The organism is Streptomyces sp. NPDC034086, from assembly GCF_055575515.1.
This window is the reverse complement of record NZ_JBVISM010000007.1, coordinates 267,034-307,494: the sequence shown is the minus strand read 5'-3', so window position 1 is coordinate 307,494 and position 40,461 is coordinate 267,034. Positions and strand designations below refer to the sequence as shown.

Genomic DNA, 40,461 nt, shown 5'->3' with positions numbered 1-40,461 from the left:
CCAGAAACAAGAAAAAGCACGCCACCCCTTCTGACATCTTGTCCCCCACCCGCCCTCCCCCCCCCCGCCCGGGGGCGGTGCCGGGGGTTGGTCGCCCGCGGCCGTACGAGCGGGCCGGGTCAGCGTTCGAGGAAGGCGAACAGCTCTTCCCAGCGGTCGGTGATCTCCGCCGCGGAGTAGCGCCGCACGTGACGGAAGGCCGCGTCGCCGAGCGCCTCGCGCGTGTCGCGGTCCGACATCAGGGTGTCGAGGTGCCCGGCCAGCTCCATCGTGTTACCGAGGCGGGCCAGCAGCCCGTCCTCACCGTGCCGCACGATCTCGCGCACGCCCGGCGCGCAGTCGAAGGCGGCCACGGGCAGGCCCGCCGCCATCGCCTCCAGCAGGGTGATCGGGAAGCCCTCGGCACGGGAGGCCTGCGCGAAGACGGACGCCTCGCGCAGTGCGCCCAGTACGTCGGCGGTGCTGCCCCTCCACTCCACGGAGTCCTCCACGCCGAGCGAGGCGCAGTGCGCCCGCAGGGCCGCCTCCTCGACGCCCGCGCCGTAGATCCGCAGGGTCCAGTCCGGGTGGCGCGGGGCGGCGTCCGCCCACGCGTCGAGGAGCAGGTCCACGCCCTTCTCGAAGGCGAGGCGGCCGACGCTCGCGACGACCTTCGCGGTGCGCGGGGCGGGGGAGTCCGGCATGAACGGCAGCGGGTTCGGCATGCTGTCGACGTTCTCCATGCCGGCCCGGATCCACAGGTCCGCGTCCTCCGGGGTCAGCACCAGCAGCCGGTCGGCCTGCGCGTAGAAGCGGCGGACCCGCGCGCCCCGGGTGGACTTGTGGCTGGCCTCGAAGGACTCGTGGCTCATCCCGATGACCGACAGGCCCTTGGTGTCGGCGAGCGCCACCCACTCCATCGCCCAGACCTGGGTGACGATGACGACGGCGCCGGGCCGGGCGGCCCGGAACAGGCCGCTCAGCGTCTCCGCCTTGGCCCGCATGCCCGCCTGGCGGGCCGCCTGCCGGCGCCGCTCGGGGGCGTTGAGCCGGCCCTTGAGGCCGCGCAGCCGGCGGGCGCCGGGCGGGTGGGCCTCGTACAGGGTGGTCGTCTCGTACGGGAGACCGGGCGGCAGCTGCTGGCGGATCTCCTCGGCCACGGGGGCGATGCCGATGACGTGCACCCGGTGACCGCGGTCCGTGAAGAGCCGGGCCATCTGGTGCGACCAGGTGGTCACGCCGCCGAGCTCGTCCACGCTGTTGGAGACGAGGAAGATGTCGCGGCCGCCCGGCGCTGTGGACTCGTGGGGCTGCTGGCTCACTTGCCGCTCCTGGTGAAGAACTTCTCGACGATCTGGCGGGCGGCGTCCCCGCGGTCGTACTCGCCGAACTCGCTGAGGAAGCGCTGACGGGCCTCCGCGTACTTGGCGTCGGCCTCGTCGAAGGCGGCGACGGCCTGCATCAGCTCGTCGGCCGTGGCCACGACGGGCCCCGGTGCCTTCTCCTTCAGGTCGAAGTACGTGCCGCGGATGTCGGTCGCGTACTTCTCGTAGTCGTACGCGAAGAACAGCATCGGCCGGTCGAGGACCGCGTAGTCGAACATCACGGACGAGTAGTCCGTGATCAGCCCGTCGGCGAGCGCCAGCAGCGGGGTGATGTCGTGGTGCCGGGACACGTCGATCACCCGGCCCGTCACCGACGGCGGCAGCGAGACGCTGTTGAGGTAGTGCGTGCGCACCAGCAGCGTGAAGCGGTCACCGAGCCGGTCCGCGAACTCCTCGACGTCGAAGGGGAACGTGAAGCCCTCCACGGTTCCGTCGGCGCTCGCCCGGAAGGTGGGCGCGTACAGCAGCACCCGCTTGGCCGGGTCGATGGCCAGCTCGGTGGCGAGCGGACCGCGCACGCGCTCCCCGCTGTCCGCCTCGGCGCGGTGGGCCTCGACGAGGGCGTCGTTGCGCGGGTAGCCGGTGCGCAGCAGCACCTCGTCGCGCAGCCGGAAGCCCTTGGCGAGGGTGCGCACGTCGTGCTCGGAGCGGACCAGGAAGTGGTCGAAGCGGTTGACGGCGGCCTGGAAGCGGTCCTGCCCGGCCCGGCCCTGCGCCTTGGTGTGCGGCTCGTGGAAGCCCATCCGCTTGAGCGCGGAGCCGTGCCAGGTCTGGATGTACGTGGTTCCCGGGCGCTTGGCGAGCGCCAGCGGGAAGCCCTGGTTGTCCACCCAGTACTCGGCCTGGGCCAGCGCGCGCAGGTAGGGCCAGCTCCAGCGCTTGACCAGGGTGGCCTCCTCGGGGAAGCCGGTGGGCTTGGCGCCCGCGTACGACCAGATCGCCTCGAAGGGCGCGCCCTGGCGGACGAGTTCCTCGTAGATCGCCTTCGGGCTGTCGCTGTACTGCTTGCCCATGTGGCTCTCGAAGACGACCGTGCCCTTCTTGACCGGCAGCTTCGAGAAGACCTCGTGGTAGACCTTCACCTTCTGCTCGCCCGAGCCGAGGTTGCGGCGGGCCTTCAGGGCCCGGCGCAGGCCGCGCTTGACCACGCCGGCCGCCTTGCCGTGCATGGCGCCGCGGAGCAGGGTCTGCGTGCGCACGGCCGCGGCGCCCTCGGCGGTGAGGACGTAGGAGAGGTTGCCCTTCTTCGTCACCTCGGGCTCGAAGCGGTCGGAGACGAGCCGGGTCAGGCGCGGGCGCACCCGCAGCCGGGCCGCGGATTCCAGGTCGACGCCGCCGACCGAGACCCGGGTGGTGAGCCGGTCGGCGCCGGCCGTCAGCTTGAGGCGGACGTCCCAGACGGCGTCGATGATGCCGAGGGGGCGCACGGTGCCGGCGATGTCGGCCGTCGCGGTCCACTCGATCGTGTGACCGGCGTGGCGCACGCTGGTCACCGGGAAGCTGAAGGAACGCACCCCGATCTGCCGGCGGGCCCGGAATTCCAGGGAGGCCTTGAGTTCGGCGTCCTCCTGGATGCGGCCCAGCGGGTTCACGACGGCGCCCGACAGCGTGACGGTGCCGCGCCCGTCGTCCTCGTACGAGGTCAGGCGGTTGCCCAGGATCAGGGAGGACAGCGGCGCGGTGTGGAAGCCCTGGGCGGTGACGTCCAGTATCCGGCGGCCCTCGGCGTCGTCGAGGTGGGCGCCGCACCAGTAGACGCGCCCGTCGCGCTCGGCGAGCGGGGAGGACAGCCGGCCCTTGTTGGTCATCGAGTCGGCGGCCATGAGGAGGTTGTCCCAGTCCTCCCTGCCGAGGAGGTAGGCGCAGATGGCCTGGAGGTGGGTGACGTGGTCGTACGCGGCCGGGTCGATGCCGGCCAGGTAGCCGTTGGCCAGCCGGGCGAACTCCCGGCGGTAGTCGTCGCCCAGCAGCGGCAGGTCGCGCAGGTGCAGCACCAGGTCGTGCTTGAGGAACTTGGCGTCCTTCGCGGTCTTGATCGCGGTGTGGCCCTTGGCGGCCAGCAGCTCGTCGACCCGGCGGTGGATCTCCATCCGGTGGACGAAGTTCGCGATCTCGTGGCGCCGGTTGCTGATCGACTTCGACTGGGTCTTCTCGACCACGTTCCAGAAGTACACGTGGTTCGGGATCAGCGTGATGCGCCGGGCGGCGACGTACGCCTGGGCCGAGAACAGCAGGTCCTCGTAGTGGATGCCGACCGGGAACTCCAGCCCCTGCTCCAGCAGGAAGGCGCGCCGGTAGCACTTGTTCGTGGAGAGGGTGTCGTAGACCAGCAGGTCCGGGTACTCGGTGATCGACTCCAGGGTCCGGGTCCGGGAGTAGATCCACGGGTACCACTCGGTGGTCTTGCCCCACCGGTTGTCGAGGTGCACGCGTACGCACATGCCCGAGACCAGGTCGGAGCCGGTCCGCTCGGCGGCCACCAGCATGTTCCGGCAGGCGTTGCGCTCCAGGACGTCGTCGCTGTCCAGGAACATGACGTAGGTGCCGGTGGCCTGCTGGATGCCGTGGTTGCGCGGCGCGCCGCAGCCGCCGCTGTTCTCGGGCAGCTGGAAGGCGCGCACCCTGCCCGGGTTCGCCGCTTCCAGCTCCCGGGCGACCGCGTAGGAACGGTCCTCGCTGCAGTCGTCCACGATCACGACCTCGACCCCGTGCAGGGTCTGGTCCAAAACCGACTGGACTGCTGTCGGCAGACGCTCTGCGTCGTTGTAGACGATGACGACCACGGAGACGTCAGGCACGTGCACCTCGATCCTTTCGTTCCATTCCGCTTATCCCGTCAAAGCTACCGTGTGCCACACGCGACTCGGGCAGGCCGGCCGCCGGCGTGCATACTTCTAAGGAAGAGGTGAGTGGCGGGCCCGGTCGCCGACAATCACCCGTTAGGACGCTGCAGGAAGTGCTCATGACCAAGCTGTCGGTAGTTGTCCCCTGTTACAACGAAGAAGCCGTCATCGACCGGTTCGACGCGGAGATCCGCCGGGTGCTGGACACCCTGCCCGTCGAGTACGAGGTCTGTTACGTCGACGACGGCAGCCGGGACGGGACCCTCGGCAAGCTCCGCAAGATCGCCGCCGAGTACGGGGAGCAGACGCGCTACGTCTCCTTCAGCCGGAACTTCGGCAAGGAGGCCGGCATGCTCGCCGGGCTCCGCGAGGCCACCGGCGACGCCGTGGTGATCATGGACGCGGACCTCCAGCACCCGCCGGAGCTGATCGCCACCATGCTGGAGCACTACCGGCAGGGCCACGACCAGATCATCGCCCGGCGCACCCGCGAGGGTGACAAGAAGCTCCGCTCCGCCCTCAGCCGCCTCTACTACCGCGGGGTCAACCGCTGGGTCGACGTGGAGCTCACCGACGGCGTCGGCGACTTCCGCATGCTGTCGCGCCCGGCCGTCGACGCCCTGCTCGCCCTCCCCGAGTACAACCGCTTCTCCAAGGGCCTGTTCTCCTGGATCGGCTTCGACACCGTCCACTTCGACTACCAGAACGCCCAGCGCGAGGCGGGCGAGACCAAGTGGAAGTTCGGGTCCCTGCTGAACTACGGCATGGACGGGCTGATCTCCTTCAACAACAAGCCGCTGCGCCTCGGCATCTGGCTCGGCGTGTCGCTGGTCGCGCTGACCGGCCTGTACGCGCTGTGGATCACCGTCATGGCGATCACCAACGGCATCGACTCGCCCGGCTACGTCACCATCGTCGCGATGATCGCGGGCATCGGCGGCATGCAGATGATCATGCTGGGTCTGATCGGCGAGTACATCGGCCGCATCTACTACGAGAGCAAGCGCCGCCCGCACTTCCTGGTCAAGGAGGCGCACGGCGCCGAGCGGATGCCCGGGATCTCCGAGGCCGTGATCACGGAGCGCAGCCGCTGATGAGCCGGCCCAGCCGACGCGACCAGCTCGGCCAGATCTTCCGGTTCGCCCTGGTGGGCGGGGTGAACACCGGCACCTTCTTCGGCATCTACCTGCTGCTGCACCCGTGGATGCCCTACTTCGCCGCCTACACCCTGGCCTTCGTGCTGTCGATGATCGGGTCGTTCTTCATGAACACCTACTTCACCTACCGCACCCGGCCCACCTGGAAGAAGTTCCTGCTCTTCCCGCTGACGAACGTCACGAACTACGTGATCCAGTCCGCCGGCCTCTACGCCCTGGTCAGCTGGGCCGGAATGGACACCCGTATCGCGCCGCTCGTCGCGGCCGTCGTCGCCATCCCCTTCACCTTCCTGCTCTCCCGCCGGATCCTGATCCCCGGCACCGGGGCCGCCCCGGCCGGCGGCCCGGGGCAGGACCGCGTGTCGGAGCCCTCCTCGTCCACGGTCTGAAACCGGCGGGCGGGCCCGCCGCCCCACCCCGTAGATTGGCCCGGTCGCAGGGATCGGTCGGTTCGATGAGGGGAAAGACGTGTCAACGGCTAGGCAAGGTGTCGTGGACGCCCGCAGGATCGTGGTCAAGGTCGGCTCCTCCTCCCTGACCACCGCCGCGGGCGGACTCGACGCCGACCGGGTGGACGCACTGGTCGACGTACTCGCCAAGGCCCGCGGCGGCGGCGAGAAGGAGATCGTCCTGGTCTCCTCCGGAGCCATCGCCGCCGGCCTCTCCCCGCTCGGCCTGGCCCGCCGCCCCAAGGACCTCGCCCGGCAGCAGGCCGCCGCCAGCGTCGGCCAGGGGCTCCTCGTCGCGCGCTACACGGCCTCCTTCGCCCGCTACGGCGTCCGCGTCGGCCAGGTCCTCCTGACCGCCGACGACACCAGCCGGCGCGCCCACTACCGCAACGCCTACCGGACCCTCGACCAGCTCCTGGACATGGGCGCCCTGCCGGTGGTCAACGAGAACGACACCGTCGCCACCGACGAGATCCGCTTCGGGGACAACGACCGGCTGGCGGCGCTGGTGGCCCACCTCGTCCGCGCCGACCTCCTCGTCCTCCTCTCCGACGTCGACGGGCTGTACGACGGAGACCCGTCCCTGCCCGGCACCACCCGCATCGCGGAGGTCCGCGGCCCCGAGGACATCGCCCACGTCTCCATCGGCAGCGCCGGCAAGGCGGGCGTCGGCACCGGCGGCATGGTCACCAAGGTCGAGGCCGCCCGGATCGCCGCGGCCGCCGGGATCCCCGTGGTCCTGACCTCCGCCAGCCACGCCGCCGACGCGCTGGCCGGCCGCGAGACCGGTACGCACTTCCACGCCACCGGCCGCCGCTCCGCCGACCGGCTGCTCTGGCTCCAGCACGCGTCGACCCCCCAGGGCCACCTCGTCCTGGACGACGGCGCCGTACGCGCGGTCACCGAACGCGGCGGCTCGCTGCTCGCCGCGGGCATCGCCGCCGTCGAAGGCGACTTCAGCGCCGGCGACCCGGTGGAGCTGCGCGCCGCCGACGGCCGCGCCGTGGCCCGGGGCCTGGTCAACTTCGACGCCAAGGAACTCCCGCAGCTCCTGGGCCGCTCCACCCGCGAGCTTGCGCGGGAGCTCGGACCCGCGTACGAGCGGGAGGTCGTCCACCGCGACGATCTGGTGCTGCTCCCGGGCTGAGGTTCGGCAAAACCGCCGCGCGGCGGCCCGGGGACTGGTCAACTGTGTGGGGTGGACACGCGTGGCGCAGACAGGAGGCGGGCTGGTGAGACGAGCGCTGACCAGCGTGGGCGGCGGCGGGGACGAGCAGGCCGAGACCTCCCGGCTGTGGCACATCACCCTGAGCGTCTCCGGCAGACCGGCCCCGCTCTCCGAGGTGCGGCGCGGACTGGAGCAGCTCGCGCACGACCACCCCTTCCTGCTGACGAGCCGGTACGCCGACGACCACGCCGAGATCCGGTACTGGGAGGAGGCCCGCGACCTCCACGACGCGGCGGCCGTCGCGCTGCGGCTCTGGGGCGAACACCGTTCCTCGGCGCAGCTGCCGCCGTGGGAGATCGTCGGCCTGGAGGTCATCGACCGCCCCACGTACCACCAGCGAGTGGCCGAGGGCTACGGCCCGCCCCCGGCCCACCCCGTCGGGGTGCACCCCTACTAGGACGGGCGCCGTGCGGAACGGCGTACGGAGGCTCCGGGGACGCGGTGCGGCGACGCGGATCGGAGGACCGGGCGGGGAGCGGGCGGCGAGCGGCCGCCCGGGCGAGCCTTGCCGGAGCGCGGGCCGGTGACACCGGGCCGCTCGCACCGGGCCCTGCCGACGTCCGGCGGCCGGACCGGGCGTCCCGGGTCCCGGGCGTCCCGGCGTCCCGGACGTCCAGTGGGAGGCCCGGAAAGGCCCGGGCGTCTCGGGGGGTGGGAAGGGCGGTGGGGCCAGGGGGCGCGGGGACTACCCTGGGCCGCATGACCTCGCTCGACGACGCCACCGCCACCTCCCCCGTCACCGCCACCGCGCAGGCGGCCCGCACCGCCGCCGCCGCCATCGCGCCACTCCCGCGGTCCGCCAAGGACACCGCCCTGCTGGCCATCGCGGACGCGCTGGAGGCCCGTACGGCCGAGATCGTCGCCGCCAACGCCGTCGACACCGACAAGGCGCGCGCCGCGGGCACCAGCGAGACCGTCATCGACCGCCTCACCCTCACCCCGGAGCGCGTCCGCGCCATCGCCTCGGACGTCCGCGACGTCGCCGCCCTCCCCGACCCCGTCGGCGAGGTCGTCCGCGGCTCCACCCTGCCCAACGGCATCGACCTCCGGCAGATCCGCGTCCCCCTCGGTGTCGTCGGCATCATCTACGAGGCCCGCCCCAACGTCACCGTCGACGCCGCCGCCCTCTGCCTGAAGTCCGGCAACGCCGTCCTGCTGCGCGGCAGCTCCTCCGCCTACGCCTCGAACACCGCCCTCGTCGCGATCCTGCGCGACGCCATCGAGGGCGCCGGCCTGCCCGCCGACGCGATCCAGCTCGTCCCCGGCGAGTCCCGCGACTCCGTCCGCGAGCTGATGCGCGCCCGCGGCCTCGTCGACGTCCTCATCCCGCGCGGCGGTGCCTCCCTCATCAAGACCGTCGTCGAGGAGTCCGTCGTTCCCGTCATCGAGACCGGCACCGGCAACTGCCACGTCTACGTCGACGCCCAGGCCGACCTCGACATGGCCGTGGACATCCTCATCAACTCCAAGGCCCAGCGGCCCTCCGTCTGCAACGCGGCCGAGACCCTCCTCGTGCACCGCGACATCGCCGACGCGTTCCTGCCGCGCGCCCTCGACGCGCTCGCCGACGCCGGCGTGACCGTCCACGGCGACGGCCGGGTGCTGGCCGCCGCCGAGAGCACCAAGGCCACCGCGCTGCTCGCCACCGACGAGGACTGGGCCGCCGAGTACCTGTCGTACGACATCGCCGCCGCCGTCGTGGACTCCCTCGACGACGCCGTCGCCCACATCCGCCGCTGGACCTCCGGCCACACCGAGGCGATCGTCACCACCTCGCAGGCCGCCGCCCGCCGCTTCACCCAACTGGTCGACTCGACCACCGTCGCCGTGAACGCCTCCACCCGGTTCACCGACGGTGGCCAGTTCGGCTTCGGCGCCGAGATCGGGATCTCCACCCAGAAGCTGCACGCCCGGGGCCCGATGGGGCTTCCCGAGCTGACCTCCACCAAGTACATCGTCACCGGCGACGGTCACGTACGGTAATCGTCCCGGGGACACGGTGTGGCCGGAATGGGGCTCACACCCTGCCCAAAGCGGCCCCTCAGGTCTACGCTGGTTCCGTGCCGGACGACGTGGGGGGCAAACCGTTCCCGGACGACGGGGAGCCCGACGACGACCGCGGAGGCGCGGATCACGCATTCGCCTCCGTGGTGTTCGACGAGGACTTCGTCCGGAACGCCGAGATCCATGAACCGAGCGCGGCCGAGCGCCAGCGCGCGGCCGACCGGGCGCGCGCCGAGGCCGAGGCCGCCCGCGTCGCCGGAGGCTGGGCGGCCGACGAGGACTACGGCCGGCCCGACGGGTACGGCCTCGACGAGCCCGGATGGGAGTCCGGCCCGTACGGGCACGGGTACGGCTACGGCGAAGGCCCGTACGGGGCGTACGGCGGAGCCATGCGCCCCTACCGCGGCCGCTCGCCGTGGCTGCGCCCCGTCGCCTGGGTGCTCGCCGTCGTCATGGGGCTCGGCATGGTCGCGCTGGCCTTCAGCGCCGTCTACCGCAGTGCCTCCGGCGACCAGGACCCCGCACCCGCCCCGGCGAGCACTCCGCTGAGGGAAGTCACCGGCGTCGGCGCGTTTACGTACCCCGTCGGCCGCCAACCCTGAAGGTACGACCCCACTCGTTCACGCCGGAGCTGGGGGCTTCTCTGAAGCGGGGACAGCGGGAGAAGCGATGGCCGTTCCAGGAGATCCGCCCAACGGCACCCCCGAAGGCGCCGGCGGGGGTGATGAAGAACTGCGCCCGGACGAGTACCGCTCGGTGGTCTTCGACGAGGACTTCGTCCGGGCCGCCCGGCTCCAGGAGTTCTCCGCCCAGGAACGCATGGGAGAGCACGCCCGGGCCGTCCGCAGCCGTTCCCTCTGGTCCGGCGGCAGGTCCGCCCGACCGCGCACCAGCACCCCGGCCCGCGGTGCCCGCCAGGGGATGCTGCTCGTCATGCTCATCGCCACGGCCTTCGCCATCGCCGTCTACATGGGCGTGCGGAACCCGTACGTCCCGCCGCCCGGCGGCGAGGCAGAGCCGCTGAACAGCACCGTCGTCCCCCTGGCACCGGCCGCCCCGGTGCCCGGCGGCCCCCCGGCCGACCTCTACGCGAACAGCCCGGCCGCCACGTACCGGGTGGGCGCGGCCGGGATCACCCTGCCGGCCGTCCGCCGCACGCTCCACTTCACCGAGGGCCAGGTCGTCGCCGCCCTGTCCATCGCCAAGGACTACCTGGTCCAGTCCTCACTGGACCCCGACGTGCTCTCCGGCGCCGCCTCCCGGCCCGTGCGGGTGCTGCTGGACCCCGGGCAGCTCGCCCAGTTCGACGAGAGCATGGCCTCGCCCTCCGGGGACGGCCGGCACGCCGCCACCGGCTGGCTGGTCCGCTTCGACCCGGGCACCGCCGTCGTGGCCGACAGCCGCGTCCGGGTGAACGGCACCCTCACCTTCCGGGAACCCAACCCGAAGGTGCTGGAGGTGAGCACCGATCACACTTTCGTGTACGCCGTCCGTCCGGCGGCCGGCCCGCCCGACGCCGAAGGGGCCTCGCTGTTCACCGTCCGCCGCGAGCTGCGCCTGCGCTTCGACCGGGAAGACCTCACGGCCCGCCGGGCGGAGGTGTCCTCGGCGTACGTGATGGCCGGGCCGCAGGACTGCGCGAGCGAGCCCGCCGGGGGCTTCCGCCCCCTCCCGGCCGGCGCCGGGCCCACCACCGTGGGCCCGCCCGCGAGCGATCCGTACGCCACCGGCCGGCCCAGGCGCACGGCCGGGCTGTGCGGCGTACTGGCCCGGCCCGACGCGCAGGGCAGCCCGCGGGCCCTGCCGCAGCCGCCCCCGCCGGCCTCCGTCAGCCCCGTTCCGTAGGGCCCTCCGCGCCGCCGGAACCGCCGGAGTCCCGGGCGGCGCCACCCGTGCCGGTGAACCGGTCGCGCAGCTTCCCGCCGAGGTCCCCCGCGCCGCCGGCGATGTCGCCGACCAGCTTCATAAGCGGGTCCTTGCTGGTGCGCACGGACTCCGCGTAGTGCGAGGCGGACTGGCGGAAGGAATCGGTCACCGAGGTGTCCTTGTCCTCTTCCCGCCGGGGGTAGTGCCCGGCGACGATCCGCTGGTAGTCCCGGCTCTCGGACCACTTCTTCAGCTCGGCCGCCCGCACCGTGGTGAAGGGGTGGGTGCGCGGCAGCACGTTGAGGATCTTCAGGACGGAGTCGCGCAGGTCGCCGCTCTCCTCGTACTCCTCGGCCTGGGCGAGGAAGGCGTCCACGTTCATCTCGTGGAGGTGGTTGCCGCCCGCGATCTTCATCAGGCCGCGCATCGACGCGTTGACGTCCTGCCCGACCAGCAGTCCGGCCCGGTCCGCCGACAGCTCCGACTTGCGGAACCACTCGCGCAGCGCGGTGACGATCGCCATGATCGCGACATTGCCCAGCGGGATCCACGCCACCTTCAGCGCCAGGTTCGTCAGGAACAGCAGCACCGTGCGGTACACGGAGTGCCCGGACAGCGCGTGGCCCACCTCGTGGCCCACCACCGCCCGCATCTCCTCCTCGTCGAGCAGCTCCACCAGCGCGGTCGTCACCACGATGATCGGCTCGTCCAGCCCGATGCACATCGCGTTGGGCTTCGGGTCCTGCTGCACGTACATCTGGGGGACCTTCTCCAGGTCCAGGACGGAGCAGGCGTCGCGCAGCATGTCGTGCAGGTGCGGGAACTGGGTCTCGCCCACCCGCACCGAGTCCGACAGGAACAGGAGCCGCAGGCTGCGCTCCGGGAGGAGCCCGCTGAGCGCCTTGAACACGGTGTCGAAACCGGCGAGCCGGCGCAGCGCGACCAGCGCCGAGCGGTCCGCCGGGTGCTCGTACGCCCGCGAGGAGATCCCCGGGTACCTCCTGCGCTCGCGTGCCGGTGTCTTCACGGATCCGGTGTCCGTCATGGGCCCTCCCCCTGGGTCGGCTGTGGCGATTGTGCCCCTGTCCTCGTCCAACGCCTGAGTCGGCGTGAGCGTGCCCGGGGCCCCCGCATACGATGTGAGGGAAGTCTCCGCCCGCTCCCCGACTCGATAGGTACCTGCCTGATGAGCCTCTCCACCACCGCCCACAACCTGGTCGTCCTCGCCGCGGAGGAAGGGGGGAAGCACGGCGGCGGCCACGACAGCCTGAACCCGTACCTGACCGGTGGCGGCGCGCTCGTCATCCTGCTGCTCATGCTGTGGGTGACCACCCGCCTGAACCGCGACCGCTGAGCCGGGTTCCGTTCTGTACCGGGCCTCCGCGCGCGTGCCACCGGGCCAGTAGGCTCTGCGCTCATGGGAGAGCAGGAAATGCCTACGGGCCCGGTCAAGCGCCGGCTCGGAGTGATGGGCGGGACGTTCGACCCGATCCACCACGGACACCTGGTGGCCGCCAGTGAGGTGGCCGCCCTTTTCCACCTCGACGAGGTGGTCTTCGTACCCACGGGCGAGCCGTGGCAGAAGTCGCAGCGGGCCGTGTCGCCCGCCGAGGACCGCTACCTGATGACGGTCATCGCGACCGCCTCCAACCCGCAGTTCTCCGTGAGCCGCATCGACATCGACCGCGGCGGCCCGACGTACACGATCGACACCCTGCGGGACCTGAGCGCGCTCAACGCCGACGCCGACCTGTTCTTCATCACCGGTGCCGACGCCCTCGCCCAGATCCTGACCTGGCGCAACGCGGACGAGCTGTTCTCCCTCGCCCATTTCATCGGAGTGACCCGGCCCGGCCACGTCCTGACCGACGACGGACTGCCCGAGGGCGGGGTCTCCCTGGTCGAGGTGCCCGCGCTCGCGATCTCCTCCACGGACTGCCGTACGCGGGTCGCCCACGGCGACCCGGTCTGGTATCTGGTTCCGGACGGTGTGGTGCGCTACATCGACAAGCGCGAGCTGTACCGGGGAGCCTGAGCTTCCGGAGAGAGGGGCACCGCGGTGAACGACCCACAGGAGCCGTACGACCCGTACGCCGCCCAGCAGCAGCTCATCGGCTACGACGCGTACGGCAGGCCCGTGTACGGCCAGGTCGCCGCACGGCCCGAACCCCCGGCCCCGCCCCCGTACGGCCGGCCCTACGAGCAGTACCCGCAGTACGAGCAGTACCCGCAGTACGAGCAGTACGAGCAGTACCCCCCGTACGAGCAGTACCCCCGGTACGAGCAGCCCTACCCGCCGCCGCAGCAGTACGACGCCCACCCGCCGCAGCAGCAGTACCCCCAGGAGCCCGCCGCCGGGTACGACACGCAGCAGGCCCAGCAGTGGATCCCGCAGCAGTCGGCCCCCCGGCAGCCGCCGCCCCCGGCACCCGCGCCACCCGCCCAGGTCCCCGAACCCCGCCGGGCGGCGCCCGCCGGATCCCCCTCCGAGAGCCCGGACGGCCACGGCGCCGACCGCGACTACCGCACGGAACAGTTCGCCTTCGTCGACCGGCCCGACGAGGACTCCGAGGACGTCATCGACTGGCTGGCCTTCACCGAGAGCCGGACCGAGCGCCGCGAGGAGGCCCGCCGCCGCGGCCGCAACCGCGGCGTCGCCCTGGTCGTCGTCCTGGCCCTCTTCACCGCGGGCGGGCTCGGCTTCCTCTGGTACACGGGCAGGATGCCCTTCCTCGACGGCCCCGGCCAGCAGAAGGGCGCCGCGGCCGCCACCGCGGCGCAGAAGCGCGACATGATCGTCGTGCACCTGCACAACACCAAGCGGGGCGGCAGCTCCACCGCCCTCCTTGTGGACAACGTCACCACCGCGCGCGGCGCCACCGTCCTGATCCCCAACACCCTCGGCGTGCCCGGGCAGGACGGGACCGGGACCTCCCTCGGCAAGGCCGTCGAGGGGGGCGGCCTCGGCACCCGGGAGGCCCTCGACACGGTGCTCGGCACCCGCATCGGCGGTACCTGGCGCCTGGACACCCCCTTCCTGGAACGGCTCGTCGAGCTGATCGGGGGCATCGAGGTGGACACCGACGCGGCCGTCCCGGCCGACGAGCAGGCCAGGACCCCGGCCGTGGCGCAGGGCTCCCGGCAGAGCCTGACCGGTGCGATGGCCGTCGCGTACGCCACGTACCGGGGTCCGGGCGAACCGGAGGCCAGTCAGCTGGAGCGCACCGGCAGGGTGCTTTATGCCGTCCTGCGCAAGATCCCGGGCGACCCGAAGGCGGCGGCCACGACCGTGGAGAGCATGGGCCAGATCCTCGACCCGGGACTGGACGCCCAGAACCTGGGCGGGCTGCTGTCGCGGATCGGCGAGCACGCCAAGGCGGCGGCGTACCGCACCGAGGTACTGGCCGTGAAGCCGGACGGCGGCCTGACCGACGAGGCCAACCGGAAGGTGGTCAAGGAGATCCTCGGAGGCTCCTTCACCGCGGCGCAGCCCGGCGCCGTCCCGCGCGTGGGCCTCAAGGACGCCACCGGCAGCGGGAAGGCGCAGGCCGCGGCGAAGGCCGCGCTGCTCAACGGGGGCTACGGCTTCGTGGACGGCGGCAGGGCCGACGGGACCGCGGCCACCACGCGGATCACGTACCAGGACGACGCGCAGCGGGACCGGGCGATCGACGTCGCCAAGACGCTGGGGCTGCCGGAGACGGCCGTGAAGAAGGCCGAGAACGCGGTGAACGCGGACGTCGTGGTGGTGCTGGGGAAGGACTACGACCCGTCCTGACCTGCTGGTTCCGCCCGCGCGGACCCTTGTGCGCGGGCGGTGGCGGCGGTACGTGAGACCCTTGTAGGGATCTGCCCGCCAACCCGAAAGCATGGCCAGTGACCGCCACGGACCGCTCCATCGAGCTCATCACCACCGCCGCCCAGGCGGCGGCCGACCGGCTCGCGCACGACATCATCGCGTACGACGTCAGCGACGTGCTGTCGATCACCGATGCCTTCCTGCTCGCCTCGGCGCCCAACGACCGTCAGGTCAAGTCGATCGTCGACGAGATCGAGGAGCGCCTCCTCAAGGAGCTCGGCGCCAAGCCGGTGCGCCGCGAGGGCGACCGCGACGCCCGTTGGATCCTCCTCGACTACGTCGACATCGTCGTCCACGTCCAGCACAGCGAGGAGCGCGTCTTCTACGCGCTGGAGCGCCTGTGGAAGGACTGCCCCGAGATCGAGCTCCCCGAGGACGCCAAGCTCACCCTCGGCAAGGCCGAGGAGCACGCCAAGCTGCGCGAGGCGCAGGGGGACGACGAACTGGACGGTGATCTGTTCTGAGCGCGCCCACCACCGCTGCCGGCCGGCCCGGCAGGAAGATCGTCCTCTGGCGGCACGGCCAGACCGCCTGGAACCTGGAGCGCCGGTTCCAGGGTTCCACCGACATCGAGCTGACCGAGACGGGTGTGGCGCAGGCGCGCCGCGCCGCCCGGCTGCTCGCCTCGCTCAAGCCGGACGCCATCGTCGCCTCCGACCTGCGGCGGGCCGCCGACACGGCCGCCGAGCTGGCCGCCGTCACGGGTCTGCCGGTGGCGCACGACGAGTCGCTGCGCGAGACGTACGCCGGTGAGTGGCAGGGGCTCACCCACGAGGAGATCCTCGAGAAGTACGGCGAGCAGTACGCGGCGTGGAAGCGGGGCGAGCCCGTCCGCCGCGGTGGCGGCGAGCTGGAGACCGAGGTCGCCGACCGCGCCGCTCCGGTGGTGCTGAGCCACGCGGACCGGCTGCCCGAGGGCGGCACGCTCGTCGTCGTCAGCCACGGCGGCACCATCCGTACGACCATCGGGCGCCTGCTGGGCCTGGAGGCGTACTACTGGGAGGGCCTCGGCGGGCTCTCCAACTGCTGCTGGTCCGTCCTCGGCGAGGGCGCGCGCGGCTGGCGCCTGCTGGAGCACAACGCCGGCACGCTGCCGGAACCGGTGTTCGGCGACGACGACTGAGGCCTCCGCGGTGTCCCGCGGGGCGGCTCGGACCCGGATTTCACTTTCCGGCTGGTCACAGGCTAGAGTTCTTCTTGTTCGCAGCGAAGAACACCGGAAACGGGGGGAACGCCGCGGAGAGCGGGGCTATAGCTCAGTTGGTAGAGCGCCTGCATGGCATGCAGGAGGTCAGGAGTTCAATTCTCCTTAGCTCCACAATCAGGATCCCGTCCCCAACAGGGGGCGGGATCCTTGCGTTTGTTCCCCTTTGTGCGCTTGCTGCCCCGTTCGCTGCCGACGTGGCAGAATCGGACGGCCGGAGGGGGACACGACGGCCCGACGCGGGAGGGAGTCGCTGACGGATGGGTGCACACCGGCGGCGGTGCGACTGGTGCAACAACGGCACGCCGATCGTGCGGGACATGGAACCGGTCAACCCCGACTACCAGTACTGGTGCGAGGAATGCGCGCGGGCGCTGATCATAAAGGGCGACCCGATCGAGACGTACCGCGAGCTGGAGGGCGAGCCGATCTACGGCCGCCTGCTCGACGAGCACTGCACGCTGAAGCGGTTCTACCAGTTCGCCCGGGCGTGACGGCTCGGTTGGTCCGGCTCGGGTTGGTCCGGCCCGGTCGAACCGGCTCGGTTGAATCGGCTCGGTCGAACCGGCTCGGTCGAACCGGGCAAAGCGGGCAAGGCAGACAGCTGTCGGGGCCTCGGAGGGGTCGCGGAACGGCCCGGGGAAACCGATTTTTGGACTGGGGCCCTGACCGTGTAATGTTCTCGATGTCGCCAGGGGGAACCGGCAAGGGAAACCGAGAAGGGGCCCGGCGGCAGAGAGAAGCAAGGGGCTATAGCTCAGTTGGTAGAGCGCCTGCATGGCATGCAGGAGGTCAGGAGTTCAATTCTCCTTAGCTCCACAGTGAGGAAGCGGGCCACCCGGATCGGGTGGCCCGCTTCTCGTCGTGCCCGGCCCGTGGAACGTCCGAGCGCCCGTGGGGGCCGCTGCGGTACCCTGACGCCATGCGTGCCGTACGCCTTCTGCTTACCGAGCCGCGCTGATCAGTACCGACCCTTCGAGACGGTCGGCACCGGCGCGGCGTCCCCTCCTGTGCGAGGGGTTTTTTCGTTTGGGCAGGCAGAGACGGCAGAGACGATCGATGGAGCTTCAGGAATCATGAGCGAGACGAACACCCCGGCCCCCGAGGCGGCCGAGGGGCACCGTTACACGGCTGCCATGGCCGCCGACATCGAGGCACGCTGGCAGGACGTATGGGACGCGGAGGGCACCTACGAGGCGCCGAACCCGACCGGTGACCTGGCCGGCGATCCGGCGGTCGTCGCACGGCCCAAGAAGTTCATCATGGACATGTTCCCGTACCCCTCCGGTGCGGGCCTGCACGTCGGCCACCCGCTGGGCTACATCGCCACCGACGTGTACGCGCGCCACCAGCGCATGTCCGGTCACAACGTCCTGCACACCCTGGGCTTCGACGCCTTCGGCCTGCCCGCCGAGCAGTACGCCGTGCAGACGGGCACCCACCCGCGCGTGTCGACCGAGGCGAACATCGAGAACATGAAGGCCCAGCTGCGCCGGCTGGGCCTGGGCCACGACAAGCGCCGGTCCTTCGCCACGATCGACCCCGCGTACTACAAGTGGACCCAGTGGATCTTCCTCCAGATCTACAACTCCTACTACGACGCCGACGCCGGGAAGGCCCGGCCGATCTCCGAGCTGGTCGCCGCCTTCGAGAACGGCACCCGTGAGGTCCCCGGCGGCCGCGCCTGGGCCGGCCTGACCGCCGCCGAGCGCGGCGACGTGCTGAACGGCTTCCGCCTGGCCTACGCCTCGGACGCGCCCGTCAACTGGTGCCCCGGGCTGGGCACCGTCCTGGCCAACGAGGAGGTCACCGCCGACGGCCGGTCCGAGCGCGGCAACTTCCCCGTCTTCAAGTCCCGGCTGAGCCAGTGGAACATGCGGATCACGGCCTACGCCGACCGCCTGCTGGACGACCTGGACGCGCTGGACTGGCCGGAGGCCATCAAGCTGCAGCAGCGCAACTGGATCGGCCGCAGCGAGGGCGCCCGCGTCGACTTCGCGCTGGGCGACGAGGCCATCACCGTCTTCACCACCCGCCCCGACACGCTGTTCGGCGCCACCTACATGGTGCTGGCGCCGGAGCACCCGCTGGTCGAGAAGTTCATCCCGGCCGCCTGGCCCGAGGGCACGCACGACGTGTGGACCGGCGGATACGCGACCCCCGCCGAGGCCGTGGCCGCGTACCGCAAGCAGGCCGCCTCCAAGTCAGACGTCGAGCGGCAGGCCGAGGCCAAGGACAAGACCGGTGTCTTCACCGGCGAGTACGCGGTCAACCCGGTCAGCGGCGAGAAGGTCCCCGTCTTCATCGCCGACTACGTCCTGATGGGCTACGGCACCGGCGCGATCATGGCCGTCCCGGCGCACGACGCCCGCGACTTCGAGTTCGCCCGTGCCTTCGAGCTGCCGATGCGCTGCGTGGTCGCCCCGACCGACGGGCGCGGCACCGACCCGGCGGAGTGGGACGACGCCTTCGTCGCGCACGACGCCGTACTGGTCGACTCGGTCGGCGAGGGCATCTCCCTGGACGGCCTGGACGTCGCCGAGGCCAAGGCCGCGATCACCGCGTGGCTCGAGTCGCGCGGCATCGGCGAGGGCACCGTCAACTTCCGTCTGCGCGACTGGCTCTTCAGCCGCCAGCGCTACTGGGGCGAGCCCTTCCCGATCGTCTACGACGAGGACGGCGTCGCCCACTCCCTGCCCGAGTCGATGCTGCCGCTGGAGCTGCCGGAGGTCGAGGACTACTCGCCGCGCACCTTCGCGCCCGACGACGCCACGTCGAAGCCGGAGACCCCGCTGTCGCGCAACGAGGCGTGGGTCAACGTGGAGCTGGACCTGGGCGACGGCGTCAAGCGGTACCGCCGCGAGACCAACACCATGCCGAACTGGGCCGGTTCCTGCTGGTACGAGCTGCGCTACCTGGACCCGAACAACGCCTCGGCCCTGGTGGACCCGGAGATCGAGCAGTACTGGATGGGCCCGCGCGAGGGCGCGCCGCACGGCGGCGTCGACCTGTACGTGGGCGGCGCCGAGCACGCGGTGCTGCACCTGCTGTACGCCCGCTTCTGGTCCAAGGTGCTGTTCGACCTGGGCCACGTGTCGTCGGCCGAGCCGTTCCACAAGCTCTTCAACCAGGGCATGATCCAGGCGTACGCCTACACCGACGCGCGCGGTGTGTACGTCCCGGCGGCCGAGGTCGAGGAGCGCGACGGCGGCTACTTCTACCAGGGCGAGCCCGTCAAGCGCGAGCACGGCAAGATGGGCAAGTCCCTGAAGAACGCCGTCACCCCCGACGAGATCTGCGCGGAGTACGGCGCGGACACCCTGCGCCTGTACGAGATGGCGATGGGCCCGCTGGACGTCTCGCGCCCGTGGGACACCCGCGCCGTCGTCGGCCAGTACCGCCTGCTCCAGCGCCTGTGGCGCAACATCGTGGACGAGGAGACCGGCGCGGTCACCGTCGTCGACGGCGAGCCCGACGAGGCCACCCTGCGGGCCCTGCACAAGGCCATCGACGGGGCCGGCTCGGACATGGAGGGCCTGCGCTTCAACACGGCCATCGCGAAGATCACCGAGCTGAACAACGCCCTGACGAAGGCGGGCCGCCCGCTGGAGCGGTCCGTCGCCGAGCGGCTGGTGCTGCTGGTCGCCCCGCTGGCGCCGCACATCGCGGAGGAGCTGTGGCACCGCCTGGGCCACACCGACTCGGTGGTCCACCAGGACTTCCCGGTCGCCGACCCGCGGTACGTCGTGGACGAGACGGTCACGTGCGTGGTCCAGGTCAAGGGCAAGGTCAAGGCGCGTCTGGAGGTGCCGCCGAGCATCTCGGAGGCCGAGCTGGAGCAGCTGGCCACCACCGACGCCGGTGTCGTCGCGGCCCTGGGCGGCGCCGAGGTCCGCAAGGTGATCGTGCGTGCGCCGAAGCTGGTGAACATCGTCATCTAGGCGACCGGCCGGAACTCCTCGTGAGGCCGTTCCGCGGCCCTCATGGGGGAGATCCCGTACGGGCAGGTTGGGGGTTCGAAGGGAACCCCTGGCCTGCCCCCGGCGTTTACGGTGGAGGGGTCGGGAACAGGCCGGGGAAGGGAACCTCATGGAGGTAGGCGCGTTGCTCATCATCTTTGCCCTGGTGGTGCTGTTCGCCTTCCTGGGGCTGGGCGCCTGGGCCACGGTCAAGGCGGTCGGCGCGGCGAAGCGCGGCGTGGACCGGACGATCACGCAGGCCCGCCGGACGGTGGAGGACACCACCCTGAAGGCCAGGAGCATCGCCCAGCCCGGCGTGCCGGGGTCGCTCGCCCAGCTGCGCCTGGACCTGCGGAACTCGATGCGCGCCACCCAGGCCGCCCTCTACGAGGGCGTGCGGGCGGACAGCTCGCTGAGCGAGTCCGTCGCCCTCTTCGAGCGGCTGAGCCGGCACGGCCACGAGCTGGACGACGAACTGAAGCGCCTGGAGCAGGATCCCGACCGCCGGCGGATCGCGGAGCGCCTGCCCGAGCTGCGGGAGCGCACCCTCAAGATCAAGCAGTCGGCCGATTCGCTGCGCTGGGCGGCGCGCGACCGCGCCCAGCGGTTCGCGGACGACGAGCTGGCGCTCCTCTCGGAGCAGATCCAGGTCGAGTCGGGCGCGCTGCGCGACTGGTCCCGAGAGCCGGCCGACGACCTGGCGGCCGCCGCGGCCGCCTGGGACGCGGCCCAGGCGGCACAGGCCGGGCCGGCCGCGGACGCGGCCACGGGCGGCCGGCGGGACGCGGAAGCGGGGCGTCCGGCGGAGGCCGGGCGTCCGGCGGAGGCCGGGCGCCCGGAGCTGAATCCTTCCGCCCCGGCTGCGGCCCATCCCTGGCAGAAGGCCCCCAGGCCCGAGACCACCACCTGAGCGGAGGGCGGCCGGGGCGTGGGGGACGTCCCGGGCTGCCGGAACACCTCCTGTGCCGGTAACCTCCGGCTCATGTCCCGCCATGTCGCGATCGTCACCGATTCCACGGCCTACCTGCCCCCGCAGGCGATGGCGCGGCACGGGATCACCGCCGTCCCCCTGACCGTCGTCCTGGGCGACGAGGCACTGGAGGAGGGGACCGAGATCTCCGCCCGCAGCCTCGCCGCGGCCCTGCAGAAGCGCCGTTCGGTCACCACCTCCCGTCCCGGTCCGGAGCAGTTCGTACGGGCCTACCGGGCCGCGGCGGACGCCGGGGCCACCGGCATCGTCAGCCTGCACCTGTCCGCCGAGTTCTCCGGTACCTACGACGCAGCCGTCGTCGCGGCCCGGACCGCCCCCGTGCCGGTCCGCGTCGTCGACACCGGCATGGTCGCCATGGCCCTCGGCTTCTGCGCCCTGACCGCCGCGGAGACGGCCGAGGCCGGGGGCTCCGCCGACGAGGCCGTGGCCGCCGCCGAGAAGCGGGCCGCGGACATGGCGGCCTACTTCTACGTGGACACCCTCGACTACCTCCGGCGCGGCGGCCGGATCGGGGCCGCGCAGGCCCTCCTCGGCTCGGCGCTGGCGGTCAAGCCGCTGCTGACGCTGGACGGCGGGCGGATCGAGATGCTGGAGAAGGTCCGCACGGCCTCCAAGGCCATCGCCCGGCTCGAGGAGCTGGCCGTCGAACGGGCCGGAGCGCGCAGCGTCGACGTCGCCGTCCACCACCTCGCCGCCCCGGAACGGGCCGAGAAGCTGGCCGAGCGGCTGCGCGAACGCATTCCCGGCCTGGTCGAGATGCACGTCAGCGAGGTCGGCGCGGTGATCGGCGCGCACACCGGGCCGGGGCTGCTGGCCGCGGTCGTCTCGCCCCGCTGATCACCCGGAAGGGTGGCCCGGTTGTCCACAACGGGCCGGTCGTCCACAGGAATCGAGGGCTCCGAGCGGTGGTCCGGGAACGGGTCCTAGCTTCGGTGGCATGACTCTTCGAACGCGTACTTCGCATCTGATGGCGCATTCCGTTCCGGGCCCTGGGCGGGGTGCTGGGGCGGGCCCCGTGCCGGGCCCGGCCTCGGTTTCCGTGTCGGATCCCGTGCCGGGCCCGGCCTCGGGTCCCGTGCTGGGTCCCGTACCGGGCCCGGCCTCGGGTCCCGTTCGGCGTTTCGCCCCGCGTCCCCTCGGCGCTTCTTCCCCTGCGGGCGGTGGCGGCAGTGGGCCCGGACGGGGGCGGCGGTCCGACGGCAGGTTCCGGGACCGTGGCCGCACCCGGTCCCGGCCCGATCCCGCCGAGGTGCGGCGCAGGGCGGAGGCTCTCCTGGCGGGTGCCGCACCCGCGCCCTCCGAGCCGGAGCCCGGGGTGCGGGAAGGGGCCGGAGCCCTGCGGGTGGCGGACCCGCCCGGGCACGCGGAGCCGCCGGGCGTGCCGGGGGCCGGGGAGCCGCCGGACCGTGCGGCGGTGCCGGGGGCCGGGGAAGGGCCCGATCCCGTGCGGGCGCTGGGGGCGCGGGAGGCACGGAGGCTGGCTCTGCGGGAGCGGCTGCCCGTATGGGTTCAGGCCCGGTGCGGGGTGGAGCCGCGCACCGTGGCCGCCGTGGGGGTGGTGCTGGTGGCGGCGGTCGGTTTCGCCGCCCAGCAGTACTGGTCGGGCCGGCCGCAGCCGGTGACGGCCCCCGCCGTGATCGGCCCGGCGCCCGCCGCCTCGGCCGCGGCGGCGGGGGCGGCCCCGGCCGGTGCGGGTGCGGGTGCCCGCATCGTGGTGGACGTCGGGGGCAAAGTGCGCGACCCCGGGGTACGGCGGCTCCCCAGCGGCTCCCGGGTGGAGGACGCGCTGGCCGCCGCCGGGGGAGTGCGTCCGGGCACGGACACCACCGGGCTCAACCGGGCCCGGGTCCTCGTGGACGGCGAACAGGTGCTGGTGGGGGTCGCCCCGCAGCCGCCGCCGCCGTCGGGCGGGCCGGGTGCGGGTGCCGGGGGCGGTGCCGGCGCCGGCCCGCTGAGCCTCGGCAGTGCCACCGTCGAGCAATTGGACGGGCTGCCGGGGGTGGGGCCCGTGCTCGCCCGGAACATCGTCGACTTCCGCACCGCCCGGGGCGGGTTCCGGGCCGTGGAGGACCTCCGGCAGGTCAACGGCATCGGCGAGCGGAGGTTCGCGGAGCTGCGAAGGCTGGTGCGGCTGTGAACACCGCCGGGGAACGTACGGGGCCCGGGTGCGCCGAGCCCGGGTGCGCCGGGCCGCCGGGGTGTGGCGGGCCCGGGTGCGCCGCGTCGGAAGGGGCCCGGCGGGAGCGGGCCCGGCCGGTGGATCTGCGGCTGGCGGTGCCGGCCGGGGCGGCCTGGGCCGCGGCGGCCCTGGCGCTCGGGGTGCCGGGCGGGTGGTGCGCCGCCGCGGCGGGGCTCGCGGTGGCCACGGCGGGGGCGCTGCTGCTCCTGGGCTCCGGGCGTCCGCAGCCGCGGTGGAGGGTGGGGCCGGCCGTGGCCGCCGCGCTGCTCTGCGCCGCCGCGGGGGCGGGGGTGGCCGGGCTGGAGCGTGCCGGGGCGCGGGCGGGACCGGTGGCCCGGCTGGCCGGCGAACACGCCCGGGTGCGCGCGGAGCTCACCGTCGGCTCCGACCCCCGGGTGGCCCGCGGCGGGGCCGGGCCGCCGCTCGTGGTGCTGGACGCGGTGGTGACCGGGGTGAGCGGGCCCGACGGGACGCGGACCCGGGTGGAGACCCCGGTACGGGTGCTGGCCGGGCATCCGGGGTGGGCCGCCCTGGAGCCCTCGACCCGGGTCGTGGTGGTGGCCCGGCTGGTGCCGGCGCGGGCCGGGGAGCGGGCCGTGGCGCTGCTCCGCCCGGCGGGGGACGCCCCGCCCGGGGTGACGGGCGGCCCCGACCGGGTGCAGCGGCTCGCGGGGGTGCTGCGCGCCGGGTTGCGGGAGGCCACCGACGGGCTCCCGGCGGACGCCAGGGCCCTGCTGCCGGGCCTGGTCGTCGGGGACACCTCGCGGGTCCCGCCCGAGCTGCACGAGGCGTTCAGGGCCACCGATCTGCTGCACCTGCTGGCCGTCTCCGGGTCCAACCTCACCGTGGTGCTGTACCTGCTGATCGGGCCCCCGGCCCGCGCGCAGCACGCGGAGCGGCGCGGGCTCGCTCCCCGGCTGGGGCTCTCGCTGCGGGCCACCGCGCTGGGCGGCGCGGCGCTGACACTGGCCTTCGTGGTGGTGTGCCGGCCCGACCCGAGCGTGCTGCGGGCCGCCGCGTGCGGGGCGGTCACCCTGCTGGCCCTCGCCACCGGCCGGCGCAGGTCCCTCATCCCGGCGCTGGCCGGGGCGGTGCTGCTGCTGGTGCTCTACGACCCTTGGCTGGCCCGCAGTTACGGGTTCCTCCTCTCGGTGCTGGCCACGGGGGCGCTGCTCACCCTCGGGCCCCGCTGGGGCGAGGCCCTGCGGCGGCGGGGGACGCCGCCGCGTCTCGCCGACGCCCTGGGGGCGGCCCTCGCGGCGCAGGCCGTGTGCGCGCCGGTGGTGGCAGTGCTCTCGGCCCGGGTGAGCCTGGTCGCGGTGCCGTGCAACCTGCTGGCGGAGCTGGCGGCGGGGCCCGCCACCGTGCTCGGCTTCGCGGTCCTCGCGGTGGCCCCGCTGTCCATGCCCGCGGCGGAGCTGCTGGCCCGGTGCGCGGCGGTGCCCGCCGGGTGGATCGCCGCCGTGGCGCGGGGCGGGGCGCGGCTGCCGGGGGCGGAGCTGCCGTGGCCGGGCGGGCTCCTGGGCGGGCTGCTGCTGGGGGTGGCCACGCTGGCCGCGGTGGGGTTCGGGGTCCGGTTCGGGCGGCGGCGCGGGGTCTGCGCCGCCGTGGCGGTGCTGCTGCTGATCGCGGTGCTGCGGCCGCCGCAGCTGATCCGTACGGTCACGGGATGGCCGCCGCCGGACTGGAGTTACGTCCAGTGCGCCGTGGGCCAGGGTGATGCCGCCGTGATCGCCGCGGGCCCCGGCACGGCCGTCGTGGTGGACGCCGGGCCGGAGCCGGGGCCGGTGGACGACTGCCTGCGCCGCCTGGGCGTGCACAGGATCCCGCTGCTCCTGCTGACGCACTTCCACGCCGACCACGTGGGAGGGGTCTCCGGGGTGCTGCGGGGCCGGTCGGTGGGTGTGATCGAAACCACCACCCTGGAGGAGCCGGCCGCGCAGGCCGCCGCGGTCCGGCGGGCGGCCGCGCGGGCCGGGGTGCCCGTCGTGCCGGCGGTGCCGGGGGAGCGGCGCCGCACCGGACGGCTGGAATGGCGGGTGCTGTGGCCGTCCGCGCGGGCTCCAGTGCCGCAGGGGCCCAACGACGCGAGCGTCGCCCTGCTGGTGCGTGCCTCGGGACTGACGCTCCTGCTGCTGGGAGATCTCGAACCGCCCTCGCAGGAAGCCCTTCTGAGGGAACATCCGGAGCTGGGTCCGGTGGACGTGCTCAAGGTCGCCCACCACGGTTCGGCGCACCAGGACCCCGGCCTCCAGGGCCGGATCCGGCCACGGATCGCGATCGTCCCCGTCGGTGCGGACAACCGCTACGGACACCCCGCGCCGCGGACGATCGCGCAGCTCAGGGCCCATGGGGCGACCGTGCTACGCACCGACGAGGACGGTTCCGTGGCGGTCGCGGGGAGCGGTGCGGGGATGCGTGCGTTTCCGGCCAGGCGGCGTCCGGACCGGTCTGGGCATACCGGGCGCGACCATTCTGTTTGCCCCCAACCCGGCAGCATGATCGAATGCGTCTTCGCCAGCACGGTCCAAGTCCACACAGCACGGGGGTGCACCAGTCATGTTCGGTCGCAGGCGGGGGACGGATCCGGCCGCGGGTGCCGGGCCGCAGACATCCGCGACGCTCACCTTGCCGCCCACGGCGCGGCTGTTGAGCTGCCGGGTGCTCGATACGGTCCACCAGCCGATCCGGCAGGCCAGGTTCGAGGTCACCGATCCGATCGGCCGACGGGTCGTCAGCGGCGAGACGGATCCGTACGGCGGGTTCACGGCGGCCATGCCGGAGGGAGAGTACCGGCTCACGGTGACCGCCGAGGGCTACGCGCCCTTCCACGGGGCGACGCTGGTGGGGGACCCGGCGCAGCCCGGCACGGCGGAGATCGTCCTGGACGCGGTGGAGCCGCCGCTGCTGCCGCAGCCCGGACACTGGGAACTGGACCCGACGCATTCGACGATCGCCTTCACGGCCCGGCACATGGGCTTCGCCCGGATCCACGGCCGGTTCGCGACCTTCGCCGGCGCGGTGCGGATAGCCGAGCGCATGGAGGACTCGACCATGCACGTGATCATCGACACGGCGAGCATCGACACCGGGATGCGCAGGCGGGACGACCACCTGCGGTCCGCCGATTTCCTGGACGCGTCCCGCCACCCGCGGGTGGAGTTCTACAGCGAGCGGTTCATCCACCGCAGCGGCAGCCGCTGGGCGGTCGCGGGGGCCCTCACCCTCCACGGGATCAGCCGTTCGGTCACCCTCGACACCCAGTACCTGGGGAACGGCACGGGTCTGGAGGGCGAGCCGCGAGCCGCCTGCCGGGCCACGGCCGAGCTGAACCGCGCCGACTTCGCCCTGAACTGGCAGTCGCTGCTGGCCCAGGGGATCGCGGCGATCGGTCCGAGCGTGGAAGTGGAGCTGGACGTGCAGATCGTCCACAAGGCGTAGGGAGCCGGCGCGCCGTCCTACGGGGCTTCCAGCCAGCCCTCGTACGCGGCGGCGAGCTCGTCCAGCGCGGGGGCGTCGAGGTGTCCGCGGGGGTCCTCGACGACCACCAGCCACTGGGCGTCCTCGGCGTCGTCCTCACCGGCGAGGGCGTCGCGCACCAGCTGGGGCTCCTCCGGGAGGCCGAAGCGGTCGACGACCTCCTGGGCCACCTCCTCGGCGGCGTCGCGGTCGGGCAGGACCAGTACATGTCGCACGTTCACCCGACCATTCTCGGGTACGGGGAGCGGGGCGCTGTCAGCGCGGCGTGGGATGCTGGGGGCGATGGCCACCAGGAAGAACCCCACCGACGATCTCCTCGCCCCGATCACCCTCGCGGTGGGGCAGGAGGACCTGCTGCTCGACCGCGCCGTGCGGGAGGTGGTGACGGCCGCCCGCGCGGCCGACGCCGACACCGACGTACGGGACCTCTCCTCCGAGCAGCTCCAGCCCGGCACGCTGGCGGAGCTGACCAGCCCCTCGCTGTTCTCCGAGCGGAAGGTCCTGATCGTGCGGGGCGCCCAGGACCTGGGCGCGGACGCCGCGAAGGAGCTCAAGGCGTACCTCGCCGATCCGTACGAGGAGATCACCGTCGTCCTGCTGCACGCGGGCGGGGTGAAGGGCAAGGGCCTGCTGGACGCGGCGCGCAAGGCGGGGGCCCGCGAGATCGCCTGCCCCAAGATGACCAAGGCGGCGGACCGGCTGTCGTTCGTACGGGGCGAGTTCCGGACGCTGGGGCGCTCCGCGACCCCCGAGGCGTGCCAGACCCTGGTCGACGCGATCGGCAGCGACCTGCGCGAGCTGGCGAGCGCGGCGGCGCAGCTGTGCGCCGACGTCGAGGGCACGATCGACGAGGCCGTGGTCGGCCGCTACTACACGGGCCGGGCCGAGGCCTCCAGTTTCACGGTCGCCGACCGGGCGGTCGAGGGCCGGGCCGCGGAGGCCCTCGAAGCCCTCCGCTGGTCCCTCGCGACGGGCGTCGCCCCCGTCCTGATCACCAGCGCCCTGGCGCAGGCCGTCCGGGCCATCGGCAAGCTCGCCTCCGCCCCGCGCGGTGCCCGTCCGGGCGACCTCGCCCGCGACCTCGGCATGCCGCCGTGGAAGATCGACCGGGTCCGGCAGCAGATGCGGGGCTGGTCTGCGGACGGCGTCGCGGACGCGCTGCGCGCCGTGGCCGCGGCCGACGCGGGTGTGAAGGGCGGCGGGGACGACCCGGAGTACGCCCTGGAGAAGGCGGTCGTGGCGGTCGCCCGCGCGGCCCGCCCCCAGCGCCGCTGACCCGCCGCGCCACGCCCGGGCCCGGCGGCGCTTCCCCGCTCCCGGGGCACCGGCGCGCCGGCCGGCCAGCAGCCCCCGGACACGCGGAGGCCCCGGACCCCGCCCTGGGGAAGGGCGGAGGCCGGGGCCTTCGGTCACTGCTGTGTGCGCCGCACCCGCGTGGCGAACGCAGGCCGCGTGCGGCGCGGGGTGCCGGTCAGGAGCGGAAGAGAGGGCCCGCTGGGTCCGTCCCGGCGTTCACATCGAGTGCGGAACTCAGATGGCGGCAACCTTGGAGGCCAGCGCCGACTTCTTGTTGGCGGCGGCGTTCTTGTGGATGACACCCTTCGAGACGGCCTTGTCCAGCTTCTTGGAAGCCAGGCGGGCCGCAGCGGTGGCCTTCTCCGCGTCGCCGGCGAGGATCGCCTCGTTGGCCTTGCGGATGAAGGTGCGCAGCTCGGACTTGACCGACTTGTTGCGAAGGCGAGCCTTCTCGTTGGTCTTGTTCCGCTTGATCTGGGACTTGATGTTCGCCACGAAAGAGCCTTTTCAGGTTCAGAGTATTTTCCGGATTGCGTCCCGTCTGCTGAGAGGGCATGCGAGACACAGCCACCCAGGCTACCAGGCACGCTTCGACCGGCCCAAACCGAGCGCATGCCCGCGTCCATGGGACCATGGGAGTCTGCGTACCGATCCGACAGCAGATCCGACAGCGACCCGAGAATCAGGACACTGCGTGCCCGCCATCCCCAGCCACGTGCCCGAGCCGAGCCGTACCGACCCGGCGCTGATCCGTAACTTCTGCATCATCGCGCACATCGACCACGGCAAGTCGACCCTTGCCGACCGGATGCTCCAGCTCACCGGCGTCGTCGACCAGCGGCAGATGCGCGCCCAGTACCTCGACCGCATGGACATCGAGCGTGAGCGCGGCATCACGATCAAGTCCCAGGCGGTCCGTCTGCCCTGGGCCCCCACCGAGGGGTCGGGCACGGGCACCACGCACATCCTGAACATGATCGACACCCCCGGGCACGTCGACTTCACCTACGAGGTCTCGCGCTCCCTCGCCGCGTGCGAGGGCACGATCCTCCTGGTGGACGCCGCCCAGGGCATCGAGGCCCAGACCCTCGCCAACTTGTACCTGGCGATGGAGAACGACCTCGCGATCGTCCCGGTCCTCAACAAGATCGACCTGCCGGCCGCCCAGCCGGAGAAGTTCGCCGAGGAGCTGGCGAACCTGGTCGGCTGCGACCCGGACGACGTGCTGCGCGTCTCGGCGAAGACCGGTCTCGGTGTCGACGCCCTGCTCAACCGCGTCGTGGAGACCGTCCCGGCCCCGGTCGGCGTCAAGGACGCCCCCGCCCGGGCGATGATCTTCGACTCGGTCTACGACTCCTACCGCGGCGTCGTCACCTACGTCCGTGTCGTCGACGGCCAGCTCAACAAGCGCGAGCGCATCAGGATGATGTCGACCGGCGCCACCCACGAGCTGCTGGAGATCGGCGTCTCCTCCCCGGAGATGACCCCGGCCGACGGCATCGGCGTCGGCGAGGTGGGCTACATCATCACCGGCGTGAAGGACGTCCGTCAGTCCAAGGTCGGTGACACGATCACCAGCCTGCACAACGGCGCGACGGACGCCCTCGGCGGCTACAAGGACCCGAAGCCGATGGTCTTCTCGGGCCTGTACCCGCTGGACGGCTCGGACTACCCGGACCTGCGCGAGGCCCTCGACAAGCTCCAGCTCAACGACGCCGCGCTGGTGTACGAGCCCGAGACCTCGGCGGCGCTGGGCTTCGGCTTCCGCGTCGGCTTCCTCGGCCTGCTGCACCTGGACGTGGTCCGCGAGCGCCTGGAGCGCGAGTTCGGCCTCGACCTGATCGCCACCGCGCCGAACGTGGTCTACCGGGTGGTGCTGGAGGACGGCAAGGAAGTCACCGTCACCAACCCGAGCGAGTTCCCCGAAGGCAAGATCAAGGACGTCTTCGAGCCGGTCGTGCGGGCCACGATCCTCGCGCCCAGCGAGTTCATCGGCGCGATCATGGAGCTGTGCCAGCAGCGCCGCGGCACCCTGCTCGGCATGGACTACCTCTCCGAGGACCGCGTCGAGATCCGCTACACGCTGCCCCTCGCGGAGATCGTGTTCGACTTCTTCGACCAGCTGAAGTCCAAGACGCGCGGTTACGCCTCCCTCGACTACGAGCCCACCGGCGAGCAGGCCTCCAGCCTGGTCAAGGTCGACATCCTGCTGCACGGCGACAAGGTCGACGCCTTCTCCGCCGTCTGCCACAAGGACGCCGCCTACGCCTACGGCGTGCGCCTGGTGGCCAAGCTGCGCGAGCTCATCCCGCGGCAGGCCTTCGAGGTGCCGATCCAGGCCGCGGTCGGCTCCCGGGTCATCGCCCGCGAGACCATCCGCGCCATCCGCAAGGACGTCCTCGCCAAGTGCTACGGCGGTGACATCTCCCGCAAGCGGAAGCTGCTCGAGAAGCAGAAGGAAGGCAAGAAGCGGATGAAGATGGTCGGCTCCGTGGAGGTCCCGCAGGAGGCCTTCATCGCCGTCCTCTCCAGCGACGAGTCCGGCGCCAAGAAGAAGTAGCCGTCGTATGCGAAACAGGCCCCCGAGCGGATGCTCCGGGGCCTGTTTCGTTATGAATCGGCCGCCGGATGGCTCTTACGCGCCCGGCGGAGGACCCCTAGTCTGAGTAGCGGTTACTCGCCAGTTACATGCTCGTAGTCATGCCCGTAGTCATGCCGAACAGGCCCTGCCGCGTGGTCCGGAGGACGTCCGTGAGCGACACACAGACCTTGATCGAGAACCGCCCGCCCAGCGTGGCGGCCCTCTTCCTTGACCGCGTCGCCGCCACGCCGAACGCGGAGGCCTACCGCTTCCCCGTGGCCGCGGCCGGCCGCGAGGGCGGTCCCGACGACTGGAAGTCGCTCAGCTGGGGACAGGCCGCCGACCGGGTCTTCGCCATCGCCGCGGGTCTCATCGGCCTCGGCCTGCGCGCCGAGGACCGGGTCGCGCTCGCCTCCAACACCCGCGTCGAGTGGATCCTCTCGGACCTCGGTGTGATGTGTGCGGGCGGAGCCGTGACCACCATCTACCCCAGCACCAACGCCGACGAGTCGGCCTTCATCCTCTCGGACTCCGAGAGCCGGGTGCTGATCGCCGAGGACGCCGCCCAGCTGGCCAAGGCCCGCGAGCGCCGTGCCGACCTGCCCGGCCTCGCCCACGTGGTGGTCCTGGAGGCCGCCGACGCCGTCCCCGTCGAGGGCGATCCGGAGGGCTGGGTGCTCTCCCTCGCCGAGCTGGAGGAGCGGGGCAGGAAACACCTCGCGCAGCACCCCGCGGCGGTCAAGGAGCGGATCGCCGCCATCACCCCCGAGCAGCTCGCCACGCTCATCTACACCTCCGGCACCACCGGCCGCCCCAAGGGCGTCCGCCTCCCGCACGACAGCTGGTCGTACATGGCCAAGGCCACCGTGGCCACCGGCATGATCCACTCGGACGACGTCCAGTACCTCTGGCTGCCGCTGGCCCACGTCTTCGGCAAGGTGCTCACCTCCGGCCAGATCGAGGTCGGGCACGTCACCGCCGTCGACGGCCGCATCGACAAGATCATCGAGAACCTGCCGGTCGTCCAGCCCACCTACATGGCCGCCGTCCCGCGCATCTTCGAGAAGGTCTACAACGGCGTGGCCGCCAAGGCCCGGGCGGGCGGCGGGGCCAAGTACAAGATCTTCCAGTGGTCGGTCGGCGTCGCCCGCGAGTACGCCAGGGTCACCCAGGACAACTACCGCCGCACCGGCCGGGCCACGGCCCCCTTCGGCCTCTCCGCCAAGCACAAGATCGCCGACACGCTCGTCTACTCCAAGCTCCGCGAGGCCTTTGGCGGCCGCCTGCGCGCCGCCGTCTCCGGCGCCTCCGCCCTGGCCCCCGAGATCGGCTACTTCTTCTCCGGCGCCGGCATCCACATCCTGGAGGGCTACGGCCTGACCGAGTCCAGCGCGGCCTCCTTCGTCAACCCGGGCGAGGCCTACCGCACCGGCACCGTCGGCAAGCCGCTTCCCGGCACCGAGGTCCGCATCGCCGACGACGGCGAGGTCATGCTGCGCGGCCCCGGCATCATGCAGGGCTACCACAACCAGCCCGAGAAGACCGCCGAGGTCCTGGAGAGCGACGGCTGGCTGCACACCGGCGACATCGGCGAACTCTCCCCGGACGGCTACCTGCGCATCACCGACCGCAAGAAGGACCTGATCAAGACCTCGGGCGGCAAGTACGTCGCCCCGGCGGAGATCGAGGGCCGGTTCAAGGCGATCTGCCCGTACGTGTCGACCATCGTCGTCCACGGCGCCGACCGCAACTTCTGCTCGGCCCTGGTCGCCCTCGACGAGCCCGCGATCCTGGGCTGGGCCGCCGAGAACGGCCTCGAGGGCAAGACGTACGCGCAGGTCCTCGCGGCGCCGGAGACCGGCCGTCTGGTCGAGACCTACGTGCAGACCCTCAACGAGGGCCTCCAGCGCTGGCAGACAATCAAGAAGTTCCGCATCCTGCCGCGCGACCTCGACGTCGAACACGGCGACCTCACCCCCAGCCTCAAGCTGAAGCGCCCGGTCGTCGAGCGTGAGTTCAAGCACCTCATCGACGAGATGTACGAGGGCTCCCGGGAGGCGTAGCCCGGGCCCGCCCCGGGGGCGTAAACGACCATGGGGCGGTGCGGGACAATGGCGTCATGCCTTCCGCACTGCCCGATGGTGAACCCATGCCCGAAGACGGCTCGCTGCCGTCGCACGCCCTGGAGGGCGCCGGGGGGCGGCCGCTGGGCTTCTACCTGCACGTCCCCTACTGCGCCACCCGCTGCGGGTACTGCGACTTCAACACCTACACCGCCACCGAGCTGCGCGGTACCGGCGGCGTGCTCGCCTCCCGGGAGAACTACGCCGACACCCTGACCGGCGAGGTCCGCCTCGCCCGCAAGGTGCTCGGCGACGACCCGCGCGCCGTGCGGACCGTCTTCGTCGGCGGCGGCACGCCCACCCTGCTGCCCGCCCGCGACCTCGTACGGATGCTCGCGGCGATCCGGGACGAGTTCGGGCTGGCCGAGGACGCCGAGGTCACCACCGAGGCCAATCCGGAGTCCGTCGACCCCGAGTACCTGGCGGAGCTGCGGGCCGGCGGCTTCAACCGGATCTCCTTCGGCATGCAGAGCGCCCGGCAGCACGTCCTGAAGGTGCTGGACCGCACCCACACCCCCGGGCGCCCCGAGGCGTGCGTCGCGGAGGCGCGGGCGGCGGGATTCGAGCACGTCAACCTCGACCTGATCTACGGCACCCCGGGAGAGTCCGACGACGACTGGCGGGCCTCGCTGGACGCCGCGCTCGGCGCGGGGCCCGACCACGTCAGCGCGTACGCCCTGATCGTCGAGGAGGGCACGCAGCTGGCCCGCCGGATCCGCCGCGGCGAGGTCCCGATGACCGACGACGACGTGCACGCCGACCGGTACCTGATCGCCGACGAGGTCATGGAGCGGGCCGGCTACTCCTGGTACGAGGTGTCGAACTGGGCGGCCTCCGAGGCCGGCCGCTGCCTGCACAACGAGCTGTACTGGCGCGGCGCCGACTGGTGGGGCGCCGGCCCGGGCGCCCACTCGCACGTCGGCGGGGTGCGCTGGTGGAACGTGAAGCACCCCGGCGCGTACGCGGCGGCCCTGGCGGAGGGGCGGTCGCCGGGCGCGGGGCGCGAGCTGCTGTCGGCGGAGGACCGGCGCGTGGAGCGGATCCTGCTGGAGCTGCGGCTGGTGGACGGCGTCCCGCTCTCGCTGCTGGCCCCCGCGGGCCTCGCGGCCTCCCGCCGCGCCCTGGCCGACGGGCTCCTGGAGGCCGGGCCGTACGGGGCCGGGCGGGCGGTGCTGACGCTGCGCGGGCGGCTGCTGGCCGACGCGGTGGTGCGGGACCTGGTCGACTGACCAGGTCCCGGCGGAGGGGCGGCGTCAGCTGGGCCAGCTGTTGCGCCAGGGCTTGTAGTGCGGGTTGTCCTGGCACTCGTCCATGATCTCGGTCTTGGAGGTCTTGTCGACCGGGCACACCGCGACGATGAAGGAGCGGTCGATGCCGCCGGGGAAGGCGACCTCCGCCTGGGAGGCGTACTTGTGGGTGTCGCCGATGGTCTGGTTGACGTCCACCCCGCCCGGGGCGTCGATGTAGTAGTTCCAGCCGCTCTTCCACCAGGTCTTGTACAGGTCGTGGTCGTAGGTCGTCGACACGTACGGGGAGGGCTGGTTGACCAGCACGTACTGCTCGATGTCGTACTGGCCGTCCAGGGGAGCCTTCGGCTTGAAGCCCTCCTCGAAGACCACCGACGGCGGACGGCCGTCGGAGCGGTAGAGCTGCTTGCAGTTGATCCGCCAGGACGGCGACGGGGTGATGCGCTCCACCACGACGGTCTTGTCCGCTGCGGCGAAGAGGTGGTCGGTCACCCGGGGACAGGAGTTCGCCGGGGCGGCGTGCGCCGTGGCCGAGGCGGAGGCGGGCGGGAGGAGGGCGGCGGCGAGCAGGGTCGCGGCGAGGACGGCGCGCTGCCGCAAGGCAAAGGTGATCATGGTGAGCACCCTTGCCCTTCGTGGCGCTCCGTACGCGCAACGTCACCCGAAGGTGGGCGAGTCGGGCCGTGCCCGACGCTTCGGGGTGCGGTGCCGGGGACCGGCGCCAGGGCCCCGCGCCCCCGGGTCGCCGTTCCTCAGGGAGCGGTGACGAAGTCGATCAGCTCCTCGACGCGCCCCAGCAGCGTCGGTTCCAGGTCCCGGTACGAGGACACCCGCGACAGGATGTGCCGCCAGGCGGCGCCCGTGTTCGCCGGCCAGCCCAGCGCGCGGCAGACGCCCGTCTTCCAGTCCTGGCCGCGCGGCACCTCGGGCCATGCCCGGATGCCCAGCACGGACGGCTTCACCGCCTGCCAGACGTCCACGTACGGGTGGCCCACGACCAGCACGTCCGGCGAGGTCACGGAGGCCGCGATCCGGGACTCCTTGGACCCCGGCACCAGGTGGTCCACCAGCACGCCGAGACGGGCGTCCGGGCCCGGGGCGAACTCCTCCACCACGGCCACCAGGTCGTCGACGCCCTCCAGGTACTCCACCACCACGCCCTCGATCCGCAGGTCGTCGCCCCACACCCGCTCGACCAGTTCCGCGTCGTGCCGCCCCTCCACGTAGATCCGCCCGGCGCGCGCCACCCGGGCCCGCGCCCCCGGGACGGCGATCGAACCGGAAGCCGTACGGGCCGGCGCGGCGGGCCCCCGCGAGGGGCGGGTCAGGGTCACCACGGCGCCGTCCAGGAGGAAGCCGCGCGGCTCCAGCGGGAAGACCCGCCGCTTGCCGAAACGGTCCTCCAGGGTCACGGTGCCCGCCTCGCACGCCACCACCGCGCCGCAGAAGTCCGTACCCGCCACCTCGACCACCAGGTCCGGGTCGGCCGGCACCTCCGGCACGGCCTTGGCGCGCTTCCACTGCGGGGTCAGGTCGGGGGAGTACTCACGCATCCGGCCGACACTAGGAGAGCCGGCGCCCTCACGCCTCCGACACGCCGAACCGGCCCGCCAGTGTGGCGCGTTGCGCACGCACGAAGTCCGCGTCCACCAGCGCTCCGTGACCCGGCACGTACACCGCGTCGTCCCCGCCCAGGGACAGCAGCCGGTCCAGGGCGGCCGGCCACTGGCCCGGCACCGCGTCCCGGCCCGCCTGGGGCTCGCCCGACTCCTCGACCAGGTCCCCGCAGAACACCGCCTCCCGCTCGCCCGGCACGAAGACCGCCAGGTCGTGCTGGGAGTGCGCGGGCCCCAGATTGGCCAGCAGCACCTGCACCCCGCCCAGCTCCAGGGTCCACTCGCCCGACACCAGGTGCCGCGGCGCCCGCAGCAGCCCGGCCGCCTCGGCGGCCTCCGCCTCCGCCAGGCCGTGCCGGACCGCGCTCGCCCGCACCTCCTCGCGGCCCGTGGGCGCCGACAGCAGCCGGTCCAGGCCGACCGCCCCGAAGGACTCGGCGCCCGCGAAGGCCGCTCCGCCCAGCACGTGGTCGAAATGTCCGTGCGTGAATGCGATATGGGTCACGCGGCGGCCCGTCAGCCGCTCCGCCTCGGCCCGCACCAGCGCCCCCTCGCGCACCGAGGACCCGGGGTCGACCAACAGCACCGACTCGTCGCCCACCACCAGCCCCACCGTGCAGTCCCACACCGGCAGCCGCCGCCGGCCGACCCGTCCGGTGACCCGTTCCCAGCCCGCCTCTTCCCAACGCACGTCCATGCGTCGACGCTACCCTGGCGGGCCGCCCTTGCCCGGGGCGTACTACCCGGCCGTACACTGACCGGGGGATGTCTGGCACTCAGACGCGCAGAGTGCCAACAAGCCAGCGCCGGCCCCCGACGGCCAGACCGACGACCGACCCGCATCCGGAGGTGTGCGCGATGCTCAGTGAACGCAGACTCGAGGTATTGCGCGCCATCGTCCAGGACTACGTGGGGACGGAGGAGCCCGTCGGCTCCAAGGCCCTCACCGAACGGCACCGGCTGGGCGTCTCGCCCGCCACCGTCCGCAACGACATGGCCGTGCTGGAGGAGGAGGGCTACATCGCCCAGCCCCACACCAGCGCCGGCCGGATCCCCACGGACAAGGGCTACCGGCTCTTCGTCGACAAGCTCGCGGGCGTCAAGCCGCTGTCGAGCCCCGAGCGCCGGGCCATCCAGAACTTCCTCGACGGCGCCGTCGACCTCGACGACGTGGTCGGGCGCACGGTGCGGCTGCTCGCGCAGCTCACCCGCCAGGTCGCCGTCGTCCAGTACCCGTCGCTGACCCGCTCCACCGTGCGGCACGTCGAGCTGTTGTCGCTGGCCCCGGCCCGGCTGATGCTCGTACTGATCACCGACACGGGGCGCGTCGAGCAGCGCATGGTCGACACCCAGACGCCCTTCGGCGAGAACTCCCTCGCCGATCTGCGGGCGCGGCTCAACAGCAGGGTCGTGGGCCGCCGGTTCACCGACGTCCCGCAGCTGGTGCAGGACCTTCCGGAGTCGTTCGAGATGGAGGACCGGGCGACCGTCACGGCCGTCCTCGCGACCCTTCTCGAAACGCTGGCCGAGGAGGCGGAGGAGCGGCTGATGATTGGCGGCACCGCCAACCTCACTCGCTTCGGACATGACTTCCCCTTGACGATCAGGCCGGTGCTGGAAGCGCTCGAGGAGCACGTGGTGCTCCTCAAGCTGCTCGGCGAGGCCGGAGAGTCGGGAATGGCCGTACGGATCGGGCACGAGAACGCCTACGAGGGGCTCAACTCCACGTCGGTCGTGTCCGTCGGCTACGGTTCGGGCGGCGAAGCAGTCGCCAAACTCGGCGTGGTCGGACCGACCCGCATGGACTACCCCGGAACGATGGGAGCGGTACGCGCAGTGGCACGTTACGTCGGACAGATCCTGGCGGAGTCGTAAGTGGCCACGGACTACTACGCCGTACTCGGCGTGCGCCGCGACGCATCGCAGGACGAGATCAAGAAGGCCTTCCGCCGCCTCGCCCGTGAACTCCACCCGGACGTGAACCCGGACCCGAAGACGCAGGAGCGCTTCAAGGAGATCAACGCGGCCTACGAGGTCCTCTCGGACCCGCAGAAGAAGCAGGTCTACGACCTCGGCGGCGATCCGCTGTCCTCCTCGGGCGGCGGTGGCGGCGCGGGCGGCTTCGGAGCGGGCGGCTTCGGCAACTTCTCCGACATCATGGACGCCTTCTTCGGCCAGACCTCGCAGCGCGGCCCGCGCTCGCGGACCCGCCGCGGCCAGGACGCCATGATCCGCCTGGACCTGGAACTGGACGAGGCCGCCTTCGGCACGACCAAGGACATCCAGGTCGACACGGCCGTCGTCTGCGGCACCTGCACCGGCGAGGGCGCCGCCCCCGGCACCTCGGCGCAGACCTGTGACATGTGCCGCGGCCGCGGCGAGGTCTCCCAGGTCACCCGGTCCTTCCTCGGCCAGGTCATGACCTCGCGCCCCTGCCCGCAGTGCCAGGGCTTCGGCACCGTGGTCCCGACCCCGTGCCCCGAGTGCGCGGGCGACGGCCGGGTCCGCTCCCGCCGCAGCCTCACCGTCAAGATCCCCGCCGGTGTCGAGAACGGCACCCGGATCCAGCTCGCGGGCGAGGGCGAGGTCGGCCCCGGCGGCGGCCCCGCCGGCGACCTCTACGTGGAGATCCACGAGCTGCCGCACCCGACCTTCCAGCGGCGCCAGGACGACCTGCACTGCACGGTCACCATCCCCATGACGGCCGCGGCCCTGGGCACCAAGTGCCCGCTGGAGACGCTGGACGGCATGGAGGAGATCGACATCCGGCCCGGCACCCAGTCCGGGCAGGCCATCCCGCTGCACGGGCGCGGCGTCACCCACCTGCGCGGCGGCGGCCGGGGCGACCTGATCGTCCACGTCGAGGTCACCACCCCCGGCAAGCTCGACGCCCAGCAGGAGGAGCTGCTGCGCCAGCTCGCCAAGCTGCGCGGCGAGGAGCGGCCGATGGGGCAGTTCGCCCCCGGCCAGCAGGGCCTCTTCAGCCGCCTGAAGGACGCGTTCAACGGCCGCTGAGGCCTCCGGGAACCCGTACGCGGCCCGGTCCGGGGACACCCCGGGCCGGGCTCCGTGCTTCCCGGAACACGGCACGCGTCGATTCCCGGACACCGCCGGGGAACGGACTATGCCAGGCGGAAGCGACGGTTCGGCGCGGTGCCCGGGACGTGGCACGATGCGTCCATGTCCTCCGCGCCGAACGGTCTCCACCCGTACCCGATCGTGCAGGCTCCCATGGCGGGCGGCGCCTCCTGCCCGCCGCTCGTCGCCGCCGTGTGCGAGGCCGGCGGGCTCGGCTACCTCGCCGGCGGGTACAAGACCGCCGACGGCATGTACCAGGAGATCAAGCGGACCCGCGGCCTGACCCGGCGGCCCTTCGGCGTCAACCTCTGCATGCCGCAGACCGGCTACGTCGACCCGGCCGCCGTCGAGACCTACCGCGGGCAGCTGGCCGGCGAGGCCGGCTGGTACGCGGTCTCGCTCGCCGCGGAGGACATCATCGGCACCGGCGACGACGGCTACGAGGCCAAGCTCGCCATCCTGCTGGAGGACCCCGTCCCGGTGGTGTCCTTCACCTTCGGCACCCCCGCGCCCGAGGTCCTGGAGCGGCTGCGCCGGGCCGGCACGCACACCGTCGTCACCGTCACCTCGGCCGACGAGGCCCGTACCGCGCAGGCGGCCGGCGCCGGCGCCGTCTGCGTCCAGGGGATCGAGGCGGGCGGCCACCAGGGCACCCATCGCGACGACCCGCAGACCGACGGCACGGCCGGCGTCGGCCTGCTCGCGCTGGTCGCGCAGGTACGCGAGGCCGTGGCCCTGCCCATCACCGCCGCGGGCGGACTCATGCGGGGCGCGCAGATCGCGGCGGTGCTCGCGGCCGGCGCGGAGTCGGCGCAGCTCGGCACGGCCTTCCTGGCGTGCCCGGAGTCGGGCGCGCACCCGCTGCACAAGCGGGCGCTGACCGACCCGATGTTCGCCCACACGGAACTGACCCGGGCCTTCTCCGGCCGGCCCGCGCGGGGCCTGGTCAACCGCTTCATGCGGGAGCACGGGCCGTACGCCCCGGCCGCCTACCCCCAGGTCCACGACATGACCTCGGGCCTGCGCAAGGCCGCCGCCGCGGCGGGGGACCCGCAGGGCATGTCCCTGTGGGCCGGGCAGGGGCACCGGCTGGCCCGGGCGCTGCCGGCCGGGGAGCTGGTGGAGGTGCTGGTGGCCGAACTGGCCGAGGCGCAGAACGCGTTGAAGGTATTGCAGATGAGGAGAGCGTCATGACGGCCCCCGTGTTCGTGGTCGAAGAGGTTCCGGCGGGGCCGGAGTTCGTGCTGGAGGGCCCCGAGGGCCGGCACGCGGTGTCCGTGAAGCGGCTGAACCCGGGCGAGGACGTGGTCCTCACCGACGGGCGCGGCCGGTGGACGGAAGGCGTGGTCAAGGCGGCGGAGGGCAAGGACCGCCTGGTCGTCATGGACCTGGAGTCCGTGCACGAGGAGCCGGAGCCCGACGTGCGGATCACCGTGGTGCAGGCCCTGCCCAAGGGCGACCGGGGCGAGGTGGCCGTCGAGACGATGACGGAGACCGGCGTCGACGCCATCGTGCCGTGGCAGGCCTCCCGGTGCATCACCCAGTGGCGCGGTGACCGGGGAGCGAAGTCCCTGGCCAAGTGGCGTTCGACGGCCCGGGAGTCGGGCAAGCAGTCGCGCCGGGTCCGCTTCCCGGAGGTGGCCGAGGCGATGTCCACGAAGCAGGTGGCCGCGCTGCTGGAGCGGGCCGACCTGGCGGTGGTGCTGCACGAGGACCGCGACGCCCCCTCGGCGGCGCTGGCCACGGTTCCGCTGCCGGAGAAGGGGTCCGTGGTGCTGGTGGTCGGCCCCGAGGGCGGGGTCTCGCCGGAGGAGCTGGCCGCCTTCGCCGCGGCCGGGGCGCTGCCGTACCGGCTGGGCCCCTCGGTGCTGCGCACGTCGACCGCCGGCACGGCGGCGACGGCGGTGCTGCTGGCGCGCACGGGGCGCTGGTCGTAG

The 40,461-nt window shown here is 72.7% G+C and carries 34 protein-coding genes, 2 tRNA genes and 1 pseudogene; 29 read left to right on the top strand and 8 right to left on the bottom strand.

All coding sequences use genetic code 11. From position 1 onward, the window contains the following. Window positions 1-119: 119 nt before the first annotated feature. The gene (locus tag ACZ514_RS19315; protein ID WP_468700378.1) at window positions 120-1,301 is read right to left on the bottom strand and encodes a glycosyltransferase; all 1,182 of its coding nucleotides are present in this window, start codon (window positions 1,299-1,301) and stop codon (window positions 120-122) included. After that, window positions 1,298-4,168, bottom strand: coding sequence for a bifunctional glycosyltransferase/CDP-glycerol:glycerophosphate glycerophosphotransferase (locus ACZ514_RS19310; RefSeq protein WP_469125217.1), 2,871 nt, complete (start codon window positions 4,166-4,168; stop codon window positions 1,298-1,300). The genes ACZ514_RS19315 and ACZ514_RS19310 overlap by 4 nt, the downstream gene beginning before the upstream one ends. Window positions 4,169-4,326: 158 nt before the next feature. Here ACZ514_RS19310 and ACZ514_RS19305 point away from each other — a divergent pair, with 158 nt between their 5' ends. The 7 genes from ACZ514_RS19305 (at window position 4,327) to ACZ514_RS19275 (ending at window position 10,890) form a co-directional block, all read left to right on the top strand. Beyond that, a complete protein-coding gene (locus ACZ514_RS19305) occupies window positions 4,327-5,301 on the top strand; it encodes a glycosyltransferase family 2 protein (protein WP_388938948.1) in 975 nt (324 codons plus the stop codon). Continuing rightward, the gene (locus ACZ514_RS19300) at window positions 5,301-5,753 is read left to right on the top strand and encodes a GtrA family protein (protein WP_468172326.1); all 453 of its coding nucleotides are present in this window, start codon (window positions 5,301-5,303) and stop codon (window positions 5,751-5,753) included. Before ACZ514_RS19305 ends, ACZ514_RS19300 begins: the two co-directional genes overlap by 1 nt. 79 nt (window positions 5,754-5,832) lie before the next feature. After that, complete coding sequence (gene proB / locus ACZ514_RS19295; RefSeq protein WP_469125216.1) at window positions 5,833-6,960, top strand: glutamate 5-kinase; 1,128 nt, start codon at window positions 5,833-5,835, stop codon at window positions 6,958-6,960. Between the two features lie 46 nt (window positions 6,961-7,006). After that, window positions 7,007-7,438, top strand: a complete 432-nt coding sequence (locus ACZ514_RS19290; RefSeq protein ID WP_468172320.1) for a hypothetical protein — start codon at window positions 7,007-7,009, stop codon at window positions 7,436-7,438. A 302-nt stretch (window positions 7,439-7,740) separates the two neighbouring features. After that, window positions 7,741-9,024, top strand: coding sequence for a glutamate-5-semialdehyde dehydrogenase (locus ACZ514_RS19285; RefSeq protein WP_469125215.1), 1,284 nt, complete (start codon window positions 7,741-7,743; stop codon window positions 9,022-9,024). A 77-nt stretch (window positions 9,025-9,101) separates the two neighbouring features. Then, the gene (locus ACZ514_RS19280; protein ID WP_468700388.1) at window positions 9,102-9,647 is read left to right on the top strand and encodes an SCO2584 family spore wall biosynthesis protein; all 546 of its coding nucleotides are present in this window, start codon (window positions 9,102-9,104) and stop codon (window positions 9,645-9,647) included. Between the two features lie 67 nt (window positions 9,648-9,714). Continuing rightward, window positions 9,715-10,890: an SCO2583 family membrane protein gene (locus tag ACZ514_RS19275; RefSeq protein WP_468172311.1), complete on the top strand. Its 1,176-nt coding sequence runs from the start codon at window positions 9,715-9,717 to the stop codon at window positions 10,888-10,890. Here ACZ514_RS19275 and ACZ514_RS19270 read toward each other — a convergent pair. Beyond that, the gene (locus tag ACZ514_RS19270; RefSeq protein ID WP_468172308.1) at window positions 10,874-11,956 is read right to left on the bottom strand and encodes a M48 family metallopeptidase; all 1,083 of its coding nucleotides are present in this window, start codon (window positions 11,954-11,956) and stop codon (window positions 10,874-10,876) included. The genes ACZ514_RS19275 and ACZ514_RS19270 overlap by 17 nt on opposite strands. 141 nt (window positions 11,957-12,097) lie before the next feature. On the opposite strand from ACZ514_RS19270, the gene ACZ514_RS19265 reads away from it, so the two are divergent. The 14 genes and pseudogenes from ACZ514_RS19265 to ACZ514_RS19200 all read left to right on the top strand — a co-directional run bounded on the left by ACZ514_RS19265 (window position 12,098) and on the right by ACZ514_RS19200 (window position 26,544). Next, window positions 12,098-12,265 carry a hypothetical protein gene (locus ACZ514_RS19265; protein WP_468172305.1) on the top strand — a complete coding sequence of 56 codons (168 nt, stop codon included), beginning with the start codon at window positions 12,098-12,100 and terminating at the stop codon, window positions 12,263-12,265. Window positions 12,266-12,328: 63 nt separating this feature from the next. Continuing rightward, window positions 12,329-12,946, top strand: a complete 618-nt coding sequence (nadD, locus tag ACZ514_RS19260) for a nicotinate-nucleotide adenylyltransferase (protein ID WP_388938962.1) — start codon at window positions 12,329-12,331, stop codon at window positions 12,944-12,946. Window positions 12,947-12,970: 24 nt separating this feature from the next. Beyond that, on the top strand, window positions 12,971-14,689 hold the full coding sequence (locus tag ACZ514_RS19255; protein WP_469125214.1) for a LytR C-terminal domain-containing protein: 1,719 nt from the start codon (window positions 12,971-12,973) through the stop codon (window positions 14,687-14,689). 98 nt (window positions 14,690-14,787) lie between these two features. Next, window positions 14,788-15,234 (top strand): ribosome silencing factor, encoded by a 447-nt coding sequence (gene rsfS, locus ACZ514_RS19250; protein WP_388938965.1) that lies wholly within the window; start codon window positions 14,788-14,790, stop codon window positions 15,232-15,234. Next, window positions 15,231-15,893, top strand: a complete 663-nt coding sequence (locus ACZ514_RS19245; protein ID WP_468172448.1) for a histidine phosphatase family protein — start codon at window positions 15,231-15,233, stop codon at window positions 15,891-15,893. The genes rsfS and ACZ514_RS19245 overlap by 4 nt, the downstream gene beginning before the upstream one ends. Window positions 15,894-16,015: 122 nt before the next feature. Further along, a tRNA-Ala gene (locus ACZ514_RS19240) sits at window positions 16,016-16,088 on the top strand. Between the two features lie 146 nt (window positions 16,089-16,234). Next, complete coding sequence (locus ACZ514_RS19235; protein WP_007264019.1) at window positions 16,235-16,468, top strand: hypothetical protein; 234 nt, start codon at window positions 16,235-16,237, stop codon at window positions 16,466-16,468. 252 nt (window positions 16,469-16,720) lie between these two features. Then, a tRNA-Ala gene (locus ACZ514_RS19230) sits at window positions 16,721-16,793 on the top strand. Between the two features lie 257 nt (window positions 16,794-17,050). Next, window positions 17,051-19,915 (top strand): leucine--tRNA ligase, encoded by a 2,865-nt coding sequence (leuS, locus tag ACZ514_RS19225; protein WP_469125213.1) that lies wholly within the window; start codon window positions 17,051-17,053, stop codon window positions 19,913-19,915. Window positions 19,916-20,063: 148 nt separating this feature from the next. Continuing rightward, window positions 20,064-20,843, top strand: coding sequence for a hypothetical protein (locus ACZ514_RS19220; RefSeq protein ID WP_468172296.1), 780 nt, complete (start codon window positions 20,064-20,066; stop codon window positions 20,841-20,843). A 72-nt stretch (window positions 20,844-20,915) separates the two neighbouring features. Then, window positions 20,916-21,761, top strand: a complete 846-nt coding sequence (locus ACZ514_RS19215) for a DegV family protein (protein ID WP_468172293.1) — start codon at window positions 20,916-20,918, stop codon at window positions 21,759-21,761. Between the two features lie 703 nt (window positions 21,762-22,464). After that, window positions 22,465-23,061 carry a ComEA family DNA-binding protein gene (locus tag ACZ514_RS19210; RefSeq protein WP_469125212.1) on the top strand — a complete coding sequence of 199 codons (597 nt, stop codon included), beginning with the start codon at window positions 22,465-22,467 and terminating at the stop codon, window positions 23,059-23,061. Window positions 23,062-23,180: 119 nt separating this feature from the next. After that, a pseudogene (locus ACZ514_RS19205) lies at window positions 23,181-25,526 on the top strand (ComEC/Rec2 family competence protein); the annotation flags it as partial. Between the two features lie 136 nt (window positions 25,527-25,662). Beyond that, complete coding sequence (locus ACZ514_RS19200; protein WP_468172287.1) at window positions 25,663-26,544, top strand: YceI family protein; 882 nt, start codon at window positions 25,663-25,665, stop codon at window positions 26,542-26,544. 17 nt (window positions 26,545-26,561) lie between these two features. Here the strand turns inward: ACZ514_RS19200 and ACZ514_RS19195 are convergent, their stop codons facing one another. Then, on the bottom strand, window positions 26,562-26,804 hold the full coding sequence (locus ACZ514_RS19195) for a hypothetical protein (protein ID WP_467886163.1): 243 nt from the start codon (window positions 26,802-26,804) through the stop codon (window positions 26,562-26,564). A gap of 61 nt (window positions 26,805-26,865) precedes the next feature. On the opposite strand from ACZ514_RS19195, the gene holA reads away from it, so the two are divergent. Next, a complete protein-coding gene (holA, locus tag ACZ514_RS19190) occupies window positions 26,866-27,858 on the top strand; it encodes a DNA polymerase III subunit delta (RefSeq protein WP_469125211.1) in 993 nt (330 codons plus the stop codon). A 255-nt stretch (window positions 27,859-28,113) separates the two neighbouring features. On the opposite strand, the gene rpsT is transcribed toward holA, so the two are convergent. Continuing rightward, window positions 28,114-28,374 (bottom strand): 30S ribosomal protein S20, encoded by a 261-nt coding sequence (gene rpsT / locus ACZ514_RS19185; protein ID WP_030030523.1) that lies wholly within the window; start codon window positions 28,372-28,374, stop codon window positions 28,114-28,116. A gap of 199 nt (window positions 28,375-28,573) precedes the next feature. Here rpsT and lepA point away from each other — a divergent pair, with 199 nt between their 5' ends. The 3 genes from lepA (at window position 28,574) to hemW (ending at window position 33,812) form a co-directional block, all read left to right on the top strand. Beyond that, window positions 28,574-30,439 (top strand): translation elongation factor 4, encoded by a 1,866-nt coding sequence (gene lepA / locus ACZ514_RS19180; protein WP_468172281.1) that lies wholly within the window; start codon window positions 28,574-28,576, stop codon window positions 30,437-30,439. Window positions 30,440-30,630: 191 nt separating this feature from the next. Next, window positions 30,631-32,523, top strand: a complete 1,893-nt coding sequence (locus ACZ514_RS19175; RefSeq protein WP_469125210.1) for an AMP-dependent synthetase/ligase — start codon at window positions 30,631-30,633, stop codon at window positions 32,521-32,523. A 56-nt stretch (window positions 32,524-32,579) separates the two neighbouring features. Beyond that, window positions 32,580-33,812, top strand: coding sequence for a radical SAM family heme chaperone HemW (gene hemW / locus ACZ514_RS19170; RefSeq protein WP_468172275.1), 1,233 nt, complete (start codon window positions 32,580-32,582; stop codon window positions 33,810-33,812). Between the two features lie 24 nt (window positions 33,813-33,836). On the opposite strand, the gene ACZ514_RS19165 is transcribed toward hemW, so the two are convergent. The 3 genes from ACZ514_RS19165 to ACZ514_RS19155 form a co-directional block, all read right to left on the bottom strand. Then, window positions 33,837-34,445, bottom strand: coding sequence for an ADP-ribosyltransferase (locus ACZ514_RS19165; protein ID WP_468172272.1), 609 nt, complete (start codon window positions 34,443-34,445; stop codon window positions 33,837-33,839). A gap of 137 nt (window positions 34,446-34,582) precedes the next feature. Further along, window positions 34,583-35,383, bottom strand: coding sequence for a DUF3097 domain-containing protein (locus tag ACZ514_RS19160; RefSeq protein ID WP_468172269.1), 801 nt, complete (start codon window positions 35,381-35,383; stop codon window positions 34,583-34,585). A 28-nt stretch (window positions 35,384-35,411) separates the two neighbouring features. Continuing rightward, entirely contained in the window at window positions 35,412-36,143 is a 732-nt protein-coding gene (locus ACZ514_RS19155; protein ID WP_468172266.1) for an MBL fold metallo-hydrolase, read from the bottom strand. A gap of 161 nt (window positions 36,144-36,304) precedes the next feature. On the opposite strand from ACZ514_RS19155, the gene hrcA reads away from it, so the two are divergent. From hrcA to ACZ514_RS19135, 4 genes are all read left to right on the top strand, one after another. Continuing rightward, window positions 36,305-37,321, top strand: coding sequence for a heat-inducible transcriptional repressor HrcA (hrcA, locus tag ACZ514_RS19150; protein ID WP_468172263.1), 1,017 nt, complete (start codon window positions 36,305-36,307; stop codon window positions 37,319-37,321). Beyond that, on the top strand, window positions 37,322-38,461 hold the full coding sequence (dnaJ, locus tag ACZ514_RS19145) for a molecular chaperone DnaJ (RefSeq protein WP_388938990.1): 1,140 nt from the start codon (window positions 37,322-37,324) through the stop codon (window positions 38,459-38,461). Window positions 38,462-38,626: 165 nt separating this feature from the next. Next, window positions 38,627-39,718 (top strand): nitronate monooxygenase, encoded by a 1,092-nt coding sequence (locus tag ACZ514_RS19140; RefSeq protein WP_468172260.1) that lies wholly within the window; start codon window positions 38,627-38,629, stop codon window positions 39,716-39,718. Beyond that, window positions 39,715-40,461 carry a 16S rRNA (uracil(1498)-N(3))-methyltransferase gene (locus tag ACZ514_RS19135; RefSeq protein ID WP_468172257.1) on the top strand — a complete coding sequence of 249 codons (747 nt, stop codon included), beginning with the start codon at window positions 39,715-39,717 and terminating at the stop codon, window positions 40,459-40,461. Before ACZ514_RS19140 ends, ACZ514_RS19135 begins: the two co-directional genes overlap by 4 nt.

Bases quoted from the DNA above. Each gene is read 5' to 3' on its own strand.
- ACZ514_RS19160 (WP_468172269.1), bottom strand. From the start codon at position 35,383: ATGCGTGAGTACTCCCCCGACCTGACCCCGCAGTGGAAGCGCGCCAAG.
- ACZ514_RS19155 (WP_468172266.1), bottom strand. From the start codon at position 36,143: ATGGACGTGCGTTGGGAAGAGGCGGGCTGGGAACGGGTCACCGGACGG.
- nadD (WP_388938962.1), top strand. From the start codon at position 12,329: ATGGGAGAGCAGGAAATGCCTACGGGCCCGGTCAAGCGCCGGCTCGGA.
- ACZ514_RS19220 (WP_468172296.1), top strand. From the start codon at position 20,064: ATGGAGGTAGGCGCGTTGCTCATCATCTTTGCCCTGGTGGTGCTGTTC.
- ACZ514_RS19200 (WP_468172287.1), top strand. From the start codon at position 25,663: ATGTTCGGTCGCAGGCGGGGGACGGATCCGGCCGCGGGTGCCGGGCCG.
- hemW (WP_468172275.1), top strand. From the start codon at position 32,580: ATGCCTTCCGCACTGCCCGATGGTGAACCCATGCCCGAAGACGGCTCG.
- ACZ514_RS19275 (WP_468172311.1), top strand. From the start codon at position 9,715: ATGGCCGTTCCAGGAGATCCGCCCAACGGCACCCCCGAAGGCGCCGGC.
- ACZ514_RS19235 (WP_007264019.1), top strand. From the start codon at position 16,235: ATGGGTGCACACCGGCGGCGGTGCGACTGGTGCAACAACGGCACGCCG.
- ACZ514_RS19300 (WP_468172326.1), top strand. From the start codon at position 5,301: ATGAGCCGGCCCAGCCGACGCGACCAGCTCGGCCAGATCTTCCGGTTC.
- ACZ514_RS19135 (WP_468172257.1), top strand. From the start codon at position 39,715: ATGACGGCCCCCGTGTTCGTGGTCGAAGAGGTTCCGGCGGGGCCGGAG.
- leuS (WP_469125213.1), top strand. From the start codon at position 17,051: ATGAGCGAGACGAACACCCCGGCCCCCGAGGCGGCCGAGGGGCACCGT.
- ACZ514_RS19305 (WP_388938948.1), top strand. From the start codon at position 4,327: ATGACCAAGCTGTCGGTAGTTGTCCCCTGTTACAACGAAGAAGCCGTC.
- ACZ514_RS19165 (WP_468172272.1), bottom strand. From the start codon at position 34,445: ATGATCACCTTTGCCTTGCGGCAGCGCGCCGTCCTCGCCGCGACCCTG.
- ACZ514_RS19265 (WP_468172305.1), top strand. From the start codon at position 12,098: ATGAGCCTCTCCACCACCGCCCACAACCTGGTCGTCCTCGCCGCGGAG.
- hrcA (WP_468172263.1), top strand. From the start codon at position 36,305: ATGCTCAGTGAACGCAGACTCGAGGTATTGCGCGCCATCGTCCAGGAC.
- ACZ514_RS19285 (WP_469125215.1), top strand. From the start codon at position 7,741: ATGACCTCGCTCGACGACGCCACCGCCACCTCCCCCGTCACCGCCACC.
- ACZ514_RS19140 (WP_468172260.1), top strand. From the start codon at position 38,627: ATGTCCTCCGCGCCGAACGGTCTCCACCCGTACCCGATCGTGCAGGCT.
- ACZ514_RS19215 (WP_468172293.1), top strand. From the start codon at position 20,916: ATGTCCCGCCATGTCGCGATCGTCACCGATTCCACGGCCTACCTGCCC.
- ACZ514_RS19270 (WP_468172308.1), bottom strand. From the start codon at position 11,956: ATGACGGACACCGGATCCGTGAAGACACCGGCACGCGAGCGCAGGAGG.
- holA (WP_469125211.1), top strand. From the start codon at position 26,866: ATGGCCACCAGGAAGAACCCCACCGACGATCTCCTCGCCCCGATCACC.